Source organism: Methylobacterium indicum, from assembly GCF_017347565.1.
Taxonomy (GTDB): domain Bacteria; phylum Pseudomonadota; class Alphaproteobacteria; order Rhizobiales; family Beijerinckiaceae; genus Methylobacterium; species Methylobacterium indicum.
The window spans coordinates 57,672-113,276 of sequence record NZ_AP024146.1; the positions used below are offsets into that span (position 1 = coordinate 57,672).

Annotated in this window: 60 protein-coding genes (2 of these 60 running past the window's edge); 17 read left to right on the top strand and 43 right to left on the bottom strand. The window is 65.3% G+C overall.

Features of this window, described 5'->3' with window-relative positions; all coding sequences use genetic code 11:
- The 10 genes in view from miv_RS30535 to miv_RS30580 are tightly spaced (at most 14 nt apart) and all read right to left on the bottom strand, a layout consistent with a single transcriptional unit that may run on beyond the window.
- Positions 1 to 305, bottom strand: partial view of a hypothetical protein gene (locus miv_RS30535; RefSeq protein WP_207183797.1) — the beginning only. 706 nt of this gene lie to the left of the window's left edge; the window shows 305 of its 1,011 coding nt (coding positions 1–305); it begins with the start codon at positions 303 to 305; its stop codon lies off the left edge, out of view.
- Positions 302 to 1,069 (bottom strand): hypothetical protein, encoded by a 768-nt coding sequence (locus tag miv_RS30540; protein WP_207183798.1) that lies wholly within the window; start codon positions 1,067 to 1,069, stop codon positions 302 to 304. The genes miv_RS30535 and miv_RS30540 overlap by 4 nt, the downstream gene beginning before the upstream one ends.
- Positions 1,066 to 2,016 carry a M23 family metallopeptidase gene (locus tag miv_RS30545; RefSeq protein WP_207183799.1) on the bottom strand — a complete coding sequence of 317 codons (951 nt, stop codon included), beginning with the start codon at positions 2,014 to 2,016 and terminating at the stop codon, positions 1,066 to 1,068. The genes miv_RS30540 and miv_RS30545 overlap by 4 nt, the downstream gene beginning before the upstream one ends.
- The gene (locus tag miv_RS30550) at positions 2,013 to 2,414 is read right to left on the bottom strand and encodes a hypothetical protein (RefSeq protein WP_207183800.1); all 402 of its coding nucleotides are present in this window, start codon (positions 2,412 to 2,414) and stop codon (positions 2,013 to 2,015) included. The genes miv_RS30545 and miv_RS30550 overlap by 4 nt, the downstream gene beginning before the upstream one ends.
- Positions 2,411 to 3,061 (bottom strand): hypothetical protein, encoded by a 651-nt coding sequence (locus miv_RS30555; RefSeq protein WP_244749125.1) that lies wholly within the window; start codon positions 3,059 to 3,061, stop codon positions 2,411 to 2,413. The genes miv_RS30550 and miv_RS30555 overlap by 4 nt, the downstream gene beginning before the upstream one ends.
- A 14-nt stretch (positions 3,062 to 3,075) precedes the next feature.
- The gene (locus miv_RS30560; protein WP_207183802.1) at positions 3,076 to 3,321 is read right to left on the bottom strand and encodes a hypothetical protein; all 246 of its coding nucleotides are present in this window, start codon (positions 3,319 to 3,321) and stop codon (positions 3,076 to 3,078) included.
- Entirely contained in the window at positions 3,318 to 3,953 is a 636-nt protein-coding gene (locus miv_RS30565) for a YcbK family protein (protein WP_207183803.1), read from the bottom strand. The genes miv_RS30560 and miv_RS30565 overlap by 4 nt, the downstream gene beginning before the upstream one ends.
- The gene (locus miv_RS30570; RefSeq protein ID WP_207183804.1) at positions 3,934 to 5,115 is read right to left on the bottom strand and encodes a type IV pilus twitching motility protein PilT; all 1,182 of its coding nucleotides are present in this window, start codon (positions 5,113 to 5,115) and stop codon (positions 3,934 to 3,936) included. Before miv_RS30570 ends, miv_RS30565 begins: the two co-directional genes overlap by 20 nt.
- A gap of 3 nt (positions 5,116 to 5,118) precedes the next feature.
- Positions 5,119 to 6,306 (bottom strand): type IV secretory system conjugative DNA transfer family protein, encoded by a 1,188-nt coding sequence (locus miv_RS30575; protein WP_207183805.1) that lies wholly within the window; start codon positions 6,304 to 6,306, stop codon positions 5,119 to 5,121.
- Positions 6,307 to 6,308: 2 nt separating this feature from the next.
- A complete protein-coding gene (locus miv_RS30580) occupies positions 6,309 to 6,449 on the bottom strand; it encodes a hypothetical protein (RefSeq protein ID WP_207183806.1) in 141 nt (46 codons plus the stop codon).
- 99 nt (positions 6,450 to 6,548) lie between these two features.
- Here miv_RS30580 and miv_RS30585 point away from each other — a divergent pair, with 99 nt between their 5' ends.
- Positions 6,549 to 7,070, top strand: coding sequence for a hypothetical protein (locus miv_RS30585; RefSeq protein WP_207183807.1), 522 nt, complete (start codon positions 6,549 to 6,551; stop codon positions 7,068 to 7,070).
- A 19-nt stretch (positions 7,071 to 7,089) separates the two neighbouring features.
- Here miv_RS30585 and miv_RS30590 read toward each other — a convergent pair whose 3' ends face one another.
- Together miv_RS30590 and miv_RS30595 are read right to left on the bottom strand one after the other, a co-directional pair.
- A complete protein-coding gene (locus miv_RS30590; protein WP_207183808.1) occupies positions 7,090 to 7,662 on the bottom strand; it encodes a hypothetical protein in 573 nt (190 codons plus the stop codon).
- On the bottom strand, positions 7,662 to 7,973 hold the full coding sequence (locus miv_RS30595) for a hypothetical protein (protein ID WP_207183809.1): 312 nt from the start codon (positions 7,971 to 7,973) through the stop codon (positions 7,662 to 7,664). The genes miv_RS30590 and miv_RS30595 overlap by 1 nt, the downstream gene beginning before the upstream one ends.
- A gap of 510 nt (positions 7,974 to 8,483) precedes the next feature.
- Here miv_RS30595 and miv_RS30600 point away from each other — a divergent pair.
- From miv_RS30600 to miv_RS30640, 9 genes are all read left to right on the top strand, one after another.
- Positions 8,484 to 9,059, top strand: coding sequence for a thioredoxin domain-containing protein (locus miv_RS30600; protein ID WP_244749126.1), 576 nt, complete (start codon positions 8,484 to 8,486; stop codon positions 9,057 to 9,059).
- Positions 9,060 to 9,061: 2 nt separating this feature from the next.
- Positions 9,062 to 9,331, top strand: coding sequence for a hypothetical protein (locus miv_RS30605; RefSeq protein WP_207183810.1), 270 nt, complete (start codon positions 9,062 to 9,064; stop codon positions 9,329 to 9,331).
- Positions 9,328 to 9,984 (top strand): DotI/IcmL family type IV secretion protein, encoded by a 657-nt coding sequence (locus miv_RS30610; RefSeq protein ID WP_207183811.1) that lies wholly within the window; start codon positions 9,328 to 9,330, stop codon positions 9,982 to 9,984. Before miv_RS30605 ends, miv_RS30610 begins: the two co-directional genes overlap by 4 nt.
- A 248-nt stretch (positions 9,985 to 10,232) precedes the next feature.
- A complete protein-coding gene (locus miv_RS30615) occupies positions 10,233 to 11,093 on the top strand; it encodes a DotH/IcmK family type IV secretion protein (protein WP_244749127.1) in 861 nt (286 codons plus the stop codon).
- 9 nt (positions 11,094 to 11,102) lie between these two features.
- On the top strand, positions 11,103 to 12,398 hold the full coding sequence (locus tag miv_RS30620; protein ID WP_207183813.1) for a DotG/IcmE/VirB10 family type IV secretion system protein: 1,296 nt from the start codon (positions 11,103 to 11,105) through the stop codon (positions 12,396 to 12,398).
- Positions 12,395 to 12,649 carry a hypothetical protein gene (locus miv_RS30625; RefSeq protein WP_207183814.1) on the top strand — a complete coding sequence of 85 codons (255 nt, stop codon included), beginning with the start codon at positions 12,395 to 12,397 and terminating at the stop codon, positions 12,647 to 12,649. Before miv_RS30620 ends, miv_RS30625 begins: the two co-directional genes overlap by 4 nt.
- A gap of 16 nt (positions 12,650 to 12,665) precedes the next feature.
- The gene (locus miv_RS30630; protein ID WP_207183815.1) at positions 12,666 to 13,151 is read left to right on the top strand and encodes a hypothetical protein; all 486 of its coding nucleotides are present in this window, start codon (positions 12,666 to 12,668) and stop codon (positions 13,149 to 13,151) included.
- Positions 13,148 to 16,135, top strand: coding sequence for a hypothetical protein (locus tag miv_RS30635; RefSeq protein ID WP_207183816.1), 2,988 nt, complete (start codon positions 13,148 to 13,150; stop codon positions 16,133 to 16,135). The genes miv_RS30630 and miv_RS30635 overlap by 4 nt, the downstream gene beginning before the upstream one ends.
- A 14-nt stretch (positions 16,136 to 16,149) precedes the next feature.
- Positions 16,150 to 16,545, top strand: coding sequence for a hypothetical protein (locus miv_RS30640; RefSeq protein ID WP_244749128.1), 396 nt, complete (start codon positions 16,150 to 16,152; stop codon positions 16,543 to 16,545).
- 279 nt (positions 16,546 to 16,824) lie between these two features.
- On the opposite strand, the gene miv_RS30645 is transcribed toward miv_RS30640, so the two are convergent.
- The 11 genes from miv_RS30645 to traA form a co-directional block, all read right to left on the bottom strand.
- Positions 16,825 to 17,436 carry a glutathione S-transferase gene (locus miv_RS30645; protein ID WP_207183817.1) on the bottom strand — a complete coding sequence of 204 codons (612 nt, stop codon included), beginning with the start codon at positions 17,434 to 17,436 and terminating at the stop codon, positions 16,825 to 16,827.
- A gap of 89 nt (positions 17,437 to 17,525) precedes the next feature.
- Positions 17,526 to 18,356, bottom strand: coding sequence for a glutamate racemase (locus tag miv_RS30650; RefSeq protein WP_207183818.1), 831 nt, complete (start codon positions 18,354 to 18,356; stop codon positions 17,526 to 17,528).
- A gap of 92 nt (positions 18,357 to 18,448) precedes the next feature.
- Positions 18,449 to 18,718 (bottom strand): hypothetical protein, encoded by a 270-nt coding sequence (locus miv_RS30655; RefSeq protein WP_244749131.1) that lies wholly within the window; start codon positions 18,716 to 18,718, stop codon positions 18,449 to 18,451.
- 246 nt (positions 18,719 to 18,964) lie between these two features.
- Entirely contained in the window at positions 18,965 to 19,567 is a 603-nt protein-coding gene (locus miv_RS30660) for a LysE family translocator (RefSeq protein WP_207183820.1), read from the bottom strand.
- A 109-nt stretch (positions 19,568 to 19,676) separates the two neighbouring features.
- The gene (locus miv_RS30665; protein WP_207183698.1) at positions 19,677 to 20,396 is read right to left on the bottom strand and encodes a glutamine amidotransferase; all 720 of its coding nucleotides are present in this window, start codon (positions 20,394 to 20,396) and stop codon (positions 19,677 to 19,679) included.
- Positions 20,397 to 20,405: 9 nt separating this feature from the next.
- The gene (locus miv_RS30670) at positions 20,406 to 21,584 is read right to left on the bottom strand and encodes a 4-hydroxybenzoate 3-monooxygenase (protein ID WP_207183699.1); all 1,179 of its coding nucleotides are present in this window, start codon (positions 21,582 to 21,584) and stop codon (positions 20,406 to 20,408) included.
- Positions 21,585 to 21,780: 196 nt separating this feature from the next.
- A complete protein-coding gene (locus miv_RS30675) occupies positions 21,781 to 24,033 on the bottom strand; it encodes an anthranilate synthase component I (RefSeq protein ID WP_207183700.1) in 2,253 nt (750 codons plus the stop codon).
- 1,197 nt (positions 24,034 to 25,230) lie between these two features.
- Positions 25,231 to 26,142, bottom strand: a complete 912-nt coding sequence (locus miv_RS30680; protein ID WP_207183701.1) for a hypothetical protein — start codon at positions 26,140 to 26,142, stop codon at positions 25,231 to 25,233.
- Positions 26,139 to 27,440, bottom strand: a complete 1,302-nt coding sequence (locus miv_RS30685) for a Fic/DOC family protein (protein WP_207183702.1) — start codon at positions 27,438 to 27,440, stop codon at positions 26,139 to 26,141. The genes miv_RS30680 and miv_RS30685 overlap by 4 nt, the downstream gene beginning before the upstream one ends.
- Positions 27,437 to 27,724, bottom strand: a complete 288-nt coding sequence (locus miv_RS30690; protein ID WP_207183703.1) for a hypothetical protein — start codon at positions 27,722 to 27,724, stop codon at positions 27,437 to 27,439. The genes miv_RS30685 and miv_RS30690 overlap by 4 nt, the downstream gene beginning before the upstream one ends.
- A 220-nt stretch (positions 27,725 to 27,944) precedes the next feature.
- On the bottom strand, positions 27,945 to 31,685 hold the full coding sequence (gene traA / locus miv_RS30695) for a Ti-type conjugative transfer relaxase TraA (RefSeq protein WP_207183704.1): 3,741 nt from the start codon (positions 31,683 to 31,685) through the stop codon (positions 27,945 to 27,947).
- A gap of 498 nt (positions 31,686 to 32,183) precedes the next feature.
- Here traA and miv_RS30700 point away from each other — a divergent pair, with 498 nt between their 5' ends.
- Genes miv_RS30700 through miv_RS30710 form a run of 3 tightly spaced genes read left to right on the top strand, consistent with a single transcriptional unit; the run spans position 32,184 to position 34,721 of the window.
- The gene (locus tag miv_RS30700) at positions 32,184 to 32,534 is read left to right on the top strand and encodes a TraC family protein (RefSeq protein WP_244749112.1); all 351 of its coding nucleotides are present in this window, start codon (positions 32,184 to 32,186) and stop codon (positions 32,532 to 32,534) included.
- Complete coding sequence (locus miv_RS30705) at positions 32,518 to 32,715, top strand: conjugal transfer protein TraD (protein WP_207183705.1); 198 nt, start codon at positions 32,518 to 32,520, stop codon at positions 32,713 to 32,715. Before miv_RS30700 ends, miv_RS30705 begins: the two co-directional genes overlap by 17 nt.
- Positions 32,712 to 34,721 carry a type IV secretory system conjugative DNA transfer family protein gene (locus tag miv_RS30710; protein WP_207183706.1) on the top strand — a complete coding sequence of 670 codons (2,010 nt, stop codon included), beginning with the start codon at positions 32,712 to 32,714 and terminating at the stop codon, positions 34,719 to 34,721. The genes miv_RS30705 and miv_RS30710 overlap by 4 nt, the downstream gene beginning before the upstream one ends.
- Positions 34,722 to 34,905: 184 nt before the next feature.
- Here miv_RS30710 and miv_RS30715 read toward each other — a convergent pair whose 3' ends face one another.
- Positions 34,906 to 35,079, bottom strand: coding sequence for a hypothetical protein (locus miv_RS30715; protein ID WP_207183707.1), 174 nt, complete (start codon positions 35,077 to 35,079; stop codon positions 34,906 to 34,908).
- Positions 35,080 to 35,725: 646 nt separating this feature from the next.
- On the opposite strand from miv_RS30715, the gene miv_RS30720 reads away from it, so the two are divergent.
- A complete protein-coding gene (locus tag miv_RS30720; RefSeq protein ID WP_207183708.1) occupies positions 35,726 to 36,118 on the top strand; it encodes a hypothetical protein in 393 nt (130 codons plus the stop codon).
- 39 nt (positions 36,119 to 36,157) lie between these two features.
- Here the strand turns inward: miv_RS30720 and miv_RS30725 are convergent, their stop codons facing one another.
- The 6 genes from miv_RS30725 to miv_RS30750 all read right to left on the bottom strand — a co-directional run bounded on the left by miv_RS30725 (position 36,158) and on the right by miv_RS30750 (position 46,573).
- Positions 36,158 to 37,084 carry a DUF2493 domain-containing protein gene (locus miv_RS30725; RefSeq protein ID WP_207183709.1) on the bottom strand — a complete coding sequence of 309 codons (927 nt, stop codon included), beginning with the start codon at positions 37,082 to 37,084 and terminating at the stop codon, positions 36,158 to 36,160.
- Between the two features lie 343 nt (positions 37,085 to 37,427).
- Complete coding sequence (locus miv_RS30730; RefSeq protein ID WP_207183710.1) at positions 37,428 to 38,489, bottom strand: DUF7146 domain-containing protein; 1,062 nt, start codon at positions 38,487 to 38,489, stop codon at positions 37,428 to 37,430.
- 25 nt (positions 38,490 to 38,514) lie between these two features.
- Positions 38,515 to 42,873, bottom strand: coding sequence for a strawberry notch family protein (locus tag miv_RS30735; protein ID WP_207183711.1), 4,359 nt, complete (start codon positions 42,871 to 42,873; stop codon positions 38,515 to 38,517).
- Between the two features lie 385 nt (positions 42,874 to 43,258).
- Entirely contained in the window at positions 43,259 to 43,564 is a 306-nt protein-coding gene (locus miv_RS30740) for a DUF4326 domain-containing protein (protein WP_207183712.1), read from the bottom strand.
- A gap of 186 nt (positions 43,565 to 43,750) precedes the next feature.
- Positions 43,751 to 45,979 carry a ParB/RepB/Spo0J family partition protein gene (locus tag miv_RS30745; RefSeq protein ID WP_207183713.1) on the bottom strand — a complete coding sequence of 743 codons (2,229 nt, stop codon included), beginning with the start codon at positions 45,977 to 45,979 and terminating at the stop codon, positions 43,751 to 43,753.
- Between the two features lie 114 nt (positions 45,980 to 46,093).
- Complete coding sequence (locus miv_RS30750; RefSeq protein ID WP_207183714.1) at positions 46,094 to 46,573, bottom strand: hypothetical protein; 480 nt, start codon at positions 46,571 to 46,573, stop codon at positions 46,094 to 46,096.
- Positions 46,574 to 47,204: 631 nt separating this feature from the next.
- On the opposite strand from miv_RS30750, the gene miv_RS30755 reads away from it, so the two are divergent.
- Together miv_RS30755 and miv_RS30760 are read left to right on the top strand one after the other, a co-directional pair.
- Positions 47,205 to 47,378 carry a hypothetical protein gene (locus tag miv_RS30755; protein ID WP_207183715.1) on the top strand — a complete coding sequence of 58 codons (174 nt, stop codon included), beginning with the start codon at positions 47,205 to 47,207 and terminating at the stop codon, positions 47,376 to 47,378.
- Between the two features lie 31 nt (positions 47,379 to 47,409).
- On the top strand, positions 47,410 to 48,012 hold the full coding sequence (locus miv_RS30760) for a hypothetical protein (protein WP_244749113.1): 603 nt from the start codon (positions 47,410 to 47,412) through the stop codon (positions 48,010 to 48,012).
- Here miv_RS30760 and miv_RS30765 read toward each other — a convergent pair.
- On the bottom strand, positions 47,989 to 48,768 hold the full coding sequence (locus miv_RS30765; protein WP_207183716.1) for a hypothetical protein: 780 nt from the start codon (positions 48,766 to 48,768) through the stop codon (positions 47,989 to 47,991). The two genes, miv_RS30760 and miv_RS30765, sit on opposite strands and share 24 nt — an antisense overlap.
- A complete protein-coding gene (locus tag miv_RS30770) occupies positions 48,768 to 49,784 on the bottom strand; it encodes an ArdC family protein (RefSeq protein WP_207183717.1) in 1,017 nt (338 codons plus the stop codon). The genes miv_RS30765 and miv_RS30770 overlap by 1 nt, the downstream gene beginning before the upstream one ends.
- 302 nt (positions 49,785 to 50,086) lie before the next feature.
- On the opposite strand from miv_RS30770, the gene miv_RS30775 reads away from it, so the two are divergent.
- On the top strand, positions 50,087 to 50,383 hold the full coding sequence (locus miv_RS30775; protein WP_207183718.1) for a hypothetical protein: 297 nt from the start codon (positions 50,087 to 50,089) through the stop codon (positions 50,381 to 50,383).
- A 55-nt stretch (positions 50,384 to 50,438) separates the two neighbouring features.
- Here miv_RS30775 and miv_RS30780 read toward each other — a convergent pair whose 3' ends face one another.
- The 11 genes from miv_RS30780 to miv_RS30830 all read right to left on the bottom strand — a co-directional run.
- A complete protein-coding gene (locus miv_RS30780; protein WP_207183719.1) occupies positions 50,439 to 50,762 on the bottom strand; it encodes a DUF736 domain-containing protein in 324 nt (107 codons plus the stop codon).
- Positions 50,763 to 51,242: 480 nt separating this feature from the next.
- Positions 51,243 to 51,446 (bottom strand): MucR family transcriptional regulator, encoded by a 204-nt coding sequence (locus miv_RS30785; RefSeq protein WP_244749114.1) that lies wholly within the window; start codon positions 51,444 to 51,446, stop codon positions 51,243 to 51,245.
- A gap of 67 nt (positions 51,447 to 51,513) precedes the next feature.
- Positions 51,514 to 51,909: a type II toxin-antitoxin system VapC family toxin gene (locus miv_RS30790; protein WP_207183721.1), complete on the bottom strand. Its 396-nt coding sequence runs from the start codon at positions 51,907 to 51,909 to the stop codon at positions 51,514 to 51,516.
- Positions 51,909 to 52,316 (bottom strand): type II toxin-antitoxin system VapB family antitoxin, encoded by a 408-nt coding sequence (locus miv_RS33595; protein ID WP_244749115.1) that lies wholly within the window; start codon positions 52,314 to 52,316, stop codon positions 51,909 to 51,911. The genes miv_RS30790 and miv_RS33595 overlap by 1 nt, the downstream gene beginning before the upstream one ends.
- Entirely contained in the window at positions 52,258 to 52,863 is a 606-nt protein-coding gene (locus tag miv_RS30800; RefSeq protein ID WP_207183722.1) for a hypothetical protein, read from the bottom strand. The genes miv_RS33595 and miv_RS30800 overlap by 59 nt, the downstream gene beginning before the upstream one ends.
- Before the next feature lie 134 nt (positions 52,864 to 52,997).
- Entirely contained in the window at positions 52,998 to 53,168 is a 171-nt protein-coding gene (locus miv_RS30805) for a hypothetical protein (protein WP_207183723.1), read from the bottom strand.
- A 310-nt stretch (positions 53,169 to 53,478) separates the two neighbouring features.
- Positions 53,479 to 54,393, bottom strand: a complete 915-nt coding sequence (locus miv_RS30810) for a HEPN domain-containing protein (protein WP_207183724.1) — start codon at positions 54,391 to 54,393, stop codon at positions 53,479 to 53,481.
- A 76-nt stretch (positions 54,394 to 54,469) separates the two neighbouring features.
- Positions 54,470 to 54,910: a hypothetical protein gene (locus miv_RS30815; protein ID WP_207183725.1), complete on the bottom strand. Its 441-nt coding sequence runs from the start codon at positions 54,908 to 54,910 to the stop codon at positions 54,470 to 54,472.
- Complete coding sequence (locus miv_RS30820; RefSeq protein ID WP_207183726.1) at positions 54,894 to 55,148, bottom strand: type II toxin-antitoxin system Phd/YefM family antitoxin; 255 nt, start codon at positions 55,146 to 55,148, stop codon at positions 54,894 to 54,896. The genes miv_RS30815 and miv_RS30820 overlap by 17 nt, the downstream gene beginning before the upstream one ends.
- Before the next feature lie 65 nt (positions 55,149 to 55,213).
- Positions 55,214 to 55,600 (bottom strand): hypothetical protein, encoded by a 387-nt coding sequence (locus tag miv_RS30825; RefSeq protein WP_207183727.1) that lies wholly within the window; start codon positions 55,598 to 55,600, stop codon positions 55,214 to 55,216.
- Positions 55,597 to 55,605, bottom strand: partial view of a hypothetical protein gene (locus miv_RS30830; RefSeq protein WP_207183728.1) — the 3' portion only. The gene runs 534 nt beyond the window's last position; 9 of the gene's 543 nt are visible here — the last part of the coding sequence; the start codon falls outside the window, past its right edge; its stop codon occupies positions 55,597 to 55,599. The genes miv_RS30825 and miv_RS30830 overlap by 4 nt, the downstream gene beginning before the upstream one ends.

A 55,605-nucleotide genomic window follows, 5' to 3' on the forward strand; every position in this document is an offset into this window, starting at 1 on the left:
TGGGTGACGACGGTGGTGGCGAGCGCCTCGCTCGACGCCCGGAACCCGTTCGAGACCTGATCCGACCCGGCCGCCGACTGCGCGGTGAGGACCTTCACCGCCGACAGGAGCCGGGCCCGCTCGGCGATCTCCTGCGCGATGAGGCCGGCCTCGGTGGTGGTGATGGCGCCGGTGATCGCCGTGGCCAGGGCGGAGGTCGCGACGTTCACGCGCGTCTCGACCCCGAAGCAGGTCTGCGCCTGCGCTGGGGTGACCGCGCCGATCGCCGCGGCGGCGAAGCCTGCGAGGAGGACGCGACGGATCATGGCGAGGCTCCCTGGCGGCTGTCGCCGCCCATGCCGCCGAGGATGACGCCGACGAGGCTGGCGCGCGCGCCGCTCATGATCGCGCCCTGGCGGCGGGCCATGACGAGGGCGGCATCCTCCTCGGCCGTGGTCGGGTTCGGCTTCACGGTGGGCAGGGGAGCGACCACGTCGAGGTAATCGGCCGCGGTCATCACCTCCTCGGCGCCGTAGTCGCGGTTGAAGAGCCAGGGTGCGGTGTCGGAGTCGCCGGCACCGAAGCCGCCCGGCTTGGCGCCAGCGCACCAGCCCGTCTCCTGCTCGGAGGGCGAGCAATAGAAGGTGCGGCGCTGCGCGAGGCTGTCGCCCATGCGCTCGGCGGCGTCGCCGCCATTGGTCAGCCAGCGCTGGTCGGCCTGGCGGAAGCTCTGCCGGACCCTGTCGGCAGAGGCGTAGCTGTCGCGCTCCTCTGAGATCACCAGAGAGATGTTACAGGCGGCGTAGCCCGTGCCGGTGTCGTAGCCGTACCGGTGCTGGGCCCGGGCGAGCCGCAGGGCGTTGTCCTGGCTCACCAGAGTCGACGCGGCGGCTTCTGCCGCCGCCTTGTGACCGTTGGTGGTCTGGAGCGACGTTGCACTCGACTGCGCGCCGGAGACCTTCATGCCCGAAATGAGGCGCTGGAGGGAGATCTCCCATTGCGGGAAGAGCCCTTGCGCCTGGGCGGGGGACGCCAGGGCGACGGCCAGGACGGCGCCGGCCGGAAGGAGGGGGGGGAGCTGGCGCGTCACGGCCGGACCTCCACGGGGTGGGCATCGAGGGCGTAGAGGGCGACGAGCTGGGCGAGCGCAGCATCCATCTGCGCGTCGTAGTCGAAGGTGTTTGCGGTCAGCTCGGTCGCGTTCTGACGCCCGAGTTCGATGTAGAGACTGCGGTTGGGCTGATTAGCGACCTTGACCGCATGATCCTCTGATCCAACGGCTTTCCCGGCAGCACTGGTGACCGCGGCCTGGCGCGATTGCGAGTCGGAGCGAGACACGGTTTCGCTGGCCGCACCCTCGTTGGCACCTGGCGAGCAGGTCTTGGGCAGGGTGGTGTCGCGCGGGCCCCCGGCCATGTCCGGGTACTTGTTCGAGATCGGGATCTGGCGCGGCAGGAAGGGCTCGGGATTGACGTAGTACCAAGCAGTCGGCAGCGCCGACTTGATCGCGTCGGCGGTAAGGGGGCTACTGCTCTTGCGGGAAACCTCGTTCCAGACTCGTCCGTTGGTGCCTGTCGTCGACAGCGCACTCCCCTTGAGAAGGGTACCGAGATGGAGGTGTGGGGCACAGTGATCCATGCCCTTGCAGCCCATCGTACCGACCTGTTCACCAGCTGCGATTGTAGGACGTTCGCGGCTTTGAAAGGCAGCGACGTTCATATGCAGGTAGAAAAAACGCGTATCCCCCGACACAACATCAGCAATAACTCCACCCTTCCCGAAACTTCTATATTTTATTGACCCTGAAAAACCAGAATATATAGGAGTTCCCGCCCCCTGACTATTCACGATGTCCATGCCCTGGTGATAGCCCGCCGAAGCGCCCGGCCGTCCAGATCGATCCACGCCATAGGGGGATGAGACCCGCTGGCCGGCAGGGCTCATGATATCGACGGTCAGGCAGGTGCCAGCGGCCGTTGGTTCACAGAAGAACGCCAACGATGCAAATGCTAGACTTGCCAAGGCAAGCGGCCTCATCGATCGCTCCCCGCATTATGCAGGCAAAGCCCGAAGTCGGTATTATTGAATAATATTTTTGTCTTATTGATGATTTTTATTGAAAAAGCATCAACATCCGCTTCGTCGGCCCCTTCACGCAGCTGCATAGGAACGCCTTTATCCCAATCACACTTCGTTTTTACAGCAATGTATTTACCTCTCGGCTTGAGACTCTTGACCACGCAACGTCCTTCTCCCTCATCGAAACGCTGGATGATGCGTTTCTTCTCGATTTTCAAAAATGGCTTTTTGCAATCAGGTCCTTTCGGGCCGTCATGCCCCCATACTCCTACAGGCAAAGCAAGCTTTTGCGCCTCAGCCGAACCAACAATCGCCAGGATCAATGCAGAGGAAAGCAGGGTGACACGACCGATCATTGTTTCATGTACTCCCCGAATCCGCTGCCGATCGTGGTCCCGGACGAAGGCGGGACGACGATCGTGGAAGACGCGGCCGGCGCGGTCGTGTCCGGCTGCACCACCTGGGACGAGGTTTGCGTCGGGGTCAGGTTGGTGAGCGCCGAGCCGAACGCCGTGCTCTGGACGTGGTTGTACGACCCGAGATTGGTGATGTTCGGCAGCGAGATCGGCGAGATCGAGCCGTTGAGCTGCCGGAACAGGTCGCCGGTGATCGAACTCTGGAAGCTCCCCATCTGCTGATTGATGCTGCGGATCGTGTCCTGGAGCTGACTGTCGAGGATCTGGCACACTTGGCGCTTGGCCTGGTCGATCACCGACTGGACCAAGTTCGTCACCCCGCTCGTGAGGAAGCCGCTCAGGTCCGGGATCAGGTTCGAGAGGTCGAACCGCTTCAGCAGGTCGCCGGCGATGCAGGAATTCGGGCCGTTGAAGAAGCTCGACGGGTTGACCTTGGCGGCGTCGATCAGCGCGATCTGGCGCTGCACGGCGGCGTCGGCCGCCTGCCGCACCAGGCAATTATTGCCGGTCGACTGCGCCCGAGCCGGCGCAGGCCCGGCCAGCGCGAGCCCGCCGATGACGGCGGCGAGGATGAGCGAGGCCCGCATCCGCGGGGTCCGATCTAGAACGCCGGCCATTGTCCACCTTCGATAAATTTCGCCCAGACGTACTTCAGGAACCGCATCGGGGTCATCTTGCGGTGATTGCAGTATGCGAGAAACGCTGCGTACATCCCCATGCCGATGAACGTGTATCGACTCAGACCCGTGATGATGAGGAGCGGGAAGAACGCTGCGATGCTTCCATGAATGCCAAAGCAGCGCAGCGGCACGGCGCTCCAGCGCCAGGGCAGGTGGCCGTCGCTCATGTCGGCTCCTTCGGTTGCGTGATCGGGGTGCCGGGCACCGGCTGGCCGGCGGGGGGCCGCTTGCGCCCGCCCGCCCATGACCGGGCCTGCCCGAGATCGAGGTGGCAGAACGTGGGGTAGATCCCGATGCCGCCACGGCCGCAGAGCGCCCCGGCGACCGCGACCGCGTCCGGGGCGTAGCCGGCCGCCTTCACGTCGGCGGCGAGGCCGGCCAGATGCAGCGAGCCGCGGGCCGCGCCCTCGATGCCGGCATTGTGCCTGGGCGTCCGGTAGCCCGAGGTGACGATCAGCGGCACGGCCGAGCCGTGGACGGCGCTCATCGCCCCCTGGACCGCCGCCAGGAGGTCGAACAGGCGTGGGTCGATCCACACGGCCGAGCTGCCGTCACGAACGTCGCGCAGGAGCCAGGAGAGGAGGAGGAGATCGCGCGCGTTGTAGCCGCCCGGAGTCCGGACGATCGCGCTCACCTCCTCGCCGGTGCCCTCCCGCCGCAGCCACAGCCGCACGGGCGCGGCGGCGGCAGGAACAGGGGCCCCGGCGAGTGCGGCGGCGTAGGCCCGATTGAGCCCGGGCAGGGTGCCCGCGAGGGTGCCGGCGAGGCCGGCGAGGAGGTCACGCCGCGAGACGGGCATCGCGATATCCGTAGCGGTCGAGGACGCGGTTGGCGGTCCTGACGTCGATCACGCCCTGCTCGAGGGCGGTCATCACGGTGACCTTCATCGATCGGCCCTGCTCGCCGCGCCCGATGATGGCGCGCAGGGTGTCGACGGCCTCGGCCATGCCGGCACGCGCCACCTCGCGCCGGACCTGATCGGTGAGGACCTGCCATTCGCGCAGGCAGACCCGGCCACCGCCGACCTTCGGGACGAGGAGCTGGGACACCAGAAGGTGCGTGCTCGACAGGACATCGTGGAAGGCCTGGACCTGCAAGTCGCTTGGGAACTTGAGGGTCAGGCGCCGCAGGATGTGGGCAACGTCGTTGGCGTGGGTGGTGGTATAGATCGGGTGCCCGGTCTGGGCCGCCTCGACGCTCGCCAGCACCGTGTCCATGTCGCGCAGTTCGCCCACCGTGATGAGAGCGGGGTTGCGCCGGAGGCTGTTGCGCACGCCGGCCGCAAAGCTCGGCAGGTGCAGGCCGATCTCGTGCTGCATGATCGTGCATGTCGCCGACGGCACGTTCTCGAACACGAACTCGATCGGGGCTTCGTAGGTGAGGATGTTGCCGTGGATCGGCGTGTCCTCTTCGAGAATGCGGCGCATCAGGGCGGCGATCGTCGTCGTCTTGCCCGAGCCGGTCTCGCCCGCGACGATGACGGCGCCCTGGGCCGGGGTCGACTCGGCGACGACCTCGGGGTCGGTGCCGTTCTGCGCGACGGTCGGCGGCTCGGCCGGGATGTGGCGGCAGACGATCTGCACGCCGACGTCGCCCTCGTAGTAGCCGGCAGTCACGTTGATGCGGAAGCGGTGCCCGATCGGCTCGGCGTAGTGGTCGTTGGGGTCGTGCTCCAGGACCGTGATCGCGCGATCGAAGTCCTGGCCCGAGTAGAGCTTCGACATGATCGAGTCGGTCGTGGTCAGCTCGGTCGTGATGCGCGCAAGCGTCGTCGGCTGGAGCCAGACCTGGGTCAGCGCACAGAGATGGCCGTGGACGGACGCGAGCACCGGCCGGCCGGACTGGAAGATCACCTCCGAGGCGCCGATCGCGACGGCGTGGACGAGGAGGCGCGTGACCTCGGCGCGGCCATGCACGGTGATCGGCTCTTCGGGGCAGCGGGTGGCTCCGGTCCAGCGCATCGCTCACTCCGCCGCGGCCGTGCGCAGGAATTTCGGGGCGACGACGATCTTGAGCAGGCGCTGGTCGACCGCGGCCGAGCGGCCGCCCTTGCCGACCTTGAGGCCGGTGGCGCGCACCTTGACGATCGGCAGGCTGACCGCGCCGGCCGCGGCGAGCTCGCCGTAGCGGCGCATCCCGGTGAAGTCGCGGTCGAGGCGGGCGAGGCCGTCGTCGAACGCAGCCCGGGCCTGGGCAATCCCGACCTCGAGCCCGCCGGCGTAGCCGACCTCCCAGTTCGCCTTCTCGACCTCGCCCTTCGGTGGGGTCCAGGTCGTGCGGCCCTCCGGGGGCGGGGTGACGGTGAGGTAGTCGCGCCAGTTCGGCGGGATGACGGTGACACGCGCGTCGCGCACGATCTCGAAGCTTCCGAGGGTGGTGACGAGCAGGGTCCGTGTCGGGGTCTGGCGCACGTCGCGCAGCTCGGACACCACCGGGGGGACGATGTCCGGCCCGATCATCACCGTCGCGAAGGGATAGCGCGCATCGAGGCGGGCGGCGACGTCGGCCGTGTCGAGGTAGGCGGCGATCCGCTGCGACTCCTCCAGGTAGCCGGCCTGGATGCCGGCCGAGCGGGCGGTGCGCTGGACCACCTTGGTCGGGCGGTTGGCGTCGCCGAAAACCCCGGCCGAGTAGCGCTGGAAGTCGGGGTTCGACGGGTGGGGCGGGGCGGGCGGAGGCTGGTTGTCGCCGAAGTTCTGCGGGAAGGGCTGGCTGTCCCCCCCCGGCAGGGTGCGGGGCCCGTTGGCGATCTGGTTGAGGGCGTTGGCCTGCGCCACGCCGCCGGGGCCGTAGTAGCCCGGTGGCGGGTAGCCGCCGTAGCCACCACCGCCATACCCCCCATAACCGCCATAGCCGGGAGCCGCGTAGCCGGGCGCAACACCGCCGTAGCCGGTAGCCGCGTAGCTAGGCGCAACACCACCGTAGCCGGGAGCCGCGTAGCCGCCGTAGGCGGGTTGGGCGTAGCCGCCATAGGCAGGCGCGGCGTAGCCGCCATAAGGCATGCCGTAGGCGCCCGCAGTGGCGACCGGCGCACAGGCCGCCGGGTTCTGGGCGCAGTACGTGTTGGCGACCTGAGCGGCAGTCGGATGGGCTGCGACGCAGAGCGCGGTGGAGCGGAGCGCGGTGGAGAGGATCCAGCCCTTCAGACGCATGGTCAGATCCCGTGCTCGCGCAGCTTGGCGTCGACGTGCCCCGACGTGCTGCCGCCGGTATTGACGCAGGCAGGCAGAAGAACGGACATTCCGAGAAGCACTGCCGCCAACATGATAAAGTGGAGAATACGATTGCGGTCCACGATCAAGCCTCGACTATTATCGTTGATATTTTCCTTGCCTAGACAATCCCTCTTGATCCACAAGCACAACTCAAGAGACATGTGCGATGGATTGGACGAATGGGGATCGGATCGTTTCTCTCGGCGCGGCTCGCGCGCCGGGTCGGGCCGGAGCACCGCAGCTTCGCGGTGATGACCGGAACCGTGCTGGGCGGCGTCCACGCGGCTTGCCCGGCCTGCCGGCGCGGCCAGCTGCTGCCAGATCCCGGTTCTCCGGCCTTGCGCAAGTGCGACGACCCGGCCTGCGGGGCGACCTTCTCGCTGGCCGAGATGGGCCGCACCTTCGCGCTGGACGGCGCCGACGCCCGCGACCTGGCGCATGAGGCACGCCGGCAGGCGTTCGTCCTGTTCCTGGCGGCGGTGCTGATCGGCGTCCTGGCGGCCGTCTGGGCGGTCTACGCCCATTCCTGGCTCACGCTGCTCGGCGCCGTGCTGCTCTGCACCGTGGTGCTGGCGAGCGCCCTCGTGCAGCGCTACCGCGCCTGGCAGCTCGATCGGGGCCGGATGTTCGAGGCCCGCGCGCCGCTCGGCGCCTTCCTGGCGGCGGAGATGAACGGGCTCATCGGTCGCGGACGGCCCTGAGAAGAGGAGCGCGCGCACGTCAGCTTCCCCCGATCATCGAGCAGACGTTCGACAGTGACACGTCCATCTTGATCGTGTTGCCGACGAGGCTCGCCACGTCGTTGATGAAGAAGGCCAGCGTTCCACCGATGAGGTATAGGACAGCCGAGCCGGGTCCGGCACCGTGCTGGCCGGACGTGGCGTTGTAGAGCCGCATGCCGGCGATCAGCCACGCCAGCGAGCCCAGTGCCATGAAGAAGTAGGTGATCGCATTCTTGATGTTTTCGCAGGTCGAGGACCGAGGCGTCGAGCCGTAATTGAACATGTTGTAGGTGATATCGCCGCCCAAGACGAACGAATTGGCGAATTTCCACATCAGGACGGGCGCGACAATCATCGCGCTGCCGAGCACGAGCTTGCCCATGGCGCCGTCGATGGTCACCGGACGGTTCGTGAACTTGTGCTCGCCAGCGGCGACTCCGTAGAGGCCATAGAGGCCGATCGCCCCGCACACGATCCCGAGGAGCGCGATCAGAAGAAAGACCAGGTTGACGACGAGCGGGAATACCTCACTCAGCGAGACGAGGACACTCCCGAGGTCCGGAATAGCCATCACTGACTCCCTTTCGAAAACCGGGACTGATGCTCCAGTGTCTCGACACGCTCTTCCAGCTCATTGATGCGCGCTAGAAGCTCCTCAATTCTCAGGTTCGTCGGATCGATATCGAGATTTGGCCGACGATACGGTCGCTTCTCCTCAGCACTCCCATCATGATACTGGAATTTTGATCTTTTTCTATTCTGCGGCTCGGAAGTTGCCGCGCCATCCGGCGCCGCTGCCGCCAGGCCTGGCATTGCGGTCACGAGTACAGCCGCCAGGGTTGCATTTGTTAACAAAGCGTTAAGAAAGCTTTTCGCGGCCATGACTGCTTAATCCTTTCGATCTAGCCGGGACGCTTGCCTGAGCCCTACTGCAACCCGTGACGCCGGTTATGCGAGTCGACATGCAGGATATCGCAGTGAATTATAAGATATATAGCCTAGTTTTGTACGAACGATCGTGATGACGAGGCCATATCGATCCTCTATCCATGACCCTTATCTGGGCAAGCCAAGACGCTTCATTGACATGCCGGCTCCTTATTCGCAATAAGAGCGACACCACGAATTTTTCGACTCTTGCATGGCGTCATAGGTATGGAGAACGCAGTAAAGCACGTCGCCTGGGCCGGCTCTCTCGTTGCCTGTGTCTATCTTGCAACGTCTAACAACTGGCAACCGGTGTCGCTCCAGATCGTCGTTCCGGAAAACAATCCTCGAATGGCAGCGATTTCACAGAACAATTCTTCTCCTGTTGCTTCCGCCAAATCTGCCAGTCCGTCCAATTTGTTAGCTCTTCCTCCGCAGCCCGCCCCACAGATTGCAGCAGCCCCCGTGAGCACACCCTCCGCGGTTGCTCCCGCACCCGTGCCCGCTCCCGCGCCGCAGCAGGCGGGGACCGTCAGTTACGCAACGATCGAGGATCCCAAGGTCGCCCGGCAGGTGATGGACACTCTGGCCAAGCTCACGTCGGTCCTCGACGTGCCGCCGGGGACGCCGGAGGGCCAGACCGCGACGATCTTCTTCGATCCGCGCTGCCCGTATTGCCACGCTGCCTTCACCGCCCTGCATGGGCGGATCGCGGCGCGCTGGGTGCCGGTTGTCGTCCTGGGCGATCCCGAGGGCGGCAACAGCATGGCCGCCGCGATCCTCGCCGGATCGGATCGGGTGGCGGCGCTCAAGACGGCGTTCGAGACCAAGGGCGCCTCCTCGGCGCCTGCCGACGCGGCGCTTCTGGCCAAGCTCGCCGAGAACAAGGAGGCCTTCGCCTCGATCTTCGCGGCCTCCCCGGCCCTGCGCCCCGGCGTGCCGACGATGTTCGTACCGCGGCCCGACGGGCGGCTCGCGATCATGGTGGGCTACGAGCCTGGCGACGACGCCAAGCTGCGCGCCGTCCTGACCGGCAGCTGACGATGGCACGCCGATCCTCCATCGGGGCGTTCAGCCTGCCCTCGGCCCGCGGCTGCCTGTCGCCGTCGGCCCTCGCCGACGAGATCGAGGGCTACGCGCGTGCCTCGTGGTTCCTGGCCGGCGCGGTCTTCGCCTCGCTGATGGCGATGATGTGGCTGACCTATGCGTGCCTCAAGCGGGCCGACGTGATCCCCTACGTCGCCGACGGCGGCGTGTTCGGCTGCGAGGTGAGGATCGTCGCGCCGCCAGTTCCCGGAAGGCCGCACTCATGAAGTCGGCCGATCACATCAGGCGCGAGGTCGATGCCGGCCGGATGATGCTGCGCAACCAGTGGTACTGGATCCTGCTGCTCTCGCTGTTCCTGTCCCTGTCGCTCGTCGTCAACGCGCTCCTGTTCTACAATGCGTTCGTTCGCTTTCCGGTCAAGCAGTTCATCTGGACCTCGGACGCGCAAGCCGTCTGCGAGGCGATCCCGCTCACCGAGCCGAACATCAGTCAGGCGCGGCTGAAGGAGTTCGCAGTCAGCTCGGCTGTCCAGTTGAATTCTTACGACTACGCGAACTGGCGCCCGCTCATCAACAACGCACTGGCGCAGTCGTTCACGCCGAGCGGCCGCGACCGTTACCGGGCGGCGCTGCAAGAGAGCGGCATCATCCAGAAGGTCGTTCTCGGCTACCAGACCGTCTCGGCCGTGACCACGGACCCGGCCAATGTTGCCGAGGAGGGCAGGGCGGCGGGCCGTTACTATTGGCGCGTCGAGGTGCCGTTGCAGATCTTCTATCGCACGAACGTCGAGACGCGCGTCGAGCGGCGTCTCCTGACCATGACGATCGTGCGGATCGACCCCTCTCCGATCAACCCGAACGGCATCGCGGTCGACTCGGTGATCTCGACGCAGCAACTGACCAACCAGGTGGGGCCATGACGCCCATGATGCGAGTGTGGGCCTCGGGCTTCGCTGCGGCTGCCGTGTGGGCCTCTGCGGCCGTCGCCCAGGCTCCCGGGCAACCGGCAGCCGTGCCGGTCGATCCGGCCGCGGGGGCTGCCGTGCGGCGCCCGGCCGGCGTGCCGCCCACCGGCCTGGCGCCTGCCACAAACCCCTTGGCGGCGCAGGCTCCGCCTCCCAGCCCGCGCCCCCTGACCCCTGCCGAGCTCGAGGAGTTGCGCAAGCGCATGCTCGGGAACACCCAGGGCATGATCCTGAAGCCCGGCGAGATCCAGGAGGTCCGCCGCGCGGTCCAGGACGCGCAGGGCGCCGGCAACTTCCCGGGCCGCAACGGGCGCATGCCCCGGCCGGAGCCGCGGCTGCTCACCGTCACGCAGGAGATCAGCCGCTCGGCACCCGAGACCCTGCATCTGGCCTACGGCGTGGTCTCCCCGATCACCTTCGTCGACGCCAAGGGGCATCCCTGGCCGATCGCCTCCGTCGCCTACGATCCGCGCCTGTTCGCGCAGGACGGCACCGGCTGCGGCGTCGATGCCGCAATGGGATCGAGCCAGGTCGCGGCCGCGGCGGGAGCGGACCGGCCGACCTCGATCAACCTGATGCCGTGCCGGTACGACACCTGGGGCAACATCCTGATCCGGCTGGAGAACGTGCCCTACCCGATCCCGCTCATGGTCCTCTCCGGACAGAGCGAGACGGTGGACATCCCGGTCACGGTGCGGGTCGCCGGCACCTCGCCGTTGATACCCGTCAAGGTCGCCGCGGCGAGCACCGGTCCGGTGCGCAAGGGCGGCGGTCGCCCTGCCGCCCGCGGCACGGCCGCTCCCGACACCACGGCCCTGCTGCACCTGTTCGGGGCTGGCACGCCCCCGGCCGGCGCGCAGAGGCTCGTGGCGAACGGGGCGCAGGCCTGGCTCTACCGCGACCGGATGTACGTCCGGCTCCAGGGCAATCTGGTGAGCCCGCAGCCGGTCGCCTCGGCCGACGCGGCGTCGGGCTACCGCGTCTACGAGTTCCTGCGCCCGGCCTCGCGCCTCGTCGCCGAGCGCGGCGACGGGGCCGAGACCGCCATCCGCGTCGAGTTCTAGGGGATTCCGATGCTCTCACCCAAAGCGATCGCGGCGCTCGGCGGCGTCCTCCTGATGTGCGCCATCGGCTCGGCCGCCTTCATCCTGCGGGACGCGCCCGGGGCCGACCAGGGCGCGGGGCTGGCCTCCGAGATCCGGGGCCAGACCCCGAACCCGCCGAACGACATGATGAAGCCCGTCGGCAAGGCCGAGGCCGACCGGCGCGCCGGCGTCAACCAGCAGGCGGCGGACGAGAAGGCCGGGAAGGGCAGGCCCTACGTCGCGCCGACGGTGATCGCCGAGAAGCGCGGCGCGACGCTGGGTGAGCTGCCCGACGCCAATCCGGACCCGAAGCCGGCCGAGCCGCCTCCGGAGCCGAAGGTGGTCGAGAAGATCATCTACCAGGACCGGCCGGTCATCCAGACCGTGTACCGGGACGTGCCGGTCCAGCCGACGGCCGATCCCGAGCAGGTCGCGGCGATCAACGAGCAGATCAAGGCGCTGTTGAAGCCCACCCCGGGCGGCTTCGTGGTGCGCAACTTCGCCAAGGGCGAGCGGCCCAAGCCGCCGGAGCCGCGAGCGGCGGCGGTCGCCCCCCAAGTTCCGACCGGGCCGTTCGGGCCGGGCGTCCGGCACGCGACCGTGGCGCGCGCCGGTGACGTCGCCTACGCGGTGCTCGATCGCGGGTTCAGCAGCGACGATCCGGCCGCCCCGATCTTCGCCACCATCGTCGACCTCGACGAGCGCGGGCAGCCCGGGCCGCTCAACGGCATCCGGCTGATGGGCCAGATCGTCTACTCCCAGACGCAGGCCTCGATCCGGTTCTCGTCCATGATCCTTCAGGACGGCCGCCAGGGGCCGATGCAGGCGATCGCGATCACGGTCGACCAGGCCCGCACCGGCGTTGCCGAGGACGTCGACAACCACGTGCTCGAGCGCTACGGCGGCCTCGTCATCGCCGGCCTGATCCAGGGCGTCGGCCAGGTCGGCCAGCAGCTGACCCAGCTCAACACCCAGACCCTGGTCGGCAACGGGTTCGCGGTGCAGTCGGGCCGCGGCATCGACTGGCTGACCGCCGGCATGGGCGCGGCGCTGCCGGTGGGCCAGGCCATGACCTCGGCGGCGGCGCGCTCGTTCAGCCGCCCGCCGACCCTTTCGAGCCCGACCAACTTCCCCGTAGGCATCGTCTTCCTCCAGCCGGTCGTGGTGCCGCTCGATGCCGCCCGCGTCTCGGTCGGGGCCGGGACCGGCTACGGGCCCGATCCGGCCTACGGCGCTGGCTACCGGCCCGAGACCCTGCCGATCTCCTACGCGAGGAAGCCATGACCAGCTCAAAGGGCCTGGCCGACGTTCTGCGCGGCCTGATCGAGACGGTGCCGGTGCTGGCCTGGCTCGTGGTCGTGCTCACGGCGGTCGCCGGCATCGGCCTCGCCGGCTACGCGCTGGTGCGGGTCTACCAGGCCAACACGTCGGGCGACGGCAGCGCTGGCAACTGGATGGTCGCCGGAGTGATCGGCTGCGCCATGACCATCTCCACCGTCCTGATCGCGCAGCTCTCCTTCTATTTCGCCGACTGAACACGGATCGCAGGCGATGATCGACGGATCCTGGCATCTCATCGACAACCTCACCGCCAATACGGCGGCCTACCTCGGCGATCATCCCGTGCTGAGCAAGGGCGCCATCGCGTTCACCCTCGCGGCGGGCTGCTACGCCGTCGTGGCCGCACGCGCCTGGTCGGTTTCGATCTGCTCGGACCGGGCCCTGCGCCGGCTCCTGCATGTCTGCGCCATGGCGGGGGGCGGCTGCCTGTTCCTGACCGGGCTGTTCTACGACGGCCTGATGCGCGGCCTCGACGGTGCGATCACGTGCATGCCGCTGATCTACACCTACTATCCGGCCTCGATCATGCTCTCCTGCGCCGCGATGGTCTTTGCCGGCGCGCAGATCTTCTGTGCCCTGCACGTTCGCCCGGCGCCCCTGCTGCGCGGGATCATCCCGGGCCTGCTCGGAGCCTGGCTCTTCGCGCTCTGCGTGCCGGTCTACCAGTTCTCCGTCATCCTGCGGAGCGTCCAATGAGGACGGCGGACAAGTTCTGCGACCTTGCCGGCTTCGACCCGGAGCGCGAGGAGCCGGTGGTCTACGCCCATGACGGGTCGCAGGTCACTCTGATCGAGATCGACGGCATCCGCTCGATCGTCTCGCCGGAGGACTACCTCGTCAACGTGGTCGAGCGATTCGCCGGCGGGATCGCCCAGATCCTCAAGCGCCCGGGGCACCAGCTCACGATCTCCTACGAGTCGTCGCTCAACACCGCCAAGGTCATCGATCCCTTCGTCGAGCGGCAAGGCCGGCGTGCCCGCCAGAAGGGTTTGGCGGTCGAAGCCCTGATCGAGGAGGGCAGGGCGGTCCTCGAGGCGCGTGCGCGCTCCGAGACGATCCTGCTCGCCGCCTGGACCCGGCCGATGGCCGGAACGCCCGAGGAGGTCCGCCGCGAGCAGCGGGAGAACCGCCGGGCGTGGCAGGAGCTGCCCCCGGCCCGCGACGCCCAGAGCGCGTTCCTGCGCCTCGGCTCCCTCGACGGCGTCCACGCGGCGTTCGTTCGCCGGGTCATGGAGGCGCTGGGCGAGGCCCGCCTGCAAGGGCGTATCGTCGGGCCCGACGACCAAGGGCGCCGGCGCGACCTGGAGCAGATCCGCGCCGCGGTCCTCTACCACGAGACCCCCGACGGCTGGACGCCCTACGGGCCGGGCACCCGGCGCTACCCGGGCGCCAAGGAGCGCCGCGACGATGACGTCAGCGACTTCTTCACACCGACGGTCGCGCGCCAGATCATGACCTCGAACGCGGTCGCGTCGAGCAACATGCGCGCCCTCGACATGGGCGGGCGCCGCTACGCGCTCGCCGTGATGCGGATGTTCCCCTCGACCATCCTGCCGTTCAACCGGCTGCTCGACTCGCTCCTGGAGAGCGCGACGCGCACCGCCGACATGCCGTTCCGGGTCTGCTTCCACCTCGAGGCGCTTCGGGATGCCGATGTCGGCTTCAAGTTCAGGAAGGTGGTGGCAGGCCTCCTCGCGTTCGCGAGCCCGAGCAACAAGAACCTGTTCCGGGCCCTGCGCCAGCTCGAGGAGGTGGTCGAGAAGGACGGCGAGGCGATCGTCAAGGGCCGCGTCATCGCCACGACCTGGACCGAGCCGGGCGAGGATCCGGGGCTGCTGGAGCGCCGCCGCTCCTACCTGATGAGCGGGATGATGACCTGGGGCGAGGCGGTGATGACCGACGCCCCGTACAATCCCCTGCGAGCCCTGTGCGAGACCGTCGCCGGGATGACGGTCCAGGCCGCGGTCCCGCCGGGCTCGATCGCGCCGCTGGGCGATCTCGCGGCGATGCTGCCGTTCCACCGCACGGCGCCGATCTTCAAGCAGGGCCAGAGCCTCCTGGTCACGCCCGACGGCAAGCCGGTGCCCTACGAGGCGCTCTCGGCCGAGCAGCTGTTCTGGCTGACCCTCATCTACGCCACGCCCGGATCGGGCAAGTCGGTGCTGATGAACCGGCTCAACGTCGAGTTCGCGGCGTTCAGTGCGGGTGCGGCGCTGCCGTTCCTCGCGGTGATCGATGTCGGCGTCAGTTCCAGCGGTTTCATCGAGCTGGTGCGCAATGCGCTGCCGGTGGAGCGCCGTCACGAAGCGTACTACGTGCGGCTCCTCAACACGCCCGACTACGCGGTCAACTTCCTCGACCTCGGGCTCGGCCGGCGCATGCCGCTGGAGCGCGAGCGGAGCTTCATCGAGAACTTCCTGACGACGCTCCTCAACGTGGCGAATGCGGAAGTGGCGCTCCTGATCCCGCGCCTGATCACGCGGGTCTACCAGCTCAAGAGCGACCTCCAATTCTCGTCCTCGCCGGCGGTCTACCAGCCCAACGTCGATCCCGAACTCGACCGTGTGATCGCGGATTACGGCATCAAGGTCGGTGACCGGACGCGCTGGTGGAGCATCGTGGACGCGCTGGTCCAGCGCCGGCTCTACCCGGCCGCGCAGCGGGCGCAGCGCCACGCGATGCCGCTGCTGGAAGATTGCTCACGGGTCCTGGCCGAGCCGATCATGGTGCAGGACTTCACCCCGGAGCTGATCCGGCACGTCCAGCGGTCGCTCGAAGCGGCAATCGAGAAGTTCCCGATCTTCGCCCGCCCGACCCGGCTCGACCTCGGCGAGGCGCGGGTGGTGTCGATCGACCTCCAGGACGTGGCGCAACGCCACAAGTCGCCGGAGGCCGAGCGCACCAACGCGCTGTTTTTCATGATCGCGCGGCACGTCTACCTGTCGAAGATCTCCGGCTTTGCCGAAGAGATCGCAAAGATGGATTTTCCGCCGGAGGACGCGATCCGCACGGAATACGTCCGGTACTGGCAGGCGCGCTACCACGAGGTGGCCGAGACGCCCAAGCGCCTGTGCATGGACGAGTATCACCTGACCGGCGGCGTCGAGACGATCGCCAAGCAGGTGATGTCGGACGCCCGCGAGGGCCGCAAGTGGGGCCTGGAGCTGATCCTGGTGTCGCAGCTGCTCGCCGACTTCGCCACACTCGCCGACATGGCCTCGACAGTGCTGGTGCTGAACGCGGACTCGAACGAGATCCGCGAGCAGGCGCGCGTGACCTTCGGGTTCGACCAGGCGGTGAAGTCTGCGCTCGAGCGCCAGGTCCACGGCCCGCAAGGGCGGCGCGGCGCCAACATCCTCGCGCGCTTCAAGCTGCGCGAGGAAGAGCGCTGGATCGTGCTCAACAACTCGCTCGGGCCCGTGATGCTGTGGGCCCTGACCACCAAGGCAGAGGACCGCCTGGTGCGCGACGAACTGTACCGCCGGATGGCGGTCAACGAGGCGCTGCGCATCCTGGCTGCACGGTTTCCCGATGGCACGGCCATCGAGACGTGGAGCCGGGTGTCCGCGCATGCGCGGGCCGGTGAGGACCGGATCGCAAAGACGATCGTCGATCAAGTCTTGGGGGAATTCATGAGCGAAGTTCGACCCCAGATCGGCCGATCCAGAACCGCAGCATGACAATGGAGGTCTCAATGAACGTCAAGGATATTTACTACCGGGCTCTGGCGAGCGTTACGATGGTGGGTCTGAGCGCGATGTCGGCGTTGGCTCAGACCTCGGGCGATCCGTCGGCGCCGATCGACTTTCTGAAGACGGCACGGCAGAAGGCATCGAGTTCTGCGCTCAACGCCTCCTCGATCGCCACCGGTGGCAACAACGCCGGCATCGTCATCTCGATCATCTTCGCCGTGGTGGGCATCGGGCTTGCCGGCATCTCGGGCGTGAAGCTCTACAAAAGCTCACAGGACGACAACGCCCGCGAGGATGCCGGCCGGTCGCTGGCCGGTCTAGTCGTCGGCTCCGGCGTCACCATCCTGGGCGTCATCATCGGCGTCGTGACCACCTACATGACCGGATCGGGCACCTGACGGTCTTCCTGGCCGGTACAGCGTGAGGCGACAACAGCGCCGAGCGGATATCTCCGCTCGGCGCCTACTGTTGAAAGATCTTAGTAGGTCGTCACCTTGGAATGAAGGTTTGGGTATCCCAACAGCACCGGACCAAACCGGCCACCTACCGCACCGTGGCGCTATGCAAGGCGCTGGCAAGGAACCGGCCACCGCCTTCACCGCAACGCTGCACGCGATGGATACCCGAAACTCACACCACCGCTGAACCGTCCCAGCCCAAACCACTAAGCAATCACCTCATTTAAGAGGCGTTGCTATGAATTCTGGAAGCCGCTCCAATCTATCAGAAAATGCACTAAGAGCAGCATAAGAACTAATATCAATCAAATCAGACACCCGAAATTGGGTAAAGCGCCAAGCCACAGCAACAGTCACATCAGCCTGAGAAATATAATCGCTCGCAAGCCATGGATCCGCATTTGCAGCTTCTGCGTCCAGAAATTTCATAGCAGAATGCATCTGGTCTTTAAGCCGCTGAAACCAGGGTTGATATTGATGCTCAATTGGTCGATTGCGTTCATATTCGATTTGTACAGCTTTTTCGCACACTACCAGACCTAATCCAATCAGCGAGAGGGTCTTTTTATACTGAATGTTGTCTGAAGGAATAAGGCTCCGATCTGAACCACCAAAGGAATTTATATAATCGAGAATGAGAGATGACTCCATGATCATACTTCCATCGTCGCACAAAAGCGTGGGGGCTTTGACCACCGGGTTGATATAGCGGAATTCCTCAAGATCTCTGAAAACCGAAAGTTGTCGATGTCTGTGATTTATTCCCATGAGTCGCATCGAAATAGCAACGCGACGCACATAGGGTGATCCCATCATACCGATAAGTTCCATTACGATCTCCTCTAGTTCAGACGTATAGATAAGCACTGAAGACGCCCAAATACTTTATACAAAGGAACGCCCTCTACAAGATTGCATGTTTAAGCTGCCTCAAAGACAACTTTCCTCCCATAGAACAAAGTGGCTCTTTCGGAAGCCGCGCGAGGATCCCCTGTTGTATACATTCTAGCAGGCTTACCGGTCATTGTGAGATGTTTAGGATGGGACCAAACATATCTGGATAAATGACGGGCGCATGCAATAGGTTGTGAAACAATTCGAGTCGAATTTGGCAATTCAGATTTCCATATGTGCTCAACTAGAGAGTAGTGGGTACATCCTAAAACACACACGTCCGGGGCCGCGTGAATTTTTTTTAACAAATTATTAACAAACAATCTTATCATTTCTCTCAAATTTTCTTCGCTTGAGCCGTTCTCAATGAGCGCGGCGAGACCATTGCATATTTGTTGATGTATCAGAGCATCTGGTCTGCAAGAATGTATTTCCGATACAAAAACACTTGAATTTACAGTGTATTGGGTCGCAAACACTGCAATATTCCTTGTTTTTCTCTTCTGTTTTTCGGAACTATCTAGCAAATTAAGCACCTCTCCTACGGTCGCCGCAACTGGCTCAACAACTCCGATCACTTCTCTATTTGGGTGAAATGTCGGTAGCCATTTATCTTGGATTTTTTTTAGCCCAACTGCGACTGCCGTATTACACGCAATTACCACTAACGAACAACCCAGTTCAAATAGTCTTTCTAGTGATTGTGTGGTTAAAGCGTAAAGCTCGTCCGGTGTTGCGATGCCATAGGGCGCGCTCATATGGTCGCCAAGGTAGATAAACTCCTCGTCTGGCATACTACTCTGAAATTCCCTAAGTACTGCCAGGCCACCACTGCCAAAATCGAAAACGCCTATCATAACACCACCTCGTTTCAGGTTAGAGTTGATGCAACATTACCCCTGAATATATTTGGCAATTATCTAATCGCCACCTTACTCAGATTCAATGATTATTTATTCTTAGTGATCAATGTAGAAAGGTATTCATTTATAGACCGAAGATCGCGTATGGTCCATGTATGTGAGGGGAGCTTATAACCGTTGTCTCTAAGCGTCTTCGGTATGAGGTCTCCATTTGGTCGCAGCACGATAGATGAAATGATGACTCCGGGATATTGCGACAGCCGTGCTCGGAACGCTGGCGTGGTTAAATCGGGAGTCGCAGGCTTACTGCTGTGAGCAAGCGGCCCCGAGCCCCTTGCATCTACCCCATGGCACATGGCGCATCGATCAACAAAAAGCTTTTCACCAGCGCCTCCAAATACAACGCTAGGCAAAGCAAAATATAAAAAACCCGCCGTTACATAAGATAATAATTTAATTCCCGTCATGGAGATCCTCCTTTATACTAGCCGCTTGCAGCCATCACGATTTCCTAATACTATGCAACCGCCTTTATCAAAAATCGCATGCTTTCTGCCGCATAAGCTGAAATTTTATAATTTTGCTTTTTTAAAAAATGTATCTCATAATGAGAACGCGATTGCGAGAGCGACTATAACGTATAAAATAGATGTGACCACGCTCATTCGGCGTTTAGTGCTAAAAATTTTAACTGCTTGTCCTGCTAAAAGCATGTATCCTGCGTATACCAATGTTGACACAACTATCGCTGTCGCCACTAGTACGGTACATTGCGGAATGTATGGAAGCGAAGGGCTAATAAATGTTGGGAAAAGAACAATATTTGTTATAATTCCCTTCGGATTTGTAAATGATACAAAAACCGCTCCTGTGAACATTTGAATTTTTGTGTAATTGACTGGCTGAACTGTTTTGACTAAGGAAGACGCTGAATACATCTTCCATGCCATGTATAAAAGATACACAACCCCTAAAATCTTCAGTGATATCAAAATATTTTGATTATCCCTTATTACAATACCCAATCCAGATAAGACTATAGCAGCATGACCACCACTCGCCAGACCGAAGCCAATCGCCCCGGGGAAGGACTTTTTAAAGCCATGATCCAAGGCTTGCGCCGTTGCAAAAGCCACATTAGGACCAGGCAATATTGCTGCGGAAAGGAATACAATCAAAAATAGTGCCCAGAGATGAAAATCCATCGCGCCTCTCCACCCAACCATACATTCTCACAGATTGGTTTAATCGTACTTATATCAAGTTTTTATAGCCATTTATCTGATAAAGATGCTAAGGCATCTGATTTTTTATCTATGAAGAATCCTCGTTATTGAGCCATCTAGGTAGAAACGCCTTAATCCATTGAGCGACATTTTGGTCGTACAAATGCCAGTCAGAGAGATGCTCCGACGACGGTTTCGCCCCAGGCATTCTCAAACGCTCGCCCCCAAGCCGGGTCCACCGATCGATAGTCATATATGTAACCTCAGGATGAAACTGTATGGCGAAAGCATGACTTCCATATTGATACGCTTGAACAGGAAATGTTAATCCTTCGGCCAACAATGTCGCTCCATAAGGCAGGTCACATCCTTCACTGTGCCACTGATAAACCATCTCAGGAAAAAGGATATTTTCTTCAGAAGTCAATTCTTGCGCTTGAGGAAGGGGTATTATCGGATAATACCCTGCTTCTATAGCACCATTTTCTAATTTGTATACTTTTGATCCCAGATGTCGCGTAAGTAGTTGAGCGCCGAGGCAGATGCCGAGGTATGGCTTGTTTTCGCCTAAAGGTTTTGATAGCCAAGCTATTTCTTCACGAATGTACTTTTCGCTGTCGTTGGCGCTCATAGGGCCTCCAAATACGATTGCTCCGGCGTGCTCCACCATGTTTTCGGGCAATACATCGCCAAATCGCGGTCTGCGAACGTCAAGTTGGCAACCAAGCTCCTCCAGTAGTCGACCCACCCGACCGGCTGTCGAATGCTCCTGATGCAATATCACAAGTACCCGTTTAGTAGCCGTCATGATTATTCTCTAAATCCAAAGGCTTGACGGTGCAGGTCCTACGTATGATCTAGCGAAGTGCCTCGCCGCATGTTCTGAAGTCATTGCGGAGTGTAAATCGGAAATTTGAAGCCTATGGTTAAATCGTGGATTGCACTCACTTCGATGAAGCACACGCACCATCCAATCCGAAAAATGCATATCTCGCCAGATTTGCTCAAGAGCGCATGTCGAATATGCAGTTAACAAGTCTTCTTGTTTTCGGCTATAGTAACTATCGAAGCCGCGAGCTAGCGTTCTAGCATCTGCCAACGCGAGATTAAGGCCCTTAGCGGCTGACGGCGGAACGATGTGTGCTGCGTCCCCTGCCAGAAAGAGGCGCCCATGCTGCATCGGTTCTGATACGTAAGCTCTAAGTCGCACGATAGTTTTTTCGATAAAAATTCCATTCTCGAAAGAAGCGGCCCCTCCTTGTAAGCGGCGCCTTAGTAGATCCCAGGTCTTTTCGTTGGACCATTCTCTTGGATCCTCATCTACACCGCTCTGCAAATAAATCCTAGAAATACTGGGCGATCTCATTGTACATAAAGCAAGCCCCGACTCATGATTGGCGAATATTACGTCAGCAGAAACTGGGGGCATTTGTGCAAGAAGAGCTAGCCATGCGAACGGGTACTCGTGTTCAAAGTGTGTTAGTGCGTTTGAAATGTGCGCCCGACTAACTCCATGAAAGCCGTCGCAACCAACGACAAAATCGCACTCCAAAATCCTCCGTTGATTATTATGACAAAATGTAATTTGCGGAGAATTACTGTTGATACCGTGTATTTCTATATCTGAAACTTCATAAAATGAAATTTCCCCCGCCTTATGTCGTGCATTTATAAGATCTTTCAAGATTTCTTGCTGACTGTAAATTGTAACGGTCTGCCCTGTCAAAGCGTGAAAGTCCAGATACCTCGCTTCATCATCGTATTGAAATTTAGCTCTTGTATGAATAATTCCCTCAGCAAAGACCCGAGAGCCCACGCCCGCATCGGTGAGAAGCCGTACAGTCGCCTCCCCGATCTGGCCAGCTCGAACACGCTTTTCGGTATAGCTCTGAGATTGCTTTTCTAGAACAACATTTTCGATTTTCATCATCGATAAAAGCTGCCCTAACATCAAGCCCGCCGGGCCAGCGCCGATGATACCTACTTTTGTTTTCACGTCTGCGCTCCTTGTATCTAGTCCCAGTGATGGAGGACATCTCAGCGTTAGACTTGCAAGATCATATACTATCATTTATCACGTTTTGCTTAGATTTATTCGATCCGATTGGTGTACAACAAAAAAATCGCAACCAATAAATCAATAAAACTATAAAACTATTTAATAATATCTATTTTTGTATTATTTATTTAGATTACGTATATTTTTGATCAGTCATAATCAATCCTGATCCGCGATTTCTTGCTGAAAATCTTTGATTTTTATCTTCCAAATAAGCACTATGGTCTGACTTATATGTACTTGCAATTGAAATTACATTTTTGATAATTTGAAGACCGCAATTATTCTTTAGAGTCATTATCGACTCGGGGTGAAACTGTACAGCGATGACTGGTTCGGTGACGTGCTCAATAGCCATTATAACATTGTCAGAAGTTGTCGCCACGACTGCCAACGCTGGTGGCAACTCATTGGGGTCCGCCGCCAGCGAATGGTAGCGTCCTGCTTCTATGCGTTGATCTAGATCACTGAACATGCCTCCTTTCGTCAAGTGTATATTTGACGGTTTTCCATGTACTGGCACGTCCATCTCGATCAATTTGCCGCCGAATGCTTCCACAATCCCCTGCAATCCAAGACATACGCCGAAGATTGGCGTACCCGACCTGCGTGCTTCCGTTATCACCGCCGACATCTTGTAGTCGGCAGGCCGTGCGGGTCCGGGTGAGAGCACTACAAGATCTACAGCATACCGAGAAAGCTGAACCGGCGTAATTGGAGCTCTGATAGTGGTGACCTCGGCTCCGCACTGTCGAAAATATCCCGCCAGAGTATGAACGAATGAGTCATCATGATCTATCAAGAGAACACGCAACCCGCTGGCGACGAAATCATTACGATCAACCTCATCATTCTGTCCGATATGAGGCGAACCGTCGAGAGCACGCAACAGCGCAGACGCCTTTAAATGGGTTTCTGCCTCCTCATCCTCCGGAATTGAGTCAGATAAGAGTGTTGCCCCTACTCGTATTTCGGCGATCTGGTGCTCTATGCGTATAGTTCTCAAAGTCAATCCAGTATCGAGGTTTCCGTTGAAATAAATCATGCCAACCGCCCCTCCGTACCATCTACGTGGTGTTTTTTCATGATCTTCGATGAATTGCATAGCGCGACGTTTTGGAGCTCCAGTTACTGTTACTGCCCAAGCGTGCGACAAGAAGGCATCAAGTGCGTCGAACCGCGTTTCGAGGCAGCCTTCAATATGATCGACGGTGTGGATCAGCCTAGAATAAATTTCAATTTGACGTCGCCCTATGACCTTAACCGATCCAGGCTCACATACACGTGATTTGTCATTTCGATCGACATCAGAACACATTGTTAATTCGGAAACGTCTTTTGCTGAATTAAGCAGGGTCCTAATTTGATCAGCGTCTGTAATCGCGTCTTGACCGCGGGCTATCGTGCCAGAGATCGGGCATGTCTCGACACGTCGGCCCGTTACTCTAACGAACATCTCGGGAGACGCACCCACTAGATGCTCAGCTTGACCCAAATTTAGAAAAAACCCATAAGGTGCTGGGTTTATGCGTCTTAAATCTTCAGCAATCGCTGATGGTCGACGTTTCAGTTCGGCATAGAAGGTGTGTCCAGGCACAACTTCAAAGAGGTCACCTCGTTTGAAGTGCTGGTAAGCTTGCCGTACAGTATCAGCATAACTTCCAAGTTCAGGAGATGACGGTAACGGCCGAGATGAAAATTCTTGTGCTGTTTGAGGGTATTCTACGCCATTATGCAACCGGGAACAAATTCCATTCACAGTAAAATCGTATTCATATTTCGTTATGAAATCGGCAGCCGAGTTTTTGACAAGTATGTTATCAGGTAAATATAATACCAAATCTCTCTGCTTCTCGGAACGAACTTGACGCTTTTCTATAGGTTCGAACTGGAATGCCAAATCGTAACCAAACGAACCGTATAGACCGAGATAATTGCATTCCTTACTATAAAATAACTCAACCAGAGATCTGATTGCTGAAAAAACGCTCGGTTGTCTTACTCTGTTTTCTTCGATAAAATCTTCACATGATTTAACAATATATAAATGTATATAATCATTTGATATTATAATTTTTTCCAACCAACGTTGGCACGATAGCCAATCAGAAAGTGGTTGTATTAATATATTACCTCTTGGATTACAGGCGCTGATTTCAATTTTGCGGTCGACGGCTGTAATGCATAGTATAGGATCAGTGAATGCGATACTCCACTGCGTGTATCGATTTGGATATTCATAATCAGAATATATCATCATTCCTAAGTTGTCATCTAATCGTGTCCTACATTTATCATATTCGCTTTTATCAACCTTATATTCCCTCCGAGTTACTGCTATTCCGCCTGTTGTGACATATTCAATCCGACTCAGATGCTGTTCCATGACTGCCTCTTTTTGTTTTGTTAGAAGAATTTTGAAGATGGAGCCGACAACGGTATTTTTAATAGCGTCTTATCGGTTTGTATAGCGCGCAAGTACTATATGTCTCTCTGTCTGCAAGACATGATGTCAATGATAATTGATATCATATAGCACTTAAAATCCGTTATCATTAGCCAGCCAACTACTGTATCCACGTCTGTTGGGCGCAACACGATTTTACGTGCCAATCTTACGATATATGCTATCGCTTACCCAAGGAAATCAAATCATATGCTGCGAGCCATATGTCAAGAAAATTTTTCTTTGCTATATTATTTCTCACTGCTTGTCGCTTAAAAATTGAAAAAATTAGAAACAATCGACGATATACTTAGCCATGACATTATTCGCGTTAGACAAACTGCGATCGCCCCTTTTGTCTGCACTCTCATCGGGAATTAAAATTATAAACCCGAATCTTATGATACAGATTTAATAAATCCGTAATTACAATGAGTGATGCATCGCAAGAAAATTGTTCCATTTGATCCGCTATCATCTAAAAGATTGAGCAGTACGCGCCGATGAGCCTGATGGCACTCACACCCCTGGATCACGCGCTGCTGATCGGCTGGTTTGACTACGTGTTCGAGTAGTGTCTCCAGTAGCACTACATACGTATTTGATGCTATCTACTCTGGTCGAGCTGATGATGCCGGTGGCACTCAGACTATGCTCGTCTCTGAATGCGGAAGCATACGAAGCCGAGGATCTAACCGTCTCGCTGCCCGCCCTCTACGACAAAGTCACCTGCACCGACCGACCCTATGTTGCTGCGCGCCCTCGTGCATGGCAGCGCTGCGCTGTTGGCCCCGGTAATTACGACAGCAGACAGGGGCCATCCGAGCATGCCAGGACTGCAATGAGCATGCCGGACGACGGGCGACCACCTGCCCGACAAACAAGGCCCGCCAGCGGCGCCGCTAATGCTCGTCGCGGTCGTGCAGCATGTTGCAGCGCTGGCAGCCGGCCGGTCGCTGGCCGGTCTGGTCGTCGGCTCCGGCTCACCATCCTGGGCGTCATCATCGGCGTCGTGACCACCTACATGACCGGATCGGGCACCTGACGGTCTTCCTGGCCGGTACAGCGTGAGGCGACAACAGCGCCGAGCGGATACATCCGCTCGGCGCTTTTTCACGATGCCGGACTAAAGGGACCTCAGTAGGTCGTGATCTTTGATTGCAGGACCGGATCGACGTGGCGAAGCCATGCGTAGTCCGGGAAATGCAGGCGCTGAGCCGTCAGGGCTTTCGCGCCGAGCTCCGTCACGGCCGAGGCGAGATCCCGCTCGGTCTCCAACACCTTGTGGACCTGCTTGAGAACCGCATCGGCCCGCCCATTCTGGTCGGTGATCGCCTGGAGCAGGTAGCCATACAGGGTCGGCAGGAGCGTTTCGGGCGGCTCCGCGAGCGGATTCCCCACCTGGCGGTCAGCGGCCGTCCTGGCAGCCTTCAGGACGGCCTCACGGGCCTTGCGATCGGCGACAGGCGCCACCGCGTCGATCGTCAGGAACAGGGCGGCGGCGAGGTGCCAGGGAACGCCTTCCAGCACGGGCTCCACGGCCGGGACATTGAGGAGGTCGCGGACCCCCGCGAAGGTGTTCGGGCAAGGGGCCGGTTTTCGAACCGTATCCTGGTCCTCGCCGGGCAGCCGCACCAGCCGGTCGGCCGGCACGAACCGGCTGCGGATCTCGCTCTGGCCGAACCCCTTGGGTGGCAGCGCGATGAGCGCGTCGATGTGGTCGCGGCTGCGCTTGCGCCAGGCGAGGTAGCCGATGAGCGCCGTGAGCAGGGATGCGACCAGGCCGAAGACGGCGCTCGACTGGTAGATCGACACGAACGCGAACGGCTCGCCGGCCGGCATGCCGGTGAAGTACCGGCCCCAGCCGGTGAACCGCCACAACGTGGCGCTCTCGATCAACCGCAGGGCGGCATAGAGCCGGCCGAGAACCGGCGTGAACGTCCACCACAGGAGGCTGAGCACGGCCATCGTGGCGAATGCGACGAGGCCGAGGACAACGATCCTGGCGGGCGAGACGGTCTCGACCGGCTTATCGTGCAGGGCGGTCACAGCGACGGTCCGAGCTGGGGCTCGTCCCGGGCGAGGGCCTGCGCTTGCGCGAGCGTCTGCTGGCGATCGTCGAGCATCAGGGCCTGCACCACGGGCTTGAGGACGGCGCGGACCTCCTCAAGGTCCTGTCCCTTGGGCAGGAGGCTCCTGGCCTCCTCGGGACTGCCCTGGATCAGCATCGCCGAGCCCTCCCGGCCGAAGCGCTCGATCAGGCTCTTGTCGATCTGGCGCACCTCCGCGATCAGCCCCGGATCGGCGACGATCTCGCGGGCCGTGAGAGTCTTCAGGGCGTCGGCGAGCGCCGGGCTCGGGCCCGGTATCTCAATGCGGTTGCGCACGGCATCCTCCGGCCGCTGGCCGGCGAGCAGCACGTAGCTCGCCGGGATCAGCACGCTCCCGACCACCTGGCTTCGTGCCACCTCCGCGCGCGGCTGAGTGCGGTCCAGGGTCTCGCCCTCGGCGAGCACCCGCACGTCGACGCGGGAGTTGTTCTGCGGCATCACGCGGAACGAGGCGAGCGGAACCGCAGCGAGCACGCGGTCCTGACGCACCAGGGCATGGTCGTAGTTCGTAGCGACCACCTGGCCCCGGATCTGGGAGCCGGGCTCGGCCAGGACGATGCGCGGCGACCCCATCAGCCGTGTTGCCTCGAAGGCCTCGGCCGACAGACGCCCGAGAAGCGGATGGGCGCGCTGCTCCTCGGAGTAGCGGGCATTCCGCACCATATCGGCCAAGGGCTGGATCTGGCCGCGGGTGGCGAGCACCAGCTTGTCGCGGGTCTCGCTCGGCACCCGGTTGATCAGCGCCTGGTCGAGCGGCTGCTGATGGTGGCGGGCGTACTGCTCCATGAATGCCAGGAGGGTGCGGGTGTTGCCCTCCCGGAATGGGTGGGCCTGGAACAGCGTCGCCATGTTCTCGGCCAGGCACATGGCCGGCCGGCTCTCCTTCAGGTTCCCCGGCTTCTCCTGCGCCAAGCTCGACAGGGCCGACTTCATCTGCGCGTCGATCTGCGCCGGCGGCGTGTAGGCGACGCTCTTACCCTTGAGCACGACCTCGGGCTTCCACAGATCGACCGTGCGGGTCTCGCCCGCCCACGGGTAGATCTCGGCAAAGAGCCGCTTATGGATCGCCGCGAAATGCGCTTGGTCGAAGGTGCCGAGCACCGGCTCCTTGAGCATCTGGCGCAAGGCCTGGAACGAGACGATCTGCTCGCGCTCGGCCAGCGCCTCCGGATCCCGGATGTCCGCATTGTTCTTGAGGGTGTCGGTGCCCTCGTAGACGTAGGGATCGCCGCTCACGCCATCGCTCCCTTGGCACGGGCGCGGCGGGCGTCGAGCGCCTCGAACACCTCGTCGTTGGTCACCAGACCGGCGCCGGCGAGGAGGGCGCCGAGTTGCACGCGCAGCGACATCGCGTTGCCCGAGCCGAGCATGATCGCGGCCGCCTGCTCGTCCTCGGGCGAGGTGAGCGCGGTGACGAAGGGCGCGAACTCACGCTCGTCGACGCCCGAGGCGACAGCGTCGAGCAGGATGAGGGCATCCTCGCGCTGGGTCACCAGCGCCGGCAGGTCGCGGAAGCTCATGGGTCTCGTTCCTCGGTTCAAGCCCGGCCGATCCGGCGCGCAGGCAGCGACTCTCGATCCGTCCTCGAGACGGCTAACATCCCGACTGTCCTCTCTCTCCTACCCTTACCCATCGTCGCTTCGGCGCCAATACGGAGCGCGTGTCGTGTGCGTCACAGCGGCAGCCAGAGATTGTGCTCACGGCCAAGGCCGGGGACCCGATCCGCGACCTGCGGGAGCGTCAGGGCGTCAGCCCGGGATCTCGGTCACGGTCGAGGTCCCGGCGCTGATCCACGCTCCGCTGCGGCTGTACGTCGACCTGCTGATCGAGCTCGCGGCGCAGGACCTGGGCGATCAGGTGATCCAGGCTGCCCTCCTTGAGGTAGGTGGCCACGAACCCAGCCCCGGACAGGATCTCGCGCTCCTCGCGCGTCAGCCACTGCCCCGGTCCGAGCCCCTTCTCGGCCGATCGCCCGATCGCCCCGCTGGCGCCGAACCGGTCGGCGACGGCACTCGCGAATGCCTCGATTTCAGCACGTTGCTCGGAGGTCGCCACGGCCTTCGCGACGACCGCATCGAACGCCCGAGGATCGGTGCCAGGCGTCCGGGCGATCGTGATCAGCGCGGCGGCGGCGGCTGGCGACAAGCCCGGCACCTCGATCGCGATGCGCCACCGGTAACGCTCCTCCTCCGGCCGCATCTTGTCGGCCATGAACGAGAACATGTTCTTGAGGTCGATGGCGGACCTCCTGAGTTCTCGATAGGAGGCTTCAGCCTTCTCGCGTTCTTCCTTCTCGGCCTTCGGAACAAACCAGCCTTTTCGCCCCCGCAGACCGCCATAGGCCTCGGGGTCGGCGAGCAGGTCATCGATCCGTCCAGGGTAGCCCTCTCCGGACGTGCGAAGCTGGCCGTAGATCGCCTTGTAGAGGCTGGCGGGATCCTTGACCGCCAGGCGGATCTCGTAGCGCAGCATATCGAGTTCCGCCTTCAGGTGTCGCTGCGGATCGACCCGACTTTCGAGGACCGCATCGATCGCCGCTTCGTCGTAGGGAACGGCGGCCAGGAACGGCTTGAGCGGTAGCTTGACCTCTGCCGTTTCCGCCGGCTTGGACGGGATCGTTTCGGCAGCCGAAGGGCGGGATGCTGCGAGCACCTGCCAAGCTGCGGTAAGCCGCCCTGTGAGGCCGTGCAGGCGCCGCCAACGCGCCTGCGCGGTGCGGATCATGGTGCGCGCCCGCTTCACGAGCGCAGGCGCGAGGACGGCGTGGCCGTTGAGACCACGCCGCTCGGCAAAGGCCGAGGCGAGCGCCCGGACATCCTGTGGTCGCACCCGGTCGGCGACGTCTGTTTCCGCGCTTTCCAGACGGGCAAGAGCCGCGTCGAGCGCGGCCAAGGCCGGCGAGCCGGAGGCGTCGACAACGGCAGCGGCGGGCTTCGGGTCGGGGCCGATCGCAGCCGCGCCGCTTCCCGCCTCGAGGCGACCGGCGAGAGCCGAGAGATCCCTGGCGATCCGCTTGGCATCGAGCAGCGGAAGATCGCTCGCGCGGTCGCGGACCGGCTCCCCATCCATCGGCTCGGGCGGGCGCGTCAGCGCGACGGCGGCCTCACGGAATGCGGCCTCGCCGGCATGATCCAGGGTCGAGGCTTTCGAGCCATCCCGCGAGAGCCGGCGCGACAATCCGTCGAGCGCGGCCGCGTCGAGCACGTCTGGCGCGGGCTCATGTCCGAGCTTGGCCTTGCGCCAGTCGGGGATGAAGTCGGCGTGGGCACCGTGGAGAACGACGCTGTGGCGATGGCGCGTCAGCGCCACGTAGGCGAGATGGCGATCCATGCCGGGCGTGGCGAGAACATGCACCCGATCGAGGGTCGCGCCTTGGCTCTTATGCACGGTCGCAGCGTAGCCGTGATCGAGGTTGCGGTAGCTCTCGGCATGGACCTCGATCCGCTCACCGTCGCCTCTTCCGTCGCGATCGAGCCTGACCGTGAGCCGGCCGCTCGACGCGGCCTCGACCGTGGCCAGCATGCCGTTCTTCACCCCGAGCTGGCGATCGTTCTCGAGGAACAGCACGCGGTCGCCGGGCGCGAACATCCGCTCGCCGCGGGCCGTGACGAACCGGGCTTCGTCCTCCAGCATCCCGTCGGCCTTGAGCGCGGAACGCGCCATGGCGTTGAGGGCCAGAACGTCGATGTTGGTCTGGGCCAGGATCAGCGTTTCGCTCGCGCGGCCATCGGGCTTGGCGGCGAGGTAATCCGGCTTCCAGGCCGCGATCAGGGCCTCGCGCGCACCGTCACGATCGGGCGAGAACCGCACCATCCCGGCTTCACTGTAAACGCCGAGTGCCGCGGCCGCCTCGCCCCTGGCAAGCGCCACGCTTGCACGCCGCATCGCCGGATCGGCCTGGCGCCAGATCTCCGACAGCTCGGCGTAGCCGATCGTCTCGACGATCGCCCGAAAACCCGCACCAGCCTCGATCGGCTGGAGCTGCTGGGCGTCGCCCACCAGCACCAGCTTGGCGCCGCGGCGCTCCACCTCCTGCACGATCCGCGAGAGCTGCTCGGAGGCGACCATGCCGGCCTCGTCGAGCACGAAGACGTCGCCGGGTTTCAGCACGTCACGCTCGTGCTTCCAGGCGAGTTCCCACGATGCCAGCGTGCGGCTCGCGATCCTCGCACTCTTCTCCAACCCCTCGGCCGCCTTGCCGGCGAGGGCCCCGCCGACGACGGCGTGACCGGCCCCGATCCAGGCCTCGCGTGCGACGCCGAGCATGGTGGATTTGCCCGCACCGGCAAACCCTACGACGGCCGCAATCCGCTCAGGCGCCGTGACGTGCCGGACCGCCTCGCGCTGCTGCTCGGACAGTTCCGGACGGGCGGCGATGGCACGGTCGAGCGCACGCGGTGAGACCCCGTGACCGGCATCGGCGTAGAGCCGTCCGGTCGCGGCCTGCATCAGGATCTCGGCCTGGAGCAGCGCCCTCGTGGTCCATCGCGAGGGCGATATTACGCGCCCGCTCTCGGGGTCGAAAACCTCCTCGGCGACGGCCACGAGTTCGGGTGATTGGCCGAGCCTGAGACGCACCGCATCGAACGCGGCCGGGTCGTCGATGTAGCGGAAGACGGCGCGGGCAATGTCGCGCTCATCGAACACGCTCTTCTCGCGCGAGAGGATCGGCAGCAGCTTTTCCGGATCGGCGATGATCGCCTGCGCATTGCGGGCGCGTTTCTTTTTCTCCTCCTCGACGCGATCGGAGACGGTGCCGCGCAGGTTGGAGGCCTGGACGCCGATATGCTCGGTCGGCTCGATCCGGATGCCGGCCTCGACGTGCGAGCGGTGGTCGATGCGCAGGTCGAGACCCGCCGCCGCCAGGTGGGTGTTCGCGACCTCGGACCACGAGCGGCGCCAGGGGACCAGGTGCTTCATCGGCCCGGCAAGGCGCTCGTAACGAGGCTTGCCGTCCTCCCGGTAGAGGATGTCGCCGGCACGGTCCCGGGCGAAATCGAACTTCGCCCCGAAGCCGTCGTCGGTCAGCATCCTGAGCGGGACCATGACGTGGATGTGCGGATTGCCGGGCGCGTCGTGCAGGGCCCAGTCCGCGACGTAGCCTTTCGACGTGATCTCCGCCTCGACCCAGTCGCGGGCGAGCGCAACGTTCTGGTCGAAGGTCAGCTCGATCGGCAGCGCGATGTTCATCTCCATCGCGAACCCGGTTCCCTTCTGGCCCTCCTTCCGCTCGACGGCGTTCCAGAGATAGGCCGAGGCGCTGGTCTCGCTGCGACCGTCGATGCCGGTGCGAAACCAGGCCGGGATCTGGGCGGGCAGGCTCAGCTCGGTGTGGGCGACGTTCTGCTTGCCCTCGTAGGAAATGACCTTGCCGTCGCTCTCGCGGGTCATGGTGGCCGCGCGCCGATAGGCGGCGGAGGCGACGGCGCTCCGGCCGGCGCCGCTACTGATGACCTGAGCCGAGAGGTGATAGATGGCCATGCGAGGGATACCCGAGCTTGGCCTTACCAGCTAACGCAGGGAAATGCAAATTTCCCCATAAGTGCGCCCCTTCGTAAACTCAGGCGACTTTGCGGAGGCGCTGCGCGCCGTAGCTCCGAGTGAGAGCGGCCCCTTCGGGGCCGGCACGTCCGTCCGTCGTCAGCCGGCCTGCGCGAGGTGGGTTCGCGCCGTATCACCCGGAGGGGGCAGGGTGCTGGTGAAGGATGGCTGCGTGACCCTTGGTGCCAGAATGATGGCGGGCGACAGCGAGACGAGGAGGTCTCTCGGGACGGCTGGCTCCGACAGGAATGCGAGAGAACCTGCGGCCACGCCGTGCCGGCTCCGGGAAGGAAGCTTGGCCTTTGGCAGTGGGGATGGATCGGCGTCCAGAGCCTGCATGGAAGGCCTGAGAGGCATCACCACTTCCTCGACGATCCGCCCCAGTGTGACGCTGCGATCACGGCTGCGCACTCCCGGCAGCCATGGGACTGGCGCTTCTTGACGCAACGTTTCCCGATCGCTTCGGCGATGTTAACCATCGCCTGTCCAACGGAAGGGGAAGAGGCATCCATGGCCAGGTCGAAGTCGCGCGAGGCCATCGTCAGCGAGATCGCGGCGCTCACGAAGAAGCTCAAGGAGCATGACAAGGCCGAGGCGGAGCGGATCGGCAACATGGCGCTCAAGGCCGGCCTCGGGTCGATCAACATCACGGACGAGGCCCTGGCCCGGGAGTTCGAAGCGATCGTCACGCGATTTCGTGCGGAACACCCGGAAGTGGCGGAGCCAAAGGGCAAGAGAGCTCGAGGCCCTGGACCGGCTCAAGAGGGAGCTGATGACCAGGCAGCGTGAGGAGCGGAGCCAGGACGCCCACAGGAAGATCAAGCTCGGCGGCCTGATCGTGAAAGCGGGGCTCGCCGACATTCCGACCAACGTCCTGCTCGGCCTCCTGGTCGAGGGTCGCGAGCGCATCCGCGACCCTGCCGTGGAAGAACGACTCGCCCGCCTGGGGGATAAGGAGTTCAAGGCATGAAGTGGATCTACGGCGCCCTCGCCGTCGCGGTCGGCCTCGCCCTGCACCTCGCATTCACGCTGGTACTCGGCCCCCTGGTCGGGGCGTTCTACGTCGTCGAGCCGGGCCATTCGATGATGGTCCAGGCCGTGCGGGTGGCCGCGGTGGCGTTCCCTGCGCTCATCCTGTTTGCCATCTCGGGCCTGGCCCGGCCCGGCGATAGCGGCCGTGTGGTCGCAGTTTTCTCCTCGCTGTTCCTGATCGCCCTGTCCGTCTGGACGGTGCGCGAGGAGATCGCCCGGCTGACCGCTCTGAACCCGGGTGCGGATACGCGAGCCCTGCTGCGCCAGGCCGACATCCCGCTGTTCTGCGCCGTGTGCTTTGCGGGCTTCGTCGCCTTCATCGCACCGGTCGTTTCGCTGGTGCGGGTCAGGAAAACCACGCGCGGCTACAACAAGCCGATCCGCTCGAAATCCGCCGCCCACGGCGATGCCGAGTGGGCGACGATGAAGCTCGCCGGTGAGCTGTTCCCGGAGGACGGCGCACTGGTGCTCGGCGAGCTATATCGGCCCGACCTCGACCCGAAGACCACGTCGCGGATCTTCAAGCCGAACGATCGCAAGACCTGGGGCTCTGGCGGGCGCAAACCGCTGATGGGGTTCAACGCCGATCTCGGCTCCGGCCATGGCCTGATCTTCTCCGGATCGGGCGGGTTCAAGACGACCGGCACGGTGATCCCGATGCTGCTGTCGTGCCCGTGGAACGCGGTCGTGCTCGACCCCTCGACCGAGCTTCATCCGATGCTCGCCAACTACAGGAGCAAGATGCGTGGCCCGAGCAACCGTCGACGCGTGTTCTGCATCACGCCGAAGGACCAAGAGAGCGGGTTCAACGTGCTCGACTGGATCGGTCGGGGGGAGAACTCGGCCGAGAAGGACATCGCGGCCGTGGTCGGCTGGATCGCAACAGGCCCGGTCAAGCGCGCCGACCCCAACGACTTCTTCCGAAACTCGGCGCTCCAGCTCATCCGCGGGGTGCTCGCCTATATCTGCCTCAACAAGGGTTTCGACGCGACCAAGCCGCGGACGTTGCGCACCCTGCGCGAGATGATCTCGCAGCCCGAACCGGACTTCCTGATGCAGCTCGGTTGGATCCTCAGGGCCGAGGAAAAGGACTCGTTTGCCGCGCTCGCCCTCGGCCCATTCAAGTCGATGACGCCGCAGACATTCTCGGGCGTCTACGCGACCGCGGCCGACCTGACGAACTGGCTGTCGTTCAAGGAATACGCCGCGATCGTGTCTGGGGGAAAGTTCTCCAGCCTCGACCTCATCGACGACGATATCGACGTGTTCGTGGCACTCGATCTCCAGACGCTTCAGGATTATCCGGGGCTGGCGCGTGTCATCATCGGCGGGCTGATGAACGCGCTGTATCACGCCAACGGCGAGGTCAAGGATCGCGTCGCGTTCATCCTCGACGAGGCGGCGCGGCTCGGCAACATGGGCCTGCTCGAGGTCGCGCGCGACGCCGGCCGGAAATACGGCATCGTGCTCGTGATGGTGTACCAGGCGCTGGGCCAGCTTCGCCAGCAATGGGGCGATAAGGACGCTGTCTCGGCGTGGTTCGAGTCGACCTCGTGGCAGTCGTTCTCGGCCGTCACCGACGTCGAAACGGCCAAGGCGCTGTCGGAGCGGTGCGGGTATTTCACCCAGGAGGTCGTGTCCTACAGCCAGCAGGCCCGCACGGGCAAAGGCTCGGGCGGTGTGAGCCTGTCGGCCTCGACCTCGCTGCACAAGCGGGCCCTCATCATGCCCGACGAGATCATCAACACGATGCGGCGCGACGAGCAGATCCTGTGCGTGCCCGGTGTCGAGCCGATCCGCTGCGGCCGAGCGATCTACTTCCGTCGCGAGGACATGAAGAAGCTCGTCGGGGACAACCGCTTCTTCCTCCGCGAAGCGCAGGAAGCGGAGGACTACCTGACCGAGTTCGAGAAGTCTCTGGAGGACTCGCAACTGGCGGCGTAACCGGCGGCCGGACGGGCCGCTCGCCGCGACGCCGGTCGCGGTGAAACCCGTCCGTGAGGACGGTTCGGCGGGCGCCCGATCGGGTGCCCGCCGAAGGCTTGACCCGCGCGCTACGAACCAGAGTGAAGCCCCCCGATCGCCGGGGTTGAAGGCCGCCGGTGGGGCGGCCCTGGAGGAGGGGGTTTCAGCCCTCCGGGGGAAGCTGTGCGACCCGGGCCTGGGCGGCCTTCAGCTCGGCCTGGATGGTGCGCCGCTCGCGCGGGCAGGAAATGGAGGCCAGCTCGGCCTGGAGTTCGGCCACGTGGGTCACGAGGGCGTAGCGGGCGTGGGCGGGGAGGGTCGAGGTGTGGCGCGGCATCGGCGGGGTTTCCTGAGGCGCCGGGACCGTCCCTGCGCGATGCGACCCCCCAAACAGGCGGCGGCTCCGCCTGCACCCCGAGAGGGGCCGGAGCGCAGCGGAGGACCGGCCGGACTGACGATTTTGTCCCGCGAGGAATGGCGCGCAGCGACAGGGGAAAATCGTCTGGCCGGACGGTTGCGGGCGGAGACGCCGTCTGTTCCCTTGTCGCCATCGTGTAGGGACGGTCCGTCGCTGTGGCGACCTGGCTGCCGCGCTTCACCGCCGGTCCCGCATGGGGCGGTTCGACCGGACGCCGGGCTTGCCGGATGGGGCGAGGTGGCCGTCTCCCACCCTCGCCGTAGGTCCAGATTGGCGCGGGAGGCGGCCCCCACCGCGCCGCCGCGTCTCGTGATGGCGCCCGCTCCGGACGCCTCCAGCCTCGCCACCTGACCAGATGGGCTCCCTCGCTGGGGAGGAGTGCTTCCAGCCCGGCGCAGGATCCTCCCCAGCCGCTTTCCGCGGCAGTGCTGACCGGATGTTGAGGCTGTGCTACCTAGCGGGTTATCGGCACAACTCTGGGGCAAGCATGGCCGGAAATCCCCTCGCTCCCTTCACCTGCTCTGATGCGGCCTCAGTCCCTTTTCTGGCGACGTCTTGGTCGACCGTGAAGGCCATTTTCGAGAGTCCCGTCTCGCTCCGGTTCGAGGTCGGGTATCCGGCCAATCTCCGCCTCACCTTGACCGTCAGCGGCGTGCCCATGTTCGCCATTGGGGTCGAGGATGTGGGCGAGCTGATCGAGGGGTTCCAGCTTGGCGGGGATCCCGTCGTGTCCTGTGAGCGCGCCGTCTTCTCACTGGTCCAGGTCGGGGATGTGGTGCTCTACAGCGACGCCCTCACCAAGGTCTCCATCCCGCGCGGGGCCTACGATCGCCTCGCCGCCCTCGTGACGGAGTTGATCGGCGATCCGCGCGTCGATGCGGCCTTCCAGGAGACCTACCTCCAGCTTGCCCAAGAGGCGCGGGCCGCCGCCTGGGGCCCGGGCTGTCGGGAGCAGTAGCGGCCCGATCACGGACCGCCACCGGAGCGGGTCGGCGCCTCACGCGCCGGCCTTCACGCCCCGCCGGACGGGGATACCCTTGGCCATCGCCTTGTCGGCGAGGTTGTCGGAGATCCCGCCGCCGGGGAAGTGCACGACCCCGATCGGCGCCTGCTCCAGGATCTGGTCGTTGCGCCGGAAGGGGGCCGCCTTGCTGTGGCGCTTCCAGTCCGGCTTGAACACCACCTGAGCGACCTTGCGGTTCTCCGCCCACTTCGCGGCGATCAGCTCGGCGCCCTCGCCGCCGCCGTGCATCAGCACCATGTCGGGGTACTTGGTCCTGACGCGGTCCAGGGTGTCCCAGATCACCGTGACGTCCTGGAACTGCTTGCCGCCCGTGAAGGCGATCCGGGTGCCTTGCGGCAGGTGGATCTCGGTCTCGGCCCGGCGCCGGGCGCTGATGAAGTCGCGCGAGTCGATCATCGCTGCGGTCATGGTCGCCCGGTTGACCTGCGAGCCGGAGCGCGGGCGCCACAGCGACTTGGTGATCCGGGTGAACCGGTGGGCGGCAGCGTCGCGGGCGTACTCGAAGGCGTTGCGCAACTCGCAGAGCGTCTGCCCGAGAGCGATGAGCCGCTCCAGCTCGACCGACAGCACCTCGCTGCCGTCCTGCTCCCGCTGGCTCTGGCGCTGCGCCTGCTCGTTCTCGTCGAGCTTGCGTTCGATCGTCTCCACGCGGCGGTGGAAGACGTTCACGACCCCCCACAGCACGTCCTCGAGGTCGTCCTCCAGGCGGGTGCCGGCGAAGGCCTCCTCGAGCGTGGACATCGCCACGTAGAGGGCGTGGTCCAGCTTGCCGGAGTGGGGCAGGGGCCGGGGATCGTCGTGCTCCTCGAAGGGGCGGTAGCCGGTGACCGCGATTTCCTCGAGCAGGGTCGGATCGGCGGGCAGGTCCTCGTCGAGGGCGTGGGTGAGGTGGTCGAGCATCGGAGGCTCCTCGGGGGTCCGGGGGCTCGCGTCCATCGCGGCCTTCACGGCGACCCAAGGCCGGGCTCGGGGGTCTGGCGCACCCGCGCGAGGATCCGCATCGCGCCGTCAGGCGATGCGGCCGCGCGGGCCGGAGCGGAGTGGAGGACGGCACCCGGCCGTCGATTTTGCTTCGCGATGCAAAGCCGCCCTCCGGGCGGCGGCGGAAAATCGTCGGATGCGGGCCGTTGCGCCCAAGGTCCCCCGACCCGGCATCCGTCGCCCTCTGAAGAAGGCCGTGGACGTGAAGGCTTTCTCGGCCGGGCGGGCCTGTGGCTCGATCCTCGACCCGGGGCGAAGCGGATCAGGCGGCCAGGGCCTCTTCGAACTGGAGGTGGGCCACGGCGTCGTTCGGGTCGAGCTGGGGCGCGAGATGCAGGGCGAGGTCGCGTGGCCCGAGATGGCGCAGGTCGGTGTTGTGGTCGTCCTCGCGGGGATCCAGGTCGGTCACCAGGATGCCCGCGGCCTCGGCGCGCCGGCGCAGGGTCGCGGCCCCGCTCTCGCCAGCTGGGTCGGCGTCGCGGGCGATGTAGAGGTGGCGCAGGCCGGGAGGGAGGATCAGGGCACCGAGGTGGGCTCCGGACAGGGCAGCGACGTGCGGCATGGCCGGCAGGACGCGCTGGACCGACAGCACCGTCTCCACGCCCTCGCCAGCCACCATCATGTCGGGCACCGTGCCGGGAAACCGCACCCCATGGCCGAGCTGGTGGCCGAGGGTCCGCCGCGGGTCGCGCACAGCCGCCTTAGCCCGCCCGTCCGGAGCGAGCCAGGTCCGGCCGACCGCCATGACGGTGCCCGACAGGTCGGTGACGCTGGCCAGCAGGGCCGGATGATAGGCGTCCGGGCCCGGGGGCTCCTTGGCCGAGGGCCGGTACAGGCAGCGCGGGTGGAAGCGCAGGGCTGGCTGGCCGACGGCGTGATCGAGCCCGCGCGAGCGCAGGTAGGCTGCCGCGACGGTGCCGGGCACCGGCCGGCCGTAGCGCAGCATGCGGCGGGCCGACTCGACCGTGTCGCGGGCCTTCGGGAGCGGGCGGGCCCGTTCAGGCACCGGCGGCTGGGGCAGGCTCAGGAACGCCCGCGCCTCGTCGAGGGCGTCCTTCCAGCGGTCGCCGCACTGCATCCGGATCACGTCGAGCAGGTCGCCGTGCTCACCGGTCGCCGCATCGGTCCACTTGCCCCGGGCGCCCTTGCCCCTGCTCGGACCGGTAAGTCGCACGTACATGGACTCGCCCTCGCTGTTGAAGGCGTCCCCGACGCACCACCAGCGGCCGTTCCGGCGGCCGTTCGAGAGGTAGCGTCGGCAGAACGCCTCGACGTTGTCGGCAAGCTGGCGCGAGAGGTCCGCGGCGGTGGGATGGGTCGGCATGGTCGGCCTCCGTCGGGTTCGTGCATTAAGCGTGAGCGGAAGCGTTGACGCAACGCAGGAGTGCGTAGCGTTCGATGACGGCGGCCAGGATCGTGGCTCCACCCTCGCCGATCGGGATGAACAGGCGGGTGCGCCAGGCGATCACCTCGGCAAACAGCCCGATCGACTTCAGCCCGGCCCGCGCGCTCTCGCTCGCCCCGATCAACTCGATCCGGTTCTCGCCCATCACCCTGGCTCTCTTGACCTGGAGGCCGCCGGCGAGCTGGAGGCTGGCCCGCCCTCCGAGCACCGCCGCGTAGGCCTCGGCCGGGGCCATGGCGGTGCCGGCGCCGAGGTTCAGCCGCTCGCGAGTGACGTGCAGGTCCTGCGGGTCGACGACACGCCCGACGATGCGCTCGCCGGCATCGGTCACGAGGCGGAACACCCGCATGTCGATGGCCGGCAGCCGGTCCCAGATCGGCAGCAACAGGCCGGTGACGACGTAGAGCGTGCTCTCGTCGAATTCCGGCAGGCTGGCGAGCTCGGCTGCCCAAGCCGCCGCGAAGGCCTCCGCCGGCACCTCCTCGAACGAGGATCGGGCGTACTGGTCGCGGTCGAGGAGCTGCCGCTGGAGCGGGCGCACCAGGCGGACCCGCGCCACCACAGAGCCGTCCTCGCGGGTCTCGCTCGCGGCCTTCCCCATCAGCGCCGGCCGGCCGGACTTCCCGTTGATCACGGGGCGGAAGCCCTCGGCGATCATGGTGAGCGCCGTGGCGAGGTCGAGCGGCCGGAGCCGTCGGCGCTCGGCGATCGTGAGGAGGTGCGTGTGTGCGCCGCTCACCGGGTGGGTGTAGGCCACCTCGCGATCCGTCACCGTGAAGCTCTCGGCGGTCAACACCTCGACGCCGACGTCGTAGACCCCGGCCGAGATCGCACCCTCGATCACCAGGGCCAGGCGCTCTTCGAACGCCTCGAAGAGAACGTTCTGGACCGCGATCCGCAGCGCCAGCACGCGGTTGAGGAAGCGGCCGATCGGCGGCAGCTCGTCGAGGACGGCGCCGCTCTCGGAGGTGAGCGCCAGCCCGGTCATCGCCTCGAACACCTTGAGCGGGCAGCCTGCGATCTCACCGCGCATGATCGCCCAGTAGAGCTGGCGCAACGCGGTGGCCGCGTAGGGCCCCTCCAGATTGTCCTCGGGCCGGAACAGCCCCTGGCCGCCGGTCTGGCGCTGGCCCCGGGTGATCGCGCCGAGCGTGTCGAGGCGCCGGGCGATGGTCGAGAGGAAGCGTTTCTCGCCCTTCACGCTGGTCGTCACCGGCCGGAACCGCGGCGGTTGGGCCTGGTTCGTGCGGTTGGTGCGACCAAGCCCCTGCACGGCCGCTTCGGCCCTCCAGCCGGCCTCGAGCAGGTAGTGGACGCGCAGGCGCTGGTTCTTCGCGCCGCGATCGGCGTGATAGCTCCGCCCGGTGCCACCGGCATCCGAGAACACCAGGATCCGCTTCCCGTCGTCCTGGAAGGCCTGGGTCTCACTGAGGTTGGCGGTCGCCGGCCGGTTCTGGAGCACGAGGCGATCGACGCCGTCGCGCCCCGTCTGACGCACGATCCGGCGCGAGCGCCCGGTCACCTCGGCGACGACGTCCGTGCCGAAGTGGTGGAGGATCTGGTCGAGGGCCGACTGCACGGGGGTCAGCCCGCACAGGTGCTCGATCAGGGCGTCGCGGGTCTCGACCGCTTCGCGGCACTGGACGGGCTGGCCGTCGGCATCGATCACCGGCCGGGACAGGATGTTGCCGTCGGCGTCGCTGTAGGGCTCGTAGAGCTGAGTCGGGAAGGCGTGCTTGAGGTAGTCGATCACGTACTCGCGCGGCGTGACATCGACCTGGAGGTCACCCAACTCCTCAGACGGGATCTCGGCGAGGCGCCGCTCCATCAGCGCCTCGCCGGTCGAGACGATCTGCACGACCGCGGCGTGGCCGGCCTCGATCCCCGCCTCGATCGCAGCGATCAGGCTCGGGCACTTCATCGCGGTGAGCAGGTGATTGAAGAACCGCTGCTTGCTCGACTCGAAGGCCGAGCGGGCCGCGGACTTGGCCGCCCGGTTCAGCGTGCCGCTCTCCCCCATCACGCCCGAGGCCTTCAGCGCCGCGTCGAGGTTGGTGTGGATGACCTGGAAGGCGTCGGCATAGGCGTCGTAGATCGCGACCTGCTCGGAGCTGAGGATGTGCTCCAGCATCTCGACCTCGACGCCGGCGTAGGAGAGCGAGCGGGCGGTGTAGAGGCCGAGCGCCTTGAGATCGCGCGCCAGCACCTCCATCGCCGCAAGCCCGCCCTGGTCCATCGCCGTGATGAAATCCGAGCGGGTGGGGAAGGGGAAGGCCCCGCCGCCCCACAGGCCGAGCCGGTGGGCGTAGGCGAGCTTCTCGACCGTGACCGCGCCGGTGGCCGAGACGTAGAGCACCCGGGCGTCGGGGAGGCGGTACTGGAGCGCGAGGCCGGCGCGTCCCTGCTGCGAGGCCTCGACCACGCCGCGGTCGCCGGAGCCGGCCGCGGCGTTGGCGAGCGCGTGGGCCTCGTCGAGGGCGATCACGCCGTCGAAGTCCGGCCCGAGCCAGGCGAGGATCTGGTCGAGGCGCGAGCCGGACCCGTTCCGCCCGGCGCCGCGCAGGGTCGCAAAGGTCGTGAACAGGATGCCCTCGGCCAGCGTCACCGGCTTGCCGGGCGCGAAGCGCGACAGCGGGACGATCTGGAGCGGCTCCTGGCCGAGATGGCGCCAATCCCGCTGGGCGTCCTCCAGCAGCGCCTCGTTCTTCGAGATCCACAGCGCCTTCTTCCGCCCCTGCATCCAGTTGTCGAGGATGATCCCGGCGACCTGCCGGCCCTTGCCGGCGCCGGTGCCGTCACCGAGGAAGAAGCCCTGGCGGAAGCGCACGGCGCCGTCCGCGCCCTTGGCCGCGGCCGAGAGGACGGTGCCGGTCTCGTCGACGGTCCAGTGACCGGGCAGGTGCTGGGCGTGGGCGGCACCGGCATAGATCACGGTCTCGAGCTGGCACTCGGAGAGCAGGCCGGCGGTGACGACCGCGGCCGGCAGGCGCGGGGCGTAGCCCGGCCGGGGCAGGCGCACCGAGGCCATGGCGGTCGACTGGACCAGCGCGGTCGGGTGCGGGTGGGCGCCCTCGATCCGCAGGGTCTCCAGGGCATACGGCTCGTACAGGACCGCCTCCGCGGCGAGCGTCGCGGGCAGCTCCTCGATCACCGTGTAGGCGATCGGCGAGGCCGTCTCGCCGGCAGCAGTCGCGGCGGTATCCTGGCCCGGGGCACGGGAGCGCGGGGCCGCCGCGGGCTTGCGGGCAAAGCCCGGGATCGCTGGGCGGGGGGCCGGCGCGGCGACCGGCTCCAGGCGGGCGGGGACGTTCGCCAGGACGGCCGCCAGCAGCGCGCCCACGTCCTCCATCAGCCCGAGCGGAGCGGCATGCGTGCCCGTCTCGCCGGTCGGCAGCCGGTCGAAGACGTGGAGGCGGACGTCGACGCTGGTGCCGTGCTTGCCATAGGCGCGGCCCGACAGCCCGGCCGAGAACACCAGCCGACCGCCTCGCTCGGCGAGGCCTGCGAAGGCAGGGACCGAGGAGGGGCGATCGGGGCGGAAGCCCTCGCCGGTGATGGCGACGAGGCGCCCGCCACGGGGAAGGCGGGAGAGGGCGGAGCGCAGGTGGTCGGCGGTCGCATCGCGATAGCGGCCCTCGACATGGGCCGCGACCGAGAACGGCGGGTTCATCAGCACCACGTCCGGGATCACGCCCGCGTCGAGCCGGTCGTGGATCTGCGCGGCGTCGAGCTGCGTGACCGAACCGGCCGGGTAGAGCGCCGTGAGCAGCCCGGCTCTCGTCGCCGCCAACTCGTTGAGGTGGAGGCGCGCGCCGGCCAACTCGGCGTGGATCGCGAGCAGGCCGGTCCCGGCCGACGGCTCCAGCAGGGTCTCACCCGGACGCAGGCCGCAGGCGAGCGCCGCGACGTAGCCGAGGGGAAGGGGGGTCGAGAACTGCTGGAGCGCCTCGCTCTCCTCGCTTCGCCGCGTGTGGGTCGGCAGCATCCCGGCGATCCGGCCGAGCATCGCGAGGCGACCGGTCGGGGTCGCGGCCTTGGCGCGGATCGCCGGCCAGAACCGGCGCAGGAACAGAACCTGGGCGACCTCGGTCGCCTCGTAGGCATCCTTCCACAGCCACAGCCCCTCGGCGTCGCTGCCGCCGCAGGCGGCTTCCATCGCCGCGCGCAAGGCGGCGGTGTCGACCGCGTGGCCCTGCGCCAGGGCGTCCGCGAGGCGCGTGCCGGCCTCGATGATCGCTGGGCTCGGGGTCGGCTTGAGAGTGGTGCTGGCCTCGAAGTGTTTGCGGCTGATGGAAACGTTCACGGTCGCGGCTCCTGTCGGATCACGCCGGGCCGCAGGGCTCTCTTTCGCCCTCGTGCCGGCTCAATCCCGGCAGGGCTCCTCTTCCTCTCAGATCACGGACTTCTTAAATCGCAGCGAAGTATTCAGGACACACCATCTGTCCTTCTGGACGGTCAATTCCCTACGGAATCATCGAGACCGTTGACCGATCGAGATCGCCCCGGCCGCGCCCGAGCTGTCCTACGTTGCGTCGAACTATCCCCGTCCGCAGGCCCCCCGCGCGACTTCTTTCGCTCAGGAAGGCCGGTGGCCGACCTCAAGCGGGGCGGCGGGCACCGGCCGGGCGTGATGGCGCGTGCCGCGATCCCGGGCTGACACCCGGGACCGATGCTGATCGCGTAGGAGATCAGGCAGCCGCCGTGACCCCGCGCCACCACGCCACGCGCTCCGCGCGGGTGGCGTTGGCGAGGGACTTCAGCAGATCGCCATGGCAGGCCATGGGGGCGCACCAGCACAGCAGGTCGCGGTCGCGCAGTTCATCGAGCGAGCGCAGCAGGTGGTGCTGGTCGGCCAGCCACCGCCCGTACTTCGCGATGACCTCGGCCCGGGTCCCGTTCTTCCCGATCACGAACGGATTCCCCCACTTGCTGCCGCGGCCGATGTAGATGGCCCCATCGTGGGTTCCGGTCCGCCTGTTCAGAACTCGACACATCGTCCTGCTCCCGATCGCTGATGCGGCGGGGAGACCGCGGGCAAGGGGCGGGGTCACGCGAGCCCCCAGGCGAGCGGTAACGGCTTGCCCGTTGACCCCGGCCCCGACGCGGTCATGCAGGACGCTCGCAGCGATCAGGAGACAGGACGGGCACGAGCGCACAGCTCGCACCCGCCCCAGGCTCTCTCACTCGGCGGCGATGGCATACCCCTGGTCGGGCTCGCCCGGCCCGGACCCTTCCTCCTCCGCAGCCTCGCCAAGGAACGCCGGCAGCGCGACATCGTCAGCCGCCGTCGGCTCGTCGGATTCAGCGGTCTCGGCCGGGGCCGTCGGCACCTCGGCGCTCAGGCCGGGCGTGCGCAGCAATTCGGGCAGCCAGCCGCTGTCGGCCATCAGCCGCTCGGCCTCGCGCGCCATATCGCCCTTCTTGAGGTGGTCGAGGAGCTGGGCCTTGTCCTCGCCCTTGGCCTCGCGCACCGCCGCCAGGATCTTGCCCTTGGTCACGCGCGAGAAGTAGTTGCTCGAGGTCGGCCGCCAGTCCCGGGTCATGTCGAGGCCGACGAGTTGGGCGAGCTGGTCGGCGTGCGGCATCACCTCGGGGGGCCGCCGATCGTAAGCGCAATGCATCGCGTTGACGCTCAGGCCCGCGCAGAGCGCGAACAGGTCCGTCCGCTGCTCGGGCGCCAGATCGACCAGGAAGTCCCAGATCGCCCGATGGTCGGCCGGCAGGCGCTTCGCCCACGCCTCACGCTTCGCGTCGAGGGCGCTCGCTGGCCGGTAGGTGTCGAGGCCCTGGACGGTGTGATCGGGCCGGGCCGAACTGGTCGAGACCTCCAGGCACGACGCGGCGCGGTAGCCGGTAACGATCACCCGGATCACCATGGCGTGCAGCACCGCGATGAAGGCCGCCTGGGGATCGTCGGCCAGCGCCTCGCGCAGGGCGATGGTGCGGTAGGTGGTCAGCTCGGTCCGGTGCTGTTCCGAGAGCGGGCGCTCGACCTCCTCAGGCTCAGGTGCGGGGGCGGTCGCGGGCGTGCCGCCGCCGATCGTGATGATGGCTCGCATCACCGCCGGAGCCGGCGCGGCGACACCGCTCGAGGAAGGGGCGACCGGCGCACCGATCGCCGGCTCCGGCGCCGCGGCCGCGCCTTGGTCGGCTGCCGCCGGGGTCGCCACCTCCGCCCGGGGCTCGTCCTCCGGCCGGACGTAGCCGCGCCGCACCTGCGGCGTGCCGTCGAAGCCGAGGGTGACGAACGCACCACCGATCGCGATGTCGGCCGGGTCGTAGATGTGGGCGCGGGCCTCGAACGCGGCGATGGCCTGCTCCAGCTCTGCCATCCGATGCGCGGCGTCGGCGGGCCACTCCTCGTCGCTGTAGCCGTAGTCGTTGTCGAGCTGCTCACGCTCGGCCAGAGCCGCCTCCAAGGCCTCGTCCTCGGCCTCGCTCAGGTCGGAGCGGCTCGGCAGGACGCGCAGGCCGTAGACGCGGCTGCTCATGAGCGACAGCGTCACCTCGATCCACTTCCAGCCCTCGGCCGCGACGGTGGCAGCGAACTCCGCCAGCTTCGCCTCGGCCAGGCGGTCGAGCAATGCGGCATCGGCGAACCAGCCGTCGCCCCGCTCCGTGAACAGGTCGCGCAGGATCGTGCCGCCGGCAGCCTCGTAGGCATCCTCGCCGACGAAGAAGGCGCGGGGGTCGCCTACGCTCACCGTGCGCTCGGTGAGGGCCTGGCGGATGCCCCAGTTGCTCAAGGCCCCCCGCTTCTTCAGCGCCTCCCAGACCTGCACCTGGCGGGCATGATCCTCCGTGACCGAGAACGCCATGAGGCATTCCAGCGTCATGTCGCCGGCGCCGTAGGCCTCGAGCAGCGCGGGGTTGATCCCGGCGAGCCGCAGGCGCTGCGTGACGATCCGCTCCGTCACGAAGAAGCGGGCGGCGATGTCGACGGTGGGCATGCCGGCATCGGCGAGGGCCTTGAACGCGCGGTACTGGTCGAGCGGATGCAGGGCTTCGCGCATGGAGTTCTCGGCGATCGAGTCCTCCGTCGCGCTGATCGCGCTGCCGGCAGCGCGCACGATGCAGGGCACCTTGACGGTCCTGGCCATGCGCCCGGTCGCCACCAGGTGCTCCAGCGCGCGGAAGCGGCGCCCACCGGCCGGCACCTCGTAGCGGCCGGTTTCCTGGCCCGCCTCGTCGAGGAGCGGGCGCACGCTCAGGGACTGGAGCAGGCCGCGATGGGCGATGTCGGCGGCGAGGTCCTCGATGCTCATGCCGTCGGCGATCCGGCGCACGTTCGCCTGGGACAGGCTCAGCGTCTCGAATGGGATCCCGACCGCCTCGGTCAGCACGATCGTGGCGGCGGTTCTGTGGCCGGGCTTGGTGGAGGACTTGGCGGCGGACTTGGTCCTGGTCATGGTCAGCGTCCCTGCTTCTTCGGGCGGCCGGCTCTCTGCCGACCTCGAAACCCTCACGCAGGCGAAGCCCCCCTCTGACACCAGAAGGGGGCCGACGGATCGATGTACGCCGGATCAGATGGCTGCCTGACGGGCTGCGCCGGCGGCATTGGCAAGGGTCAGTGGCGGCACGGCGGTGGCAACGGCCTTCTCGAGCCGCGCCAGGATGGCGGGCAGCGTCTCGCCGGCGTCATGGGAGTTCCGGAGGGCCGCCAGGGTCATCATCGGCTGGCCGCCCTCGTCGGCTATCTCCTCCACCGGGCTCCCCATGCCCGGCTTCCAGAACTTCACGCCGGCCTCGAACATGCCGGGCCGCGCAATCCAGGCGCGCTGGTAGGGAAGCCCGTGCGTCTGGCAGAACCGGTCGAGGTTCGGCGTCAGGCCGAAGTCCTGTACGTCTTCGAAGGCGACGCTCCTCCCCTCGGTCAAGGCCTCGTTCACGAGGGGGGCGGCCTCGGCGAAGTACATGCCAGCGGCCGCAATCAGCGCCGCGATGGTCTCTTGCCCCTGAAGAACCCCGCCGATGGTCATGGTCGTCATGACGTACTCGCCCATGGTGCCCGCTCCTTCGAGGTCGAGAACCGAGACCTTCTCTCGACTCGTGATCCCTCGTGATCGCGAAGCGGATCCTCTGCCTCTGATGGCACGGTCCGTCCGATGGATCGCCACGGATCAGGCGCGATCCGCGCAGCCGACGCGCTGGATCGACGGCGCAGCAGAGCCTATGATGTCCATGGGGCGGTACGCGCCGCCCTGGGGCGTGGAAACCCCTCAACGAACGGCCTTGGGGTCCGGCTGGACATGGGCCCCACTTCCTGGACCCTTCGGGTCGGGGAGCCTGCGACGTATGTCCAGGCGCTCCGGTGCTAAAGGTCGTAGGGACCGTTTCGTTGCGGTTTTCCAACTCCCCGGCTTTGGGTGGTCGAGGCTCGTTTGCGGGGGCGCACCGCGGACACGGGCCTTGCGGGGAAACGAGCCGTGCCGTGCTCAACCGATCATCATGCCCCGACGCCGCGCTTCGGCGCACGCTCGGGCAACGGTGTCATCTCCCTGATCCGCGTGAAGCGCGCGGATCGCAACGCCGGCGGGTCACGTGGCGCCTTCCTGTCCGCCCCTGCCATGGCTCACGAAGTTCCTGCGGCGGCGCGCCTTGCGATGGGCCCGGGTGCAGGCACGAGCCCGCGTGATGCAAAAGCACCATGGCGGCGACGCCTACTACCTCGCACGCGACCGGGCGCGGCGTCCTGGCGCGCGGCGTCCTGGCGGGCGGCGGGACTGGTTCTGGACTCGGGTCGCGATCGAGATCGCCCGCCTCGAGGGCCGGGAGATCGGCCTGAGCGCCAGCGATCGCCGGCAATAGCGGCGAGTCCGGAGCGCACGAACACCACGAGATGCCCGGCCGCGACGGCGCAGATGGCCTGAAACGAGGAACGCTCATGGTCGGCGACGTCGAGGCGCTGCTGCGCCAGCTCTGGAACCTGAACGACAAGGACGACATCCGGCAAGCGCGGGAGGAGGCACCGGCCTCGGCATCGGAGATCCCCACCTGCGATCCTGCGACCACGCTGGCGATGAGCCCGATGCTGCGGGGTCGCTATGCCTTCGCAGATGCCTGGCACGGCGCGGCGTTCGGTCAGACCTGGCCGGGCCTGGGTGAGATCGCGACGATCTCCGCTCGGCTCCGGGAGCGGCCCTGGCACGATGCACACATGAAGGCCATGGCACGCGCGTTACCGGAGGGTGCCGATCCCGGGCGGGTGGTGGTGCTGGGGATCGACGAGGCCAAGGGCCAGGCGACCTACTTGGTCGCCCTAGGAGATGACGTCGAGCCGGTGGTCTGCACCTTCTATGGTGGGGGCCGCAATCTGTTCCGGGATCTCGGGCGCTACCTGGAATTTCTGGTGGGCGAGCGCGTCCACGACGACAGCCTGGAAATCCTCATCCCGCCCGGGCAGCATGCGGCCGGGCAATCAACGGCAACCGCTCCCGCTTAGCGATACAGGCGGGCCGTCGATGTGCCTGACCACGACTGGCCGGGTATCGGCGTCCTGGGCCAGCCGGGCGATCCGGCCAAGATCGGTCTGCGAGCAGGTGCCGCGCACCACGACCTCGACCCAGTGCCCGGCGCGGCCGACATGGCTGTCGCGCAGGCGGTGGTTGGAGGAGGTGTAGAACGACTCGTTCGGCTCGATCAGCCGCACGCGCGAGGTCAGGAACAGGATGCCCGAGCCGAGATTGCCGCAGAACAGGCGCTCGTCGGCGCCCGTGGTCTTCGGCCCCCCGCCGATCGTGCGCTGGCCGATCTGCCGGAAGGCCTCGGTGAAGCTCGTGGGATCAGGCGTCGTCCGAGGGGTGAGGACGTGCCGGCCGCCCCACGGGGGCTGCGCCGGATCGATCCGTCCGGTGGCGATCTCGTGGAGCAGGGTGCCGAGATAGCTCGGATCGGCCGGATACGGGCAGATCCGCCACAGCGCCCGGATCGCGTGGCGCTGATCGACCTTCAGGGCGAACAGGCGGGCCCGGGCGCGGCGCCAGCCGTCGGCCCGCTGCCGCCGGCTCTCCTGCTGCTGACGCTCCCACTGCCCGGTGCGCCGGATCATCTCCTCGTCGACCTCGAGCTGACGCTCGGCGATGGCATCGGCGAACAGGGGCAGGGCCGCCTGCTCGCGGGCCTGCTTGCGCCGGTACGCCGCGCGCTTGCGCGACGTGTCCTCGAACGGCGTCGGCCGCGGCCAGGGCTTGAACCGCATCACGCCACCGCCCGCAGGTCCGCAGCGGATTCATCCCCCTCGTCGCCCTCGTCGGGCACGCCGGCGCCGTCCGGGGCGAGCTCGGCCGGCAGGCGGGCGAGCAGCCAGTCGGCCGAGCGGCTGGCCATCCCCGCCGCCTGCACGATCGCGCGGGGGTCGGAGCGCAGCACCTCGAGCCAGTTCGCGATGTAGTCGGCGTGGCGCACGGTCGGCACGATGCCGAGGCTGGCGCAGACGTAGGCCGCCGAGATCTCCGCGACCAGTTCCTCGCGGGCATAGCCCTCGCTGCCGAAGCGGCCGGTGAGGTCGCGAGCGAGCCGGTGGGCCGCTCCTGTCGCGTGGGACATCTCGTGCGCGGCCGTCCGGTGGAAGTTGATCGGCTCGTAGAAGGATTGCGGCGGCGGAAGCACGATCGCGTCGTCGGCCGGGCGGTAGAACGCCCGCTGCCCGCCGAGGTGGATCGTGAGGCCAGTGCCCTCCATCAACGCGCGGAAGCGCGGCTCGATCAGGTCCTCGCGCGGCGGCGGGGGCGGCACGTAGAGCCCTTCGGGCAAGCCTTCGCACTGCGCCGCGTTAAACACCGTGTACTGCTTGAGGAACGCGATCGATCGAGCCTCCTCACCCGCCTGCGAGGCTCGCGCACGCTCCTGCTCTGGGGTGAAGCGGTTGGCGTAGACCACCGGCGTGCCCTTCTCGCCGCGGCGCACGTTGCCTCCGAGACCGAGCGCCTGGCGGAAGGTGAGCCAGCGCTGGGTCGGGTAGCCTGCGGCCATGCCGCTCGCCCACAGCAGCATCACGTTGATGCCGGAATACGCCCGCCCGGTCTGGGCGTTACGCGGCATCCCGACCGCGGCGGCACCGGGCAGATCCCCCCAAGGCTGCACCCACGGCACTCGGCCCTCCTCGAGCTGAGCGATGATCGTGTCGGTGATGCGCTGGTAGAGGTCGACGCGCGGGGCTGGAGCAGCCTCGGTGCGGACGGCGGTGGTCTTCCGGGAGGAGGAGCGGCGGGGCATCGTCGGTCTTTCGCGACGGGCACCGGAGCCTCTCTCCGGCCTGATCTCCCGTCACCCCGTCCAGGCCTCCTCTGACTCCGGCCCTACAGTCGTCACATGCACCGAGGCCTCCGAGACGAGGATCCCGGGTGCCGGCCGATCAAGAGGTATTCAACCATCAGTGGCTGGATCGATCGCAAGTTCTCTCCTAGAATGAATAGTGCCGGCCTCCCCCTTAGTCACCCCCAAGGACAGGAATCCGCCACTCGAGGCTTGGGACGGGCGTTCTTCCGCGAAAGGCCTCTCGTTCCTGGAAGGGGCCGATGCCCGGGTCGATCGACAACCGCCACATGCTGGAACAGCGCACGATCGCGGCTCACCGGCGCTATCTGGCGGCGCTGATGGAGGTCGAGCGTTCGGAGACCGAAACCGGCACCGACGGGGCGGTGCACAGCGCCGTCGAAGCCGCTCACGAGGTGCGTTTTCGGGTGTTGTGCGACCTCATCGCGGCACTCGGCTACGTGCCCAGGGGGTTGGCCCGGCGGTCGGATCTCATCGCGGGCAGTGATCCATCGATGCGTGCCAAGCCCGAAGGGTACGCTCCGCATGCCGGCGCCTGAAGCCCGAGCGGCGTGATCCCACCCCGCCCGGAGGACGGGGCGGCGAAGGCCCGGATCAGCCCCGGCGGCGGTTGGTCTCCCGGGTCCAGATCAGCGAGTGGGTCCGGCCGTCCTCGTCCGCGAAGAGCCTGGCGAACACGGGAGCCGGCAGGCTCGGGTCGTCGATCTTGACCGAGATGTAGTCCCGCTCACCCTTCGATACCCTGGCCCACCCGGCCCCGATCTCGGCCTTGTTGAGGTAGACACGGTGGGTCGGGGCGTTCTCCTGCGACCGTTCCGTCTCCGCAACGATCGTGACCTTCTTGGCCTGGATGGTCAGGGTGGTGATGTCGCCAGTGAAGCCGTTCTGGGTCAGGGTGAAGGTGCCGATGGTCGCCATGATGGTATTCCTCGTCCGTTCGCTCGTGCCGCGCCCTTGCGGCCTCGATGGCGATCGTCGAGCCGGAGGCGACCGGCGCCGCACCCGCGCAGCGGGCCGGAGCGCAGCGGAGGACGGCGAGGGCCGGGTTTCTTGGTCCGCGAGGAGCCGCCGCAGGCGGCGGGGAAGAAACTGAGGCCCTGCCGTTGCGGTGGTCCCGGGAGCCCCGGATAGATCCGCCCATCCACGAGGCCGTGGGCCGCGGCTCGGCTCGGCTCGGCGCGAAGGATCCCCTGGCCGGCTCGGGCTCGCCCTTACCTGGCCTTCGGATTGCGGGGCGACCGTCTTCCTATGGCTGAGCCCGACTGACGCGGGCAGAAGACCTGCTGCGGGGCGAACCAATCCCGCCCGGGGCCACACGCTCATGGCGCTGCCGGCGGCCGGGGCCCGGCCGGCCTGGGAAATGTGGCGTCAGGTGGGGCTGCCGAGGGCGAACGACACCTACCTGGGCACCTTGCGCGGACGGCCGCGGCGCCGGGGAGTGGCGTCCGACGTCGCAGGCCAAACGTCGCGGTCGGCAGAGCCTTCGATCTTGCGGCCCAAGCCGGCATCGATTGCTATTTTACGGCGGGAGACCGAGTATTCGGCAGCGACAGATGGATAATCATGGGGCAGACCGAACCGGGCTTTGTATTTGCGCCCCACACCGACCTCCCGACCTAGAAAACCCAAGGCACGAGATCACAGATAGCGTAAAATAAAAATCATATTTTTATGCTGCCTCGATGTCTGTCAACGCAAATCCGGCATTCCTGAAAAGGAGCGGCATGCGGTAGGTCCGAGCGCACGCATAGGCAAAGCAATCTCCGAAGTTCAGATCTGCGGCGTGCAGGCCCTTGCCATACCGATCGAACGCCTCGATCGCGACTTCTGCCGCCTTGGGCGACACGGCGACCACCTGGATGGCCGCGAGCGCCAGGTAGTCGCGCACGGCCTGCCGGGCATCGGGAAGCGACAGGTCGAGGATCCTGGCGAGCGCGATCGTGGTCTCCCAGACCACCATCGGGGAAGTGAGACGTTGGCGGGCTCGCTGGAGACGTGCGACGAGGACAGCGGCGTCCGGCTCGCCAGCGAGGATCGCGGTCAGGGCGGAAGCATCGACGACCATCACGGTTCTCCGTACAATCCGTCCCGGAAGGCCTTGTCGACCGGGCGGGGGTTGGGGCCGGCGCGCTCACGGAGCGACTGGGCGAAGGCGAGGGACTGAGCGACCAAATCGAGCTTGTCCTTCTCGCGGTCGAGTTCGCCCCGCAGGGCTTGGCGGACCGCCTCGGTCTTGGTCGTGCGCTTGAGGGAGGCGAGTTCCTCGGCGAGGGCGTCGACCTCAGGATCCTTGACGAAGAGCGCTATATCTATCTCGATCGGACATAGAGGATATCTCGTATAGGATATCCAATGCGCGGTGCCGCGCCAACCTCGTGCGGCGAAGCGGTGCCCGCGCGGGGCGGCACGGGCTCTATCCCGCAGCGTGAAGCCAACGCTGCTCCTCCGGCGTTGCTCGGACCAGCAGGTCATGGCGGAGCCGGGTTCCGCAGCGCGCGAGAACCGTTTGCCAGTCGGCGGCCGATCGGACGTTCGTCGCCACTCCCTCCGCCAGGTTGACCAGCACCGCGGTCCGTCCGGCCTGGGCGAGCCGGAGCACGTTGAGGACCGAGCCGGGGCTGCGCCCGTCCCAGACCATCAGGCCGAACACCGCTTCCCGCGCCATCGCCCGGTCCTTGGCGGCATGGAACTGGAACCCGGTCGACGCTCCCGACGCAGCGATCCTCCGGACCGGCCATGCGCCGATGTTGTTGCGCGGCCGATTTCCCGAACAGAACACCGTGACCCGGTCGTAACAGGCGGCCCCGAGATGGGCCTGGACGGCCTCGTCGGCACCGGAGGCATCCCCGACTACGACCGCGTGTCCGGCCTGCGCGATCCTGGTGAGGCGAGCACGCACCGCGTCCGGGACATGTGCGATGCTCCGGGAGCCGCCGACGAAGATCGTCGTCGTCCTGTCCCCCGTAGCGGGGATCGGGTGGTCGGAGGCAGGCTGGAAGCGGGACTGGGGCAGTGACATCGCGGCCTCCCGGATGGGCGCCAAAGGGCTTTCCTTGCGACCGGCGCCGCGTCGCCGAAGCGTGGACCGAGCCTTTGACTCGGCTCCCCGGCGCCACGGGGGGAGCGGGGCAGGTCGAGCTGCCCCGGTGAGGCTCACTCCTCGTAGGGGTCGAATTCGGTGATGACGCTGGCGGGATCGCCCTCGAACTCGTCCGAGGTGACGACGCCGTACCCGGCCTCGGAGCGGAACACGGTGACGGCGACCATCAGGGACTGAGAGAGGCTGTGGGCGTAGCCGTTCGCGAGGCTGAGATCGTTCGCCATGGGGATCGGGCTCCTGAAGGAGCGGGGCGATCCCCGCTCGACAGCGCCCCAGGAGGCCGTGAGCGGCCGCGATCACCGCGGGAGGCGAAGCCGGGAGCGGCCGCCCGCTTGCGGAGCGGACCCCTTGAGGGTTGATCGTGGAAGGCCGCGACGGCCTATCGGGGTTGCTGCGAGAGAGCGGGGTCGACCCACGCTAGACGGGGCATTATCGACATGACCATGATATCAATATCATAGCGGTATGCTGTCGCGCCGTGCCTGGCTCGTGGGACATCCCCGAACTCGGCTCGCACGGCTGCCTGAGCGCGCTCTACGAATGACCGCCGAGCTTTTCCGCGCAGATCGTAGCGACGATCTCGCGAAGGGCCCCGATCCGCTCCACCAGCCAGGCCAGTTCCTCGCCGGTGATCTCGTAGTGCGGTGAGTAGCGGGCATCGACGTAGGCCCGGTCGAGCCGGGCAAAGCAGCGCCGGGCGAAGCGGGTGTCGCGCAGCCAGGCCGCGATCAGCCGGGCGTCCACGCCCTCGGCCAGCGGCCGCAGGCGATTCAGGCGATGCAGCTTCGGACTGTAGAGCGTCACCACGAGCAGGACGCAGTGATAGAGCCGTTCGGTGGTCTGGTGCAGCAGGAAGGCCGCGAGACGAAGATCCCCGCGCTGGATGAGGAAGCCGGCTGCCGCTTCGAAAGAAGCGGCGTCGGGAAACCAATGCTGAAGCTGAAAATGCCGTTCGGCCTCGGCGCGCACCTCCGCAACGAACAACGGCTTCGGCGAGGCGAAGGGAAAGCCCTCGACCTCGTAGAGCACGATCCCGTCCCGGGCGATGTCCACGAAGAAGGGCCGGCCATAGGCGAGCTGGTCGTTCAGGTCGTGGATCGAATGGACGATGAAGCTGACCTGTGTCCTGAGGCGGCGCGTCACCGTCAGCTCGCGCAGAAGCCGCTCCTCGGCCCGCTCCCAGAAGTCGTGCGGGTCGGTGAAGCACTCGTTGTCGACCACGACGAGCAGGTCGTAATCCGAGTGGTAGCCGGTCTTGTGGTCGTCGACCCAGTCACCACGGGCATGCGAGCCGAACAGGATCAGCTTCAGGATACGCCCGCCCTTGCGCTTGTCGGAGAGCTTGCCCTTCTGGGCAGCCTCGAATTCCTCGAACAGGATCTGGGCCGCGAACTGGAGTTCGCGGCGCTTGCGTTCGGGGAGGTGGTCGAGACGGTCCGACAGCGTCATGATTCCTCGCATAGGCGGGGCACGGGCGGACGCCAAGGGAACGGGGCCCGAGCCCGCTCCCGAACGACCGTAACGATCAACGCTCGCGCTGAACCATCCGGAGTTGCCGCGCGCGGATCGCCTCCGCCATCGTCCGCAACACGACGCGCATGAAGGCCGGGCTGAACCGGCCGTAGGCGTAGCGCAAGGGATGTGTCTCGAGCGGGATCAGGTGAAACGAGCCCGGCATGACGTCGCCGTTGGCCTCGTCGAGCATGATCCAGCACGGCCGGTCGCCCGGGAGCTTGAGCCGGCGTCGCTCGGTCTCCGGGACGGCGACCGCGGTCCGGTCGGGCAAGGGTTCCTGGGTGGTGATCGGGAACACCACCACGGCGCCCGGTGCGACATTGACCGGAACGACGAGGCAGACCGGCCGGTCCTTGCGGCCCTCACGCTCGCCGCGGTCGTGCTCGCGTGGCCAGAGAAAGCTGTAGCGGACGACGAGCCCGGTATCCGGTGTCTCAGTCGTCACCGCCATGCTCCCTCTCGTAGGCCTCGGCCGCCTGCAACAGGCCGTCGCGCAGGTCGTCGGGCATGGTGTCGAGGGTGAAGGCGCGGCGCGGATCCTCCGGGCCGCACAGGGCCTCGTAGTGCTCCAGGCTCATCAGGACGAACCGCGGCTTGCTGCGCCGGGTAATGACCACGGGCGCGCGCTGGGCCGCGTCGGTGACTTCGCCGACCTGCTTGTTGAGGTCGGCCGTTGTGAACGAACGCATGAGGGCCTCCTGATCTCTGAAATCCATATATCATGGATTTTACGGATGATGGCCGGCCGAGACGGTCACAGGTCAAGATCCTCCTGGAGGAAGCGGGTCGGGATCGCCTCCTCGTGGCCCTCCCAGACGACGCGCCCACCCTGCCGGATCGTGACGAAGCCGCCGCCCTTCGACATCGGCGGGGGCGGAGCGGCCTCGAAATTCCCGCAGCCGAACTCGCCCGTGGTGGCCGAGAAGGCCGGCCTTAGGTTGTTGCCGATCAGGACGCGGTCGCAGGCGCCGGTCGGCCGGCGGACGCGGCGGTGCGACAGGCCGAGTTGGAACCACTCGTAGGCCCGCTGCTCCTCGTCGGACGGCGCCTTCCAGTGCCGGCAGTGCTTGCACCGGCCGGAGCAGGTGTCGGCCGGCTCGTCGAGGACCGGCCCACCGTTGTGCCCGAGGCGCCCGGTCACGGCCG

Coding starts and splice junctions, on each gene's coding strand:
- miv_RS30545 (WP_207183799.1), bottom strand. CDS start 2,016: ATGAGGCCGCTTGCCTTGGCAAGTCTAGCATTTGCATCGTTGGCGTTC.
- miv_RS30550 (WP_207183800.1), bottom strand. CDS start 2,414: ATGATCGGTCGTGTCACCCTGCTTTCCTCTGCATTGATCCTGGCGATT.
- miv_RS30555 (WP_244749125.1), bottom strand. CDS start 3,061: ATGCGGGCCTCGCTCATCCTCGCCGCCGTCATCGGCGGGCTCGCGCTG.
- miv_RS30560 (WP_207183802.1), bottom strand. CDS start 3,321: ATGAGCGACGGCCACCTGCCCTGGCGCTGGAGCGCCGTGCCGCTGCGC.
- miv_RS30565 (WP_207183803.1), bottom strand. CDS start 3,953: ATGCCCGTCTCGCGGCGTGACCTCCTCGCCGGCCTCGCCGGCACCCTC.
- miv_RS30570 (WP_207183804.1), bottom strand. CDS start 5,115: ATGCGCTGGACCGGAGCCACCCGCTGCCCCGAAGAGCCGATCACCGTG.
- miv_RS30575 (WP_207183805.1), bottom strand. CDS start 6,306: ATGCGTCTGAAGGGCTGGATCCTCTCCACCGCGCTCCGCTCCACCGCG.
- miv_RS30585 (WP_207183807.1), top strand. CDS start 6,549: ATGGGGATCGGATCGTTTCTCTCGGCGCGGCTCGCGCGCCGGGTCGGG.
- miv_RS30590 (WP_207183808.1), bottom strand. CDS start 7,662: ATGGCTATTCCGGACCTCGGGAGTGTCCTCGTCTCGCTGAGTGAGGTA.
- miv_RS30595 (WP_207183809.1), bottom strand. CDS start 7,973: ATGGCCGCGAAAAGCTTTCTTAACGCTTTGTTAACAAATGCAACCCTG.
- miv_RS30605 (WP_207183810.1), top strand. CDS start 9,062: ATGGCACGCCGATCCTCCATCGGGGCGTTCAGCCTGCCCTCGGCCCGC.
- miv_RS30610 (WP_207183811.1), top strand. CDS start 9,328: ATGAAGTCGGCCGATCACATCAGGCGCGAGGTCGATGCCGGCCGGATG.
- miv_RS30615 (WP_244749127.1), top strand. CDS start 10,233: ATGCTCGGGAACACCCAGGGCATGATCCTGAAGCCCGGCGAGATCCAG.
- miv_RS30620 (WP_207183813.1), top strand. CDS start 11,103: ATGCTCTCACCCAAAGCGATCGCGGCGCTCGGCGGCGTCCTCCTGATG.
- miv_RS30625 (WP_207183814.1), top strand. CDS start 12,395: ATGACCAGCTCAAAGGGCCTGGCCGACGTTCTGCGCGGCCTGATCGAG.
- miv_RS30630 (WP_207183815.1), top strand. CDS start 12,666: ATGATCGACGGATCCTGGCATCTCATCGACAACCTCACCGCCAATACG.
- miv_RS30635 (WP_207183816.1), top strand. CDS start 13,148: ATGAGGACGGCGGACAAGTTCTGCGACCTTGCCGGCTTCGACCCGGAG.
- miv_RS30640 (WP_244749128.1), top strand. CDS start 16,150: ATGAACGTCAAGGATATTTACTACCGGGCTCTGGCGAGCGTTACGATG.
- miv_RS30645 (WP_207183817.1), bottom strand. CDS start 17,436: ATGGAACTTATCGGTATGATGGGATCACCCTATGTGCGTCGCGTTGCT.
- miv_RS30650 (WP_207183818.1), bottom strand. CDS start 18,356: ATGATAGGCGTTTTCGATTTTGGCAGTGGTGGCCTGGCAGTACTTAGG.
- miv_RS30655 (WP_244749131.1), bottom strand. CDS start 18,718: ATGTGCCATGGGGTAGATGCAAGGGGCTCGGGGCCGCTTGCTCACAGC.
- miv_RS30660 (WP_207183820.1), bottom strand. CDS start 19,567: ATGGATTTTCATCTCTGGGCACTATTTTTGATTGTATTCCTTTCCGCA.
- miv_RS30665 (WP_207183698.1), bottom strand. CDS start 20,396: ATGACGGCTACTAAACGGGTACTTGTGATATTGCATCAGGAGCATTCG.
- miv_RS30675 (WP_207183700.1), bottom strand. CDS start 24,033: ATGGAACAGCATCTGAGTCGGATTGAATATGTCACAACAGGCGGAATA.
- miv_RS30690 (WP_207183703.1), bottom strand. CDS start 27,724: ATGAGCTTCCGCGACCTGCCGGCGCTGGTGACCCAGCGCGAGGATGCC.
- traA (WP_207183704.1), bottom strand. CDS start 31,685: ATGGCCATCTATCACCTCTCGGCTCAGGTCATCAGTAGCGGCGCCGGC.
- miv_RS30705 (WP_207183705.1), top strand. CDS start 32,518: ATGACCAGGCAGCGTGAGGAGCGGAGCCAGGACGCCCACAGGAAGATC.
- miv_RS30710 (WP_207183706.1), top strand. CDS start 32,712: ATGAAGTGGATCTACGGCGCCCTCGCCGTCGCGGTCGGCCTCGCCCTG.
- miv_RS30715 (WP_207183707.1), bottom strand. CDS start 35,079: ATGCCGCGCCACACCTCGACCCTCCCCGCCCACGCCCGCTACGCCCTC.
- miv_RS30725 (WP_207183709.1), bottom strand. CDS start 37,084: ATGCTCGACCACCTCACCCACGCCCTCGACGAGGACCTGCCCGCCGAT.
- miv_RS30730 (WP_207183710.1), bottom strand. CDS start 38,489: ATGCCGACCCATCCCACCGCCGCGGACCTCTCGCGCCAGCTTGCCGAC.
- miv_RS30740 (WP_207183712.1), bottom strand. CDS start 43,564: ATGTGTCGAGTTCTGAACAGGCGGACCGGAACCCACGATGGGGCCATC.
- miv_RS30745 (WP_207183713.1), bottom strand. CDS start 45,979: ATGACCAGGACCAAGTCCGCCGCCAAGTCCTCCACCAAGCCCGGCCAC.
- miv_RS30750 (WP_207183714.1), bottom strand. CDS start 46,573: ATGGGCGAGTACGTCATGACGACCATGACCATCGGCGGGGTTCTTCAG.
- miv_RS30755 (WP_207183715.1), top strand. CDS start 47,205: ATGCAAAAGCACCATGGCGGCGACGCCTACTACCTCGCACGCGACCGG.
- miv_RS30760 (WP_244749113.1), top strand. CDS start 47,410: ATGCCCGGCCGCGACGGCGCAGATGGCCTGAAACGAGGAACGCTCATG.
- miv_RS30765 (WP_207183716.1), bottom strand. CDS start 48,768: ATGCGGTTCAAGCCCTGGCCGCGGCCGACGCCGTTCGAGGACACGTCG.
- miv_RS30770 (WP_207183717.1), bottom strand. CDS start 49,784: ATGCCCCGCCGCTCCTCCTCCCGGAAGACCACCGCCGTCCGCACCGAG.
- miv_RS30775 (WP_207183718.1), top strand. CDS start 50,087: ATGCCCGGGTCGATCGACAACCGCCACATGCTGGAACAGCGCACGATC.
- miv_RS30780 (WP_207183719.1), bottom strand. CDS start 50,762: ATGGCGACCATCGGCACCTTCACCCTGACCCAGAACGGCTTCACTGGC.
- miv_RS30790 (WP_207183721.1), bottom strand. CDS start 51,909: ATGGTCGTCGATGCTTCCGCCCTGACCGCGATCCTCGCTGGCGAGCCG.
- miv_RS33595 (WP_244749115.1), bottom strand. CDS start 52,316: ATGACCTGCTGGTCCGAGCAACGCCGGAGGAGCAGCGTTGGCTTCACG.
- miv_RS30800 (WP_207183722.1), bottom strand. CDS start 52,863: ATGTCACTGCCCCAGTCCCGCTTCCAGCCTGCCTCCGACCACCCGATC.
- miv_RS30805 (WP_207183723.1), bottom strand. CDS start 53,168: ATGGCGAACGATCTCAGCCTCGCGAACGGCTACGCCCACAGCCTCTCT.
- miv_RS30810 (WP_207183724.1), bottom strand. CDS start 54,393: ATGACGCTGTCGGACCGTCTCGACCACCTCCCCGAACGCAAGCGCCGC.
- miv_RS30815 (WP_207183725.1), bottom strand. CDS start 54,910: ATGGCGGTGACGACTGAGACACCGGATACCGGGCTCGTCGTCCGCTAC.
- miv_RS30820 (WP_207183726.1), bottom strand. CDS start 55,148: ATGCGTTCGTTCACAACGGCCGACCTCAACAAGCAGGTCGGCGAAGTC.